Genomic DNA, 53914 nt, shown 5'->3' with positions numbered 1-53914 from the left:
GCCGAACAGCGACATCGAAGTTAAAGATACGACTGGTAAAGTAATTGGTACGGACAAAACAGATGCAAATGGTGATTATTTTGTAAAACTAGATGTGCCACAGAAAGATGGTGAAACGGTTACCGTTACAGCATCAGATGCGGGTGGTAAATCACCTGCGACAAATGCACAAGCACCAGATTTAACACCGCCTCAAATTAATACGCTAGAGTTTAGTGCTAAAGGTGATGTGCTTTCAGGTACAACTGAAGGCTATGCTAAAGTTGAAATTAAAGATGCTGCTGGTAAAGTTATTGCAAATACAACAGCTGATGCAAATGGTAGTTTCAGTGTAACTTTTTCTAAACCATTTGGCTCAGGTGAAGGGTTTAGTGCAAAAGCAACAGATGCACATGGTAATACTGGTGATGCTAAATTTGTTCAAGCTCCAACACTTTTGATGGCAAATTCAGATGTGGTACATGCTGATGTAGATTTGGGTTACGTGTCTACGACAACAAGCAAAACAACATCTGTTGGATTTGGCTCTTTAGGAACATTCTTGGGTATTCCTATTTGCGGTACAAAATCTGCTGAAGTTAATTTCTCAGTTAATCCAAATCAAACTTCAACTGTAAATATCAAGGCATATAATACATCTCTTGCTTCATTCCTTGATGGCATTAAAGTGACACTATATAAGCAAAGTGCTACAGGTGTATGGCAAAAAGTTGCTGATTCTAAGGATAAAGGATTATTTAATAAGTTCTTCTTGTTTTCAGAATCAACAGGTCTACAGGTTAAATCACTAGACGCGGGTAATTATAAAGTTGTTGCTGAAGATACGACACTATTTGGTATTTTATCTGGCAATAAATTATCAGTGACTCAAAATACGACAACGACTTCAAGTGATTTGGAAGCAATCAAAGCGAATCCAGTTTCTGGTAATTTAATGGTTGACGATGTTGTACCAACAGGCACAACTTTGACTAAATTGGTTTCAGATACGGGTGCTTCGGTTAATGTTCCAACGGCAGGTAAAGCAACACTTGTTGGTAAATATGGGACGATGCTGATCAATGCTGATGGTTCATATACATACACACCAAATAAAGATGTAAAAGTTGTAGGGCAGGTTGATACCTTCACTTATACAATTACAGATAAAAATGGTAATGCATCTACAGCAAAAGTTTATGTACAAATTGGTGCAGATGAAGTGAACCTGAAATGGGATCCAACGAATCCATCTAAACCAGCGACGATGTTGCAATTAAATGATGATACTGATTTTGTTATTGGTACCGTGAAACAAAGTACAGCTGTAACAAGTACAAATGTTGATTCGGGATTGTTATCGGCTCAATCATGCAAAATTGCAAGTATCAATTCAAATACATTCACTGTTGGTAATACTGGTGAAACGAGTATTAAAGTTGATTTTAAATCAGCAACAGGATGCTATACCGATCCATCTAAGACTACATTCAATTGGCAGTTGCAGAAATACAATGCACAAACTGGTCAATGGGTGAATGTATCTGGTGCGAGTGGTTCAAAATCTTATGGTTTTGTTGGTTCGGTTTCGTCAAGTACAACAGTATTTGAACAAACAGTGAAAGTAACAGATGCTGGTCAATATCGTGTGAACTTCCAAACGAATGGCGGTCTGTATTCATCTAGCTTCCTTGCACAGAAATTTGATACAAATGTAACAGTTCAAACGACCTCACCAGATAAATGGACGATTGATAGCTTTGGTACTGCAACAGGTAATATCTTCACAGGTGAAGGTGTTGATACGATTGGTAAGGATTCACTTGGTTTCGGGAAAAAATTATCAGTTTCAACAGATGGTGGTCTTACATTTAAGGATGTATCAGCAACGGGTCTTACAGTGAGTGGTAAGTTTGGTTCATTACTCATGAAAGCTGATGGTTCATATACATATACACAAAATAAAGGAACTGCGGGTTCTGATGATTTTGTATATAAAGTTGTTGCGGGCAATGGTGAGACTCAGACAGCTCATCTAGAAGTGAATGCTCAATTCAATGTGAAAGGTTCTGCTGCAAGTGATGTATTTAGTGCTGATCAAATCATGCATGTGCTTGAAATGGGTGCGGGTGCTGATACTGTTAAATTTACGTCATTAAATACTGTGGATCAGGGTGATTATTGGACTGACTTCTCGAAAGTACAAGGTGACAAAATTGATGTATCTACATTGCTGAGCAACAAAAATGTTACATCAGCAAATATTAGTGAATATCTAACAGTTGAACAGAAAGGTACAAATACTGTGATCAAAATTGATCTTGATGCCAAAGGCACTCAGTATGAAGCGAAAGAATTGGTTGTTCTTCAAAATACCAATACTACGCTTGATGAGCTGTTGAAAGGCAATCATTTAGTATTCTAAGTGTTTGATCTAAATTAAATTAAAAAGAGAGCTTAAGCTCTCTTTTTAATTGTTTGATTTTAATTTTTAGATATTTGGATCACCTTTTTTAAGGAAGAAACGTAAAATCATTTTCTGAATAAATGTACCATAGGGTGGGTAAAACAATTGGGTTGGAAAGAAACGATGGCGATGTAAAACTGTTTTTGCATGTGAAAGCTCACGAAAGCCTTCTATGCCGTGATATGTCCCCATGCCCGAATTTCCAATGCCACCAAAAGGTGCATCATGGTTAACAACATGCCAGCCCCAATCATTTACAGTCACGCCACCTGAATGTGTATTTTTTAGAATATGATCACGTTCATTTGTATTTAAAGTAAAACAGTAAAGTGCCAAAGGTCTTTCATGCTTTTGGATATATTGTATAGCTTGTTCTAAAGTGTCATAAGCAATAATAGGTAAAATAGGACCGAATAGTTCTTCTTGCATAATACGCATGTCAGGTGTGCAATTAATGACGAGTTGTACAGGCATACGGCGTGATGCATGCTCAACATTATAGTCAGCACAGGTAATGATTTGTGCTCCTTTATCTTGAGCATCTTGGAGAATGGCTTGAATACGCTTTAAATGTCGTTCATTGATAATAGATGTGTAATGGGGGCTTTCATCAATATTTTGCCCAAACATATGTGTAAATTGATTTTTACAGGCAGAAATAAACGAATCAATGTTTTCTTTAGGAATGAGCGCATAATCTGGTGAAACACAAATTTGTCCACTATTTGTTGCTTTGCCATGCAAAATTCGTTTGGCTGCATCTGTAATGTCATAATTGCGGGTCACAAGTGCAGGGGATTTACCGCCAAGTTCGAGTGTGACTGGAGTTAAATTTTCAGCTGCAGTGCGCATTACGATATGACCGACTGCTGGAGAGCCAGTAAAGACAATGTGATTAAAGGCGAGGGATGTAAATTTTGAAGGATCTTGGATTTCTTCACCAAAAACGGCTACTTCATCTTCACTGAATATTTCAGAGAGCATCTGCTTAACCTTTGCATTGGTGGTAGGCGTAAACTCTGACAGTTTAATCATTACTCTATTACCTGCAGCGATTGCAGCTACAAGGGGTCCTAATGCGAGATAAACTGGAAAATTCCATGGAACAATAATGCCAATAACACCTTTGGGTTGATATTGCACTTCTAGTCGATTTGAGAGAAAAAGTAATTCCGTGTGACGTTTACTTGGTTTCATCCAACGGCGTAGATGGCGAATAGCATGTTGTGTTTCTAAAACGGAGCCAAGAATATCGAGTAATTTTGATTCATGAAATGAGCGTGAATCAAAATCTGTATTAATTGCTGTTGCAATGGCATCTTGATAACGAATAATTTGTTTTTTTAATTCGATTAATTTATGACGTCTATTGGTGTAGTCAGGATAAGGTTGAGCATTAAAAGCTATACGTTGTTTTTCGAAAATGAGTTGCATCTCATCTGTCGCGGTATGCCTATTTTCTACTGTTGATGAAAGTTCCATTTTTCTTCCTTGAATTTAAAATGATAGGTTTTATGCTTATTTTGTTATATCAGTATGTATTGATAAAAATGGAGGACTTAACTTGGTAAACAAAACATACTCATCAGGAGTTTAGCATGAGCAAAAACAAAAGTTTTATATAGCAGATTTAAGGCTAAAATAATAAAAGTTATAGCTAAGCATTTTCTTTATTTAAATAATTTTTCAAAATATAAAAATCTAGACTTAGTTTACTATTCAAACTTGTTCTAATGACTAAGAATAAGTATGTAGATAACGTTTATATTGTTGTGTACACCTAGGCGTACAATCATTTAGGGAATTTAGCAATATAGGGATCCAATCAAATTTTATATTATGAATCTATAGAGAGTAGGATGCTCCAAAGAATAAGAATAAGAATAAGAATAAGAATAAGATAAAGAACAAAGAATTTTAAAGTTACGACAGGGGTTGTATCTAAAGCATCAAATATGTAAAAAAGCCCAACAGGATGTTGAGCTTTTTTATTACTATCTCTTAAATAGATTTGTTGTGATGAATGACCTGAGCAGTAAGTTAAATCAGTTTATTAGAGAGGCTTAGCTGCTTTGGTTGTTCTGAAAATCTCTTTACAATTCTATATTTATTAAGACTCTAGAGTACTTCTTAACATCCAAGCAGTCTTTTCATGTATTTCAAGTCTTTGTGTGATTAAGTCTGCTGTTGGTTGATCGTTTACTTCATCGACAATTGGAAAAATTGCTCTGGCTGTTTTTGCAACAGTTTCATGTGCATTCACCAATAAGCTAACCATCTCCTCTGCTTTAGGGACACCCTCGACTTCCTTAATCGCAGTCAATTTAACAAACTGTTTGTATGTTCCAGGGGCAGGGAATCCCAATGCTCTAATACGTTCAGCTATTGTATCTAAAGCAGTCCATTGTTCAGTATATTGATCCATAAACATATTATGTAAACTGTTAAACTGAGGTCCTGTCACATTCCAATGAAAATTATGTGTCATTAAATACAAAGTATAGCTATCAGCAAGTAATTTAGATAATCCCGCGACAATTTTTTCTCGATCATTGTGCGAAATACCAATATCAATTTTTATTGCTTTTGCTTCTTTTTTAGGGTTAGCCATTATTGATATCCTTTGGTTAAGTTTATGATATTAAAATATTATTTAAAATATCTTAATAGGAACTTATGGAAATAAAAACTTCATTTATAAGAATATAATTCAACCAAAAATAAAAGCAATAGTAATTAAATAGTAACTATGTTACTTGAAAAATAATGGGGGGAAGCTAAAGCACATATTACCAAGTACATTCAGTTATTTGATTATCATGGTGAAATTCAAAAAGGCTTAGATTATAAGAGACTAAATTAAATGGAAGAGGACTTTTATAAGTTGATCACTTGGAATCATCTAGGTGAAAGTCTCTTATTAATTCAGCACACATCAATTTATGTTTAATTCATTTATAATTTTAAAATACGTTATAAAACAATTTAAAAAAATAAAAAAACCCCAATTTTTCAATTGGGGTTTTTGAATTTGGAGCGGGAAAAGAGACTCGAACTCTCGACCCCAACCTTGGCAAGGTTATGCTCTACCAACTGAGCTATTCCCGCGGAGTCTACCCAATTTTTTAAATAAAAAACTAGATGAAAAAATTTTGGAGCGGGAAAAGAGACTCGAACTCTCGACCCCAACCTTGGCAAGGTTATGCTCTACCAACTGAGCTATTCCCGCGGAGTCTACCCAATTTTTTAAATAAAAAACCAGATGAAAAAATTTTGGAGCGGGAAAAGAGACTCGAACTCTCGACCCCAACCTTGGCAAGGTTATGCTCTACCAACTGAGCTATTCCCGCATGCCGTGTATAATACAGTATGAAACAAGAGGGTCAACATTTTTTTATAGCTGAATACACTATTTGCATAAAATAAAACCAAATTTGCTTAGAAAAAAGTAATTTATGCTGAAAAATGCTTCAGATTCAGTTTTTAATCGATTGTATTTTACCAATTGTAGATTTTGAGCAGATTGAAATAAAGGCTATACTTTATTTCAATCGTTCATTTCAGTAAGGAAATTCTATGAGCCTAGAACAACAACTGATTACTCAGTTAAATGCGCTACAGCCTGCACATTTACAGGTGATCAATGAATCATCGGGTCATGGTGGATATTTCCCCGGAAAAGAATCACATTTTAAAGTTATTATTGTAAGTGATATTTTTCAAGGCTTACGCTTAGTACAGCGCCATCAAAAAATTTATGCAGCAGCAACAGGGTTACTCGAAGCAGGTAAAATTCATGCTTTGGCAATTCATGCTTACGTACCTGAAGAATGGCAAGGTGAAGCACCTGCAAGTCCAGAATGTGCACACGCACCTAAAGCTTGAGAATAAATATGGATTTACATTTACTCGTTAAAATTATTCATATGACAAGTGTGAGTGTTGCAATCATTGTCTTTTTAGCGCGAGCTTTGACACTCTTTACAGGTATTCAAAATGATCAGCCCAATCCGAAAGGGCGGGTAGCTTATGTGGCTGTGCAACATTTGTCTTATACCTTGATCGTTTTGACGGGTGTAATTCTTCTATTTATGAATAATTTTCAGGTTCAACCTTGGTTCTATGCCAAAATTGTTTTGTTCCTTGTCCTGATTTCATCATTGATTAAAACATGGCGTAAAGATGACACAATTTTATTGGCACAGCGCCGAGCAGGTCTTTTTGTCAGTGCTGTGGCATTGATTGCTATTATTTCATTGGTCATCATTAAACCTGTGTTTAATTAGACTTTTTAAAGATTGTCTGACATAAAAATCAGTACAGGTTAGGCAATCAATTAAACTTCATATTGATAAAATATTAAAATTTTGAGGGAACTATGCTGACACGTGTTGTATTTAACCAAAAAGGTGGTGTGGGGAAATCAAGTATTACGGTGAATCTTGCGGCAATGAGTGCGCATCAAGGTTTAAAGACTCTGGTGATTGACCTTGATCCACAAGCTAATTCAAGTCAGTATTTGTTGGGTGATGATGCAACTTATTCAGCAGATAAAACTGCGCTTGAGCCAAATATTGAAAATTTTTTTGATGATGTATTGGGGAATAATCAACAAAAAGGGTTGCTTGGAAATGCAATTGGCTCGTTATTAAAATCTAAAAATAAAGGTTTTGATCAATATATTCATCGTTCGCCTTTTAAAAATTTGGATGTTTTACCTGCTAGCCCAACTTTGGGTGCGCTTGAACATGCATTGGTCAGTAAACATAAAATTTATAAATTACGTGATGCCATTGAAACCTTAAAAGGTAAATATGACCGTATTTTTATTGATACACCACCTGCATTTAACTTTTTTACACTCTCGGCACTCATTACTGCAGATCGTGTACTGATTCCATTTGACTGCGATGTATTTTCAAAACGTGCTTTGCAAACATTAATTGAGAATGTGATTGAAACACAAGATGATCATAATGATCGTCTAGAAATTGAAGGTATTGTGGTTAATCAATATCAAGCACAAGCAAAATTGCCACGTGAAGTCGTTCAACAGTTGAAAGATGAAGGCTTGCCTGTATTAAATACTATGTTGCCACCGTCTGTCTTAATGAAAGAATCCCATCATAAAAATCTGCCGTTGATTTATTTAGCTACAGATCATAAATTGACGCAGGCCTATCAATTATTGTTCAATGAAATTGAAAATAAATAAGCGTGGAAATGCAATGAAAACCATCAACTGGAGTCTATTGGCTCTTTCAGCGGTATTGATGACAGGCTGTGCGACAACGGTTAAACCGACTTATGTTTCTCCTACTCAATATCAAGCGATGAATTGTGCACAATTGGCACAGGAATTCGATCGTATTCAGCAATATATTAACAATGGTGTACAGCCACCGAAAAGTAAAGGTATGGGTGTTGGTCTTGGTTTAGGTGGTGGATGGGGAAGTCATGGTGGTTGGGGCTTTGGTCCATCTATTTCAGTGAATATGGGGCAGTCTAGCAATACCAAAAAAACCGAATTGGGTCGTTTGTATGGTGAGCAAGATGCACTATCACAAGCTGCTCAATTTAAAAACTGTCCTTATATTCCCAAACGCCAAGAAGTGAAAAAATAATTGATAGGCAGACTTTTAGTGAAAGATTAAGAGTCTGCTTAACAATGGAAATGTTTCAAAATTTATTGATTAAAAATCAGTATATTAAAATAATAATTTTATATTTGATGAGAGTGTAACCCATTTTAAATTGGGTATTTTCCTTGTTTTTTTTACCGTATTTCGTTTAAGGTGTGCCTCGCTTTAAATATTTTTGCACGCTTTATGATCGAAAGTTGGTTCTTTGTTGTCGCGTTATTTGCCGTTCTACTGATTCCAGGACCAGCAAATGCTTTACTTGCCAGTTCTGCATATCATCAAGGTATTGCTAAAACCATTCATTTAATTCCGGCTGAAATTTTGGGTTATTTGTATGGCATAGCCATGTGGGCATTGTTGATTCATTTGAGTATGCCTGTGTGGCCAAATTTGATGCATTGGCTACATTTTATGAGTGCAATTTACGTGATGTGGCTAGCATTCCATTTATGGAAATCATCACAGTTAAGAAAACAAAGTCAGCTCAATTTATTGTTCAAGCCAAGTAAAGTTTTTATTCATACCCTTAAAAATCCAAAAGTTATTTTATTGACGGTTGGTGTACTTCCTGTGGAAACATGGGATTCTTTGGGGAGTTACGTCTTTATTATGGGGATTGTTTGTTTAAGCCTTTTGCCTTGCGCATTGTTCTGGATGTATTTTGGACGAGAATTATTGGCAGGAAAATTAAAGCAAATAAGCACCGACCAAATATATAAAGGGTCGGCGTTGCTATTGATGATTTGTATGTTGCCTGTGGTGTATCGTATTTTTATGGCTTAAGTAAACTTAAAGGATTTTAAGCTTCTTTTTTAGCAAAAAATTTATGACGAATATAGCCAATAATGCCCGGTAAAATGCTCAAGAAAATAATACCAAAAATCAAATGAGTAAAATTATCTTTAACAATTGGCATATTGCCAAATAAATAACCCAAAGTAATAAAAGAACCGACCCAACAAATGGCACCAATAACATTAAAGGTGAGGAAAAATTTATAATTCATGCTGCCTGCACCAGCGACAAAAGGTGCAAAGGTACGAGCAAAAGGAATAAAGCGAGCAAATATAATGGTTTTACCACCGTGGCGTTCAAAAAATTCAGATGTTTTAATTAAATGTTGCTTGTTAATCCATCGGGATTCGATTTCAAACACACGCGGACCAATATATTTACCAATGTGATAGTTTAGCGTGTCACCTAAAACAGCGGCGATAAACAATAAAATGATTAAAACGACAGGATCCATTGCACCTGTAGAGGCTGCTAATGCACCCGCAGCAAATAATAGGCTATCGCCAGGTAAAAATGGCATCACCACTAAACCTGTTTCCACAAAAATAATTAAAAATAAAATGCCGTAGATCCATACGCCATAATTTTTAATAAATTCAAAAAGGTGTTCGTCTACGTGTAAGATAAAATCAATTAAATCCATGGGACTAAAACTATGTGAAATTGTGCACAAAGCCTAGCAGTATGAGCAGGGAAAGTCAGTATGAAAAACTAAATAAATTCCGTCGATATCGTTGCATATTTAATACGATGGATACTAATTTCATATATTTATTCATTTTCTAATCAGATTAAAATAGCTTCAATTCTTAAATAATGAAAAGAGTTTTACCATGTTTAATCCCAATGTTGTTGTTAAAAATATAGTCAATCAACCGACTGCTCAAGCCGTCTTGGCATTACTTGCACGTATTCTTATGGCGTACATTTTTATTGTTGCTGGCTACGGCAAGCTTACAGCATATAGTGCAACTGTTGGGTATATGGAAGCGATGGGTGTTCCAGGTGCAATGTTACCATTGACTATTTTTGTTGAGCTAGGCGGTGGTTTGGCATTGCTTTTCGGTTTTCAAGCGCGTTTTGCCGCATTGGGTTTAGGTATTTTTAGTATTATCACGGCATTTTTATTTCATGGTGGTGCAGATGATGCCACTAACTTTATGAAAAATATAGCAATGGCAGGTGGTTTGTTTTACTTGATGCTGTATGGTGCGGGTAAGTTCAGTATTGATCATGCAATTGAGAAATAATTTGTAAAATAAGTCAGTAAATAAAAGCGCAATTTAGCGCTTTTATTTACTTGAAATAAATCATCTTTTTCTTACAAAATACAAGAGTGATGAATACAGTGCGTCTTGCACTGAAAAATGCTAGAATATGGCGCTTAAATCCATTTGCCTGCATAGTTGTATAGCCATGACGACCAATACTCAAATTACTGAAGATCGTATCCTGATTTTGGATTTCGGTTCTCAATATAGCCAGCTGATTGCACGCCGTGTTCGTGAAGCGGGTGTATATTCAGAAATGTACGCATTCGATATGTCAGAAGATGACATTCGTGCATTTAACCCAAACGGGATTATCCTTTCAGGTGGTCCAGAAAGTGTTTATGAAGCTGGTAGTCCACGTGCTCCTGAAGTTGTGTTCAACTTAGGCGTACCTGTATTGGGTATTTGCTATGGTTTGCAAACCATGTCAGAACAACTTGGTGGTAAAGTAGAACCAGGTGATGTTCATGAATTTGGTTATGCCGAAGTCGACATTCAAGTGCGTGACAAACTGATTGGCGATCTTGAAGATGGTAAAGACCAATTAAAAGTGTGGATGAGCCACGGTGACAAAGTCACTGCAATTCCAGCAGGTTTCCAAGTAACTGCAAGTACGCCAAGCTGCCCATTTGCAATGGTTTCTGATGAAGAACGTCGTTTCTATGGTATTCAGTTCCACCCTGAAGTGACTCATACTGCAAAAGGTGAGCAAATCATTTCTAACTTCGTTCACAGCATTTGTGGATGTCGTAACCTTTGGAACTCTGAAAACATCATTGATTTACGTGTTGAGCAATTACGTCAACAAATTGGTGATCAAAAAGTTCTTTTAGGTCTTTCAGGTGGCGTAGATTCATCTGTTGTTGCTGCGCTTTTACACCGTGCAATTGGCGATCAATTGACATGTGTATTTGTAGATAATGGTTTACTTCGTTTGAACGAAGGCGAGCAAGTGATGGATATGTTTGCGAAGAACATGGGTATCCGTGTGATTCGTGCCGATGCTGAAAACCGTTTCTTAACTGCGCTTAAAGGTGAAGTTGATCCTGAAGCGAAACGTAAAATTATTGGTCGTGAATTCATCAATGTATTTGCTGAAGAAGCACGTAAGCTTGATGGTGTAAACTTCCTTGCACAAGGGACAATTTACCCTGACGTAATCGAATCTGCTGCAACCAAAAATGGTAAAGCACATGTGATTAAGTCGCACCATAACGTGGGTGGTTTACCAGAAGATTTAGCATTTGAATTGGTTGAGCCAATTCGTGACTTGTTTAAAGATGAAGTTCGCCGTTTAGGGACAACTTTAGGTCTTCCTTTCGAAATGCTTTATCGTCATCCATTCCCAGGTCCAGGTTTGGGTGTGCGTATTTTGGGTGAAGTGAAAAAAGAATATGCTGATATTTTACGTTTAGCCGATGACATTTTCATGCAAGAACTTCGTGCAAGCGGTTGGTATGACAAAACTGCACAAGCATTTGCTGTATTCCAACCTGTTAAATCAGTTGGTGTTGTAGGTGATGGTCGCCGTTATGCATGGGTCATTGCGCTTCGTGCTGTTGAAACTGTTGACTTTATGACAGCTCGTTTTGCTCATCTTCCATACGACTTAGTAGACAAGATTTCTACTCGTATCATGAATGAAATTGCTGATGTTTCACGTGTTGTTTATGACGTGTCTTCTAAGCCACCAGCTACAATTGAATGGGAGTAATTTCCGCAGGAAATTACCAAAATAAAAAAGACGCTTAGGCGTCTTTTTTATTTTTAGCTACCCATCCGATTGCATCTTGAGGGGGATTTTCTTCATCTATCCAAATAAATTCTAGACCAATTCCTCTCGTTTCATCTTTAAATTTAGTTAATCTAATTCCATTTATACCAATATCATTTAACTTATCTAAGGTTAATAATTCTCTTTCTTTTAATTGAAAAACTTCCCATAAGATCCATTTCCCTAAAATATCTTGATTGGTAATTGACTGAATCGATTTTCCTGCTTCTTGATTAATATAAGCTTCTATCACATTCCCTGAAGGAATAAATTCAAGTTTAAACTTACGTTCTGTTGTAGTTGGTAATGCTAATGTTTTGCCATCACTGAGAAAAGTACCAATGTCTTTTCCAAAAAAATTTGGTTTTTGTGTGTGGAATTGTTTTGAGTCTGGGATAGGGATATACATTTCTGTTGAAGACCGAAAAACTAAATTTTCGATATCCTCTAATAATTCCTTATTTTTTATTTGTCGAATAAATGTTATTAAATTGGTTCTTAGCTCTTTACGCTCTTTAATTTTAGATTTACCTCTCCAATCCTTTAACAAAATTGATTTAAGTTGATTCACAGTAAAATCTAATTCTTGTGTTGAAATTTTATTTTTATATTTAGTTTGAATTTGAGTAATACTTACTTTTCTGTCTTCTTTTCCAAGTTTTGTCGATCCATCAAAAGCATTATATCCTGAACTTTCTTCTAATTTTCCTAACTTATTAGGTATCATCCAACATACTGAATCTATTATAGTAGTGTCATTACTTTTTATTTGAATAGAAGCAGTTTTATTACCTTGTAAAATATTAAAAAGATGTAAATTTTCAAAAAAATAGAAAGGATCGTCATGATAATTTATATCCCATGTTTCTAGTACAATTTCTTTGTTTTTGAAATCCATAAGTAGTTGACTATCTGATGAAGTATATCGATAGTTATGTTGACCATCAGTAAATTCAAAATTTTGAGGGTGCCTATTATTTTTTTCATTTTTAATAATTTTGATATGGTTAATATCAATCGGTAAATAAGATATCTGTCCTACTAAAATTTGAGGTTGATTTTTATTTTTGAATGGCATTAAAACATGATAAATACTATCGATATTAACCCCAGCACCGTTAAATCCTTTAATTTGTGCTTTAGATGAAGCAATTCGAGCATTTCTTAAATTTGCTACTTTGGTAGCTAAATTTTTGTATAAATCTTTATTTAATTTATTTGCTTCATTGTGTTCTAGGTTTTTGACATTCATTTTAATATTAGAGAGTAAAGTTGACCAATCATCATATGCACTATCACTTTTAAATTGGGCAATTTTTTGATATCCCGTTGTATAGCCAAAAGATTTGATACCTATTAAATATTTTTTATCATTATCTAATTTAATAGAAGCATCGAAAGATGTATTTGCTATGTCTTCGCTTAAGGCATCAAAAGCTTTCTGAAATGCTGTTTCTTGAAATTTGGAATTGATGATAGGAGTAATATCATTGTCGTTTGATTCAGATGATTTTTGCGAAAATACTCTGCTTAAACTAGCAAAGTTTGTAATTAATAATTTATATTTTTCTTTTTTTTCAATTGAAAGTTCTGACCACATTACTTTTATTCCAAATAAATGCTTATACTGTTTGAAATATAATAATTTTTATAAAATAAAGATATCAAAATTTATACATGATTCCTGAAAATTCAAGAATCATGTATTAAATGAACATTATGAATTAAGGACTTCCAAAATCTTTTCCCCAATTCGTTGAATCAATGGCATAGTGACAGAGTTACCTGCCTGCATATATAAAGCACTATTTGCCATTTTTTCAGGAAAAACCATTTTATCTACAGGGTAGCCTTGAAAAGCAAAACACTCTTTCGGGGTAAGTTTACGGATCCCAAAATCATCAACCAATAACGGCACATTATGACCACCTGCACCCATATTTGCTGTTAAAGTTGGGCAAACATTACTCTTATTTTCACGAACATAGACACGACGCCACTGATATAAAGTATCACGAGAAGTCATACTTTCTTTCAATGTAGGATAATACATGTGATCAGGTTTGTAATAATACTTCTGATCAACTTTTTCTGTTTCTAGAAAATCATGAATGGTTTTCGTCAGTGGAATTGCTTCAGGAAATTGAAACTCGGCATGATTAGGAACAAGTGCTTCATTAAACGCTACAATAAAAATACGTTCACGGTTTTGCGGTACATTGGCATGAGTCATACTATTTAAAACTTGAAAATAGACTGCATAACCAAGCTCTTTTAACGTATTTTTAATGACTTCAAATGTATTGCCTTTATCGTGAGAAATTAAATTTTTTACATTTTCTAAAAAAATTACACGAGGTTGGTGTCTTTCTGCAATATCTACAATATCGAAAAATAATGTCCCACGTGTTTCATTAAAACCTTTTTGATTACCCGCAATAGAAAAGGCTTGGCAAGGAAAGCCACCACATAAAATATCAAAATTTTGAGGGATTTTTTCTTTAGTGTCATTTAATGTGATATCGCCATCTGGTTTTTCACCATAATTTTGAAAGTATGTCTCTTGAGCATTTTTATTCCATTCACTACTAAAAACACAGCTACCTTTTAAATTTTGCAAAGCCATTCTAAATCCACCTACGCCTGCAAAGAGGTCAATGAATTTAAATTGAGTATTAGCCTGTTCAGCAAATTGAACATTGACTAGCTGAGGCTGAGCTTGCATTAATGGTCTCACGATGTAAGGTAAAAAATAAATTTTCTGATAGTAAGCTATATTAAAGTAATTTGCAGCATTTGATGTTAGGTTTTACGAATATTGTTAAAAATAATGGATGGGTTCTGTTTTTGATTAGCTTTTTTAGGACGATTTTTTTAAAAAGCAAAGTTAAACCAAAGAAACCCTGCAAATCAAAACTGGACATAGTTCAAACGATTTACAATAAAAACAAAACTGTTATTGTCCTATAAACGGGTTTCATCGTATTAACATACGAGTAGGACAATGCAGGCTGAACCGCTAAGATGAAGTGAAATAGGATGTTGCTCGCCTCAACATCCTGAGCTCGTGAACAACTTTAGGATAATAATATGACCAATACCCATGACACTGAAATTTCCCATTCGGATGACTGTGAAAAGTACGTGAATAAATTTATTCAAGACTTTCAAATTCGTTCTGCGGAAATTGGCAAAGGCACAGTCATTAAACGTGCACTACCAAGCCGTGAAAAACGCATGATTGGCGCATGGTGCTTTCTAGACCATGCGGGTCCAGTTCATTTTAAACAAGGTGAAGGGCTTGATGTTGGACCACATCCGCATATTGGTTTGCAAACCTTTACATGGATGATTGAAGGCACGATGTTGCATAGCGACAGTCTTGGAACAGTAGATCAGCTGATTCGTCCAAAACAAGTTAACTTAATGACGGCAGGTCATGGTATTTCGCATACCGAAGTCGCACCTGTAACTGAAACTAAAATGCATGCTGCACAGCTTTGGATTGCATTGCCAGATGCCAAAATTAATATGGCACCGCAGTTTGATCACTATCCAGAATTGCCTGTAGTAGAAAAAGATGGCGTTGAATTTACCATTCTTGTCGGTGAGTTTTTAAATACGACATCACCTGTAAAAGTACATACAGAACTTTTAGGTGTGGACTTAACGGCGAAGGAGAAAACAAAAACACGTTTAAGTTTAAATCCGAAATTTGAATATGCATTTATGGCATTGGAAGGTACAGCAGTGGTGAATGGTCATGAACTTGACCAAGATAATCTTGTTGTTCTTGAGCCAGGTTTGACTGAACTTGATATTGAAATTCATGCAGGCGGTCGCATCTTATTGCTCGGTGGTGAACCATTTGAATCACCAATTTTACTGTGGTGGAACTTTGTGGGTCGTACCCAAGAAGAATTACGTATTGCCCGTGAACAATGGATCAATAAAGATCCTCGTTTTGGCAGTATTCCAAGTTATATAGGTGAAAGCTTAAAAGCACCAGTATTCCCAGATAGTATGCGCCCATCAAAATAACTCGGTTATGTATTAATAATTTATATTTCAATAAGTTATATTTTAAAAGTTAGTGGCTTTATTTGGAATTTAAAGCCACTGATTTTGAATAATTAAAAATAAAGGATAATGATCATGGGTACAATTGCCACTGCAAAAGTAAAAAGCTTGCCTGAACCATGGGCAGGTGAAATCATCAGTCATAAACATCAATTTATTACAGATAAACCTGAATCGTTTGGTGGTCAAGACAAAGGTCCTGCACCGTATGACTTTATTTGTTCAGGTCTAATTTCATGCACCATGATCACCTTGCGTATGTATGCAGAACATAAAGGTTTTGATTTGGGCGAGTTTACGGTAGAAGCAAATTTTAAAGCCAACAAAGAAGGCAAGGAATGGATTGAACGCCGTTTGTCTTTTGTCAGTCCTTTGGATGAAGAGCTGAGTGCAAAAATCCTGGCGGTTTGTCAAAAAACGCCTGTCACCAAGACTTTATTGCGTAGTGTTGAAATCAATACATCTATTGTTTAAGCAATTGATTAATGAATAAATTTGAAAAATATAGATGCCATTTTGTACAAAACAGGGTGTCATTTTTTAATCTCTTTAGGTTATATTGAAAGAAACCTAAAGAGATCACAATAATGATTACACTACATCATCTAGAACAGTCACGCTCACTCCGTATTATTTGGGCGTTAGAAGAGTTGGGTGTGGAATATCAAATTAAGCACTACAAACGTTTACCCACTTTTGCTGCACCGCCTGAGTTAAAAGCTATTCATCCTCTAGGTAAATCACCTGTATTGACCGATGGTGATCTGACGATTGCTGAATCTGCCGTAATCCTCGAATATTTACAGGCTACTTACGACAAAGACAATAAATTTAAACCTCAAAATCCTAAAGATTTAATGCAATACAATTATTGGATGCATTATGCAGAGGGTTCACTCATGCCTTATTTGGTCATGACGCTAGTGATGACCAATATGCCAAAGCATGTTCCTTTTATTATTCGACCTATTGCAAAGAAAATTTCAGATGGAGTGAAAGGTGGTTTTATCAATCCACGATTAAAAGAACATACAGCTTTTCTCGAAGATTATTTTTCCAAAAATGAATATGCAGCAGGGCAATTTTCCTTTGCAGATATTCAACTGAGTTTCCCTGTGGTTGCGATGCAAGAGCGAATTAAAGGAAATAAGCCACAAATTGTTGCCTATGCTGAAAGAATACAGCAACGTCCAGCCTTTCAAAAAGCCAAAGCCAAAAGTGGTTTTTAGATCTAAATGAATATGATTTTTTTACCGGGTGCATCGGGTAATACTGAATTTTGGCAACCGCTAATGGATTTATTACCTGAACAAGATGGCAAAACCGTTATTGCTTACCCGAGTTTTGGTGGTTATGGCGATCATGCCGATGTAAATAATTTTTTAGATTTACAGCGCTATGTCCTAGATCAAATATCACAGCCTTCGATCATTGTTGCACAGTCAATGGGTGGCATATTTGCTGTTCAAGCTGCTTTGCAAAAGCCCGACCTTGTTGATGCTTTAGTTTTAGTTGCGACATCGGGCGGAGTTGATTTAAGCTCTTTTAATGTTGCCGATTGGCGACAGGACTATCAACAGACATTTGATGTACCTGATTGGTTTGTACAGCCTCAGGTTTATTTGGATAATTTGCTGTATAAAATTGAATGTCCTGTATTGTTGATTTGGGGGGATGCCGATCCCATTAGTCCTGTCGCGATTGGACAGTACTTACATGGAAAAATCATTTTGTCTGAACTTCATGTAATTCAACAAGGGCAACATGATTTGGCACAGCTACATGCTGATCAAGTAGCATTTTTACTTCAGGCATTTATTGAAAAAATTATGTCAATCGAAGAATAAAGTGCAATAAAAAAAGATGCCGAGGCATCTTTTTTTATTTAAGGTCTGTATTAAGCAAGATTAGCGTTTCACCACAATCGAGTCGATACCGCTATGTTGCAAAGTTTGTTGTGCCATCACCGCTGCATTTTCAGAAGCATATGGTCCTGAAATCACACGATACCAAACCTTATTTCCTTCAGAACTTTGTACAACATCGGCTGAAAGACCATTCAAAATAATTTCAGCACGGCGAGCATCGGCAGCATCAGGATCATCATAGCTTTTCACCTGTAAAATAAATTCAGGTTGTTGGACTACAGGCGCTTGCTCATTCGCATCTACACTCGTATTGACCTCTTCAGTTTTTGCTGGAGCTTCAATAATTAAAGGCTGTTGCTGTGTTTTAGTTTCAGGCACAGCTTGTTCAGGAATAGGCGTGACTTGTTGCTGCGGAAGTAGGTCATAAAAACGGTAGTCTTTATTGGTATCTTCCTGATAATGCGGTGACGTCACTGTATTGTTGCGTGGTTGTACAGGTGCCCAAGGTTTCCACAGGAGCAATGCCACTGCAAAACTTAACACGATTAAAATGACCACGAGCATGCCTAACCATTTTGGTATGAGTGGCTTTTTCGGTTTATTCGGTCTTTCTGATACACCGCGTTGCGTTTTTCCAAACACGAGGAACCTCTAATTATTTTTAAACATCGGGTTTAAGCATAATTTTGCTTTAGCCCGATGTAAAGTAACGATTTATTGTATTACTGATGTATCAAAGAGTACTTTGCTTACATGCTTTCAGGAGCAGATACGCCAAGCAATGTTAAACCATTTCGAAGCACTTGCTGTACGTTTAATGATAACAGTAAACGTGCTTGTGATAATGTAACATTTTGATCATCAATGAATTTGATACCATCTTGCGCATACCAACCATGGAACAGGGCAGCCAATTCTTTCAGGTAATTACCAATTTGATGTGGTTCATAACTATTGGCAGCACGAACTAAAACTTCAGGATAAGCAGCAAGCTTCGCTAAAATTTCAGTTTCAGTGTCTAAAGTTAATAAGTTTGCGTGTTCACGAGCAGTAGCAACATTTAGCTCAAGATTTGAAGCTTGTGCTTTTTGCAAAATACGTTGAATACGTGCATGCGCATATTGAATGTAATACACGGCATTATCTTTGCTTTGTGACACAGCAAGGTCTAAGTCAAAGTCAATGTGTTGTTCAGATTTACGCATTACATAGTAAAAACGTGCGGCATCAATACCCACTTCTTTGCGTAAATCACGTAAAGTCACAAATTGACCTGAACGAGATGACATTTGCACCATCACGCCACTGCGCCACAAGCTCACAAACTGAACTAACAATACCGTTAATTTTTTAGAGTCATAACCCATCGCATCAATTGCTGCTTTTACACGAGCAATATAACCGTGGTGATCTGAACCCCAAATATCAATGATATCGGTATAGCCACGTTGTAATTTATTTAAATGGTATGCAATGTCAGAGGCAAAATAAGTGGTTTGACCATTACGACGTTTCACTACACGGTCTTTTTCATCACCAAATTCAGTCGATTTAAACCAAATGTTGCCATCTTTTTCATATAGGAAGCCACGTTGATCAAGCGTTTGTAATGCTTCATCAATTTTTTCAGTCAAAGATGCTTCACTGAACCATTTGTCAAAAGTTACGCCAAATTCACCAAGGTCATCTTTAATGTCATCTAAAATTGCATGTAAAGCTGCTTGATGGAAAACGCGGTAACCTGCATTTAAATGGTTTTGAGCATTGTGGATTAAACCATCAATATGCTTTTCTTTGTCGCCTGAAAGGACAACTTTATTCCCTTCAGCATCAAGCTCAGCGGCATATTGAACATCTTCAGGTACATCTTTATAAATGTCAGCCACAGGACGGACATATGCATCGCCATCTTTATCAATAATGCTTTGTGCGATTTCTTTAACATAATCACCTTGATAAGCATTTTTCGGGAAAACGAGTTCCTGACCTGTCAATTCTAGGTAGCGTAAATAAGTTGAAGTTGCAAGAATGTCCATTTGACGACCTGCGTCATTGACATAGTACTCACGGTCAACGGTTGCACCAGTTGCTTCAAGTAAGTTGGCAACCGTCATACCGTATGCTGCACCACGACCATGTCCTACGTGTAGGCTTGAAGTCGGATTTGCAGATACAAATTCAACTTGAATGCGTTTTGCTGCATTGACGGTTGTTTGACCAAACTGATCTTTCTGTATTTGAATTTGGTCAAGTACAGCAAAGCGTTGATCTGCATTTAAAAAGAAATTGATAAAACCTGGACCTGCAATTTCTGCTTTAGAAATATCAGCAACTTCAGGCAAATTTGCGAGAATTTTATCAGCCAAATCACGAGGTTTCATACCCGCAGCTTTAGATGCAATCATCGCAATGTTGGATGCAAAGTCACCATGACTTCGATCTTTAGTTCGCGTCAGGATACTCGTGTTGTTCCAATCAGATGGAAGTGTCCCTTCAGCTTTTAGGGACTGTACTGCATGATCAAGAGCTGCTTGTATGGCCGTATTCATAATCTATCGAGAAATAAATGTCGCAGAAAAACGCTAAATATAGCAAATTTCGAGGTCTTTAGGTGAATGCATTTTACAGAATAAAACTTATCCGATAGATAAATGTGATGGTTAAAGCATATTCGTTGATGATCTTATACAATACGGTACAAAATGATCTAATTTAGCTAGAGCGTGATATGTCTGAAAATCGTCCAATGATTGTGGGGAATATTCCAAAACTTCCCGCAAAATATGCCATGTGGATTATGCCTTTATTCTTATCATGTTTGATGAGTGGTATGGTGTCACTCATCAATCTAATCTTGAATGTTGGGTTAAGTGGACATTTTTTTAAGAAATGGTTGTCGGCTTGGTTGATCTCATGGGTTGTGGCTTATCCTGTTGTTCTTATAGTTTTGCCTTTGGTGCGAAAATTGACAGGTATACTTGTAGATATGCGTGATTAGAAGCATCATGTTTTAAAAAATAAAATAACCGAGTGTAAAATGTACAATTTTAAAAATATGATGGATTTATCATTCTGTAAAATATATGGCATATCATTATCACGTATCTAAATACCCATTTGCTTCAAAATAGGCTTAAGCTTGTCAGAAATTAAAGTTGTATTGGATTAAATCCTAAACGTATAGAGGCGTTTTAGGTCGATGAGAATGGAAATGACCACTGAAAATTTAAATAGATATCCGCTGTATATTCACTATGCAGGCAATGCTTTGCTTGAACTCCCTTTACTCAACAAAGGCTCAGCTTTTACTGAAAATGAGCGCACTTCTTTTAACTTACATGGTTTGATTCCGCATGTTATTGAAAGTATTGAAGAGCAAAGTCAGCGTTCATATCAGCAATATTGTTCATTTAATGAAGCGATCAATAAGCATATTTATTTGCGTAATATTCAAGACACCAATGAAACATTGTTTTATCACCTCATTGAAAATCATCTCAGTGAAATGATGCCTATTATTTACACGCCAACGGTGGGTGAGGCTTGTCAGCGTTTCTCAGATATTTATCGCCGTCATCGTGGTGTCTTTATTTCTTATCCTGACCGTAAACACATTGATGAGATTATTCATAACGTCAATCGTAAAAACGTCAAAGTGATTGTAATCACTGACGGTGAGCGTATTTTAGGTTTGGGAGATCAAGGTATTGGTGGTATGGGTATCCCAATTGGGAAACTATCACTTTATACTGCGTGTGGTGGTATTAGCCCTGCATATACACTACCAATCACACTTGATGTGGGTACAAATAACCCACATTTGCTGAATGACCCAATTTATATGGGTTGGTCTCAGCCTCGTATTAGTGGTGATGAATATTATGCATTTGTTGATGAGGTCATTCAGGCTGTCAAACGCCGTTGGCCAAAAGCTTTAATTCAGTTTGAAGATTTTGCACAGAAAAATGCGATGCCTTTATTGCAAAAATATCGTGATAAAATCTGTTGTTTTAATGATGATATTCAAGGTACAGCAGCCGTTTCTGTTGGTACGCTGATTGCAGCAAGTCGAGCAGCAGGCAAGCAGCTTAAAGACCAAGTGATTGCCTTTTTGGGTGCTGGGTCGGCAGGTTGTGGTATTGCAGAGCAGATTATTGCGCAAATGGTGGCGGAAGGTTTAACCGATGCACAGGCACGCTCACAAGTGTATATGGTTGATCGCTTTGGTTTACTCACTGAAAATCAGCCAAATTTACTCGATTTCCAAAGTCGTCTTGTGCAGAAACTCAGTGTAGTTGATGGTTGGGCAAGTGCAGATAATATTATTTCATTGCTTGATGTAGTGAAAAATGCCAAACCAACTGTGTTAATTGGCGTGTCGGGTCAGCCAGGTTTATTTACTGAAGAAATTATTAAGACCATGGCAGCGCATTGTGTAAATCCAATCGTTTTACCGTTATCTAATCCAACTTCACAAGTCGAAGCTGTACCTGCAGATATTATTCACTGGACGGAAGGTCGTGCGCTCATTGCAACAGGTAGTCCATTCTTGCCTGTAACTTATCATGGGCAAATCTACAATATTTCACAGTGTAATAATTCATATATTTTCCCAGGTATTGGCTTGGGCGTGGTCGCAGTAGGTGCGACTCGTGTAACCGATAAAATGTTGATGGTTTCAAGTACAGCATTGGCAGATTGTTCGCCAAAATTGACAGATCCATCTGCGGACTTATTACCAGATTTAAATGAGTTACAAGCTGTTTCTCGTATTATTGCATTTAAAGTTGCAAAAGCGGCAATTGAAGATGGTGTTGCTCCGCAAATCAGCGATGAGCAAATTCAGGAAAGTATTGAACAGAATTTCTGGAAACCTGAATATCGTAGTTATCGTCGTGTGCCGTTCTAAAGCAGGATCAGGTATCTTTTCAATGTTCATTTGAATGTTGTTTTAAAAGCAGTATCGGCAGGTACTGCTTTTTTATTTTGAATTTTAAACATACTATAAAAATGGCATTGTAAAAATGATTTGAAAATAAGGGGGGAAGGTTAATGTTAAAAACAGTCAGTATCGTGTTAATGGTGGCAATGGGTTTGGTGGCTTGTGATGGGGCTGAGCAAAAACAATCAAATGAACAAAAAGTGAATGTTAGTGAAACAGCATCTCGAACTGAACAGTCAAAGCCAATCGGTACTTCTAAAACCTTGTGCGATACAGTGAATGTTGAGCAATGGTCAGGTTTTGATGAGGCAGAAGAAGAGCCAAAGTGCCAAGTGATTAAGGCTTATCAGTTATCATCGTATCATTGTGATATTTCAAAAAATGCTTTTGGCTTTGAGCAGGATGCAGCATTCATCGAAAGTGGTGAGCATCGTATTTTTGCATATTCAAATGATGAAATTTGCCGTAAAGCCTTGGATGTTCGTAATTCAAATGCGCCTTGATCAAGAGCATTGATATATGTGAAAAATAAAAAACTCCCTGTGACGATAGTGTGACAGGGAGAAATTTTATAAATTTTTTTATTCTTCACCGAGAATTTCGGTCAGTAAATCTTCGCTTGGAGCAAAATAATAGGCACCATCAACGGCTGTAGTGAAGTGCAACAAACGATCATGGACTCCGTCACCTGTTGTACCAAACATATGTTTTAGCATGTCATCTATAATACTGAGATTTTTGGTATATGCGATAAAGAATAGTCCTTTATCACCTTGACCATCACCATAGGGTAAAGAATGGCGTAAAATTTCTTGCTCCTCACCTTTTTCATCTTCAATAACAACACGGGCAATGTGCGCATTTTCAGGTTTAACATCGTCGTCCATTTCAATGCTTTCAAGTTTAGAACGACCAATCACATGCTCTTGAGCATCTACTTTTAAACGTTTCCATTTGTCTAAAGCATGAACATAGCGTTGTGCAAAAACAAACGAACCATCTGCAAAAATACCTGCATCCTCACCTAAAAGTGTAGTTTCAGCACGATCATCATGGAATTGTGGGTTTTCAGTACCATCAATGAAACCTGTTAAATCACGTCCATCAAGATAACGGAAGCAAACACGTTCATCTAAAACGTCGACTTGATCTTGAATTCCTTCAAAAAAAGCTTGGCTGAGTGCAAAACATAAATCTACACGTGCAGAAGCAATATGAATGATGACATCGGCAGGAACGACGGGCATATTAAATGCACCATTTACAGGATCAAGTTGTTTGAAACCTGTTGGAGTCTGTTCGTGAAGTTGTGCCCAAAGTGTGGGACCAAAAGCAACTGCTGTTTTTACTTCTGCGCTCGGGTGTTGTCCAATAAGGCGGTCACGTGTAGAAAATAGAGTATTCAGTTGTTGTTTAAGGTCTTCAATCGACAAATTTTTTAAATTTAAAACAATAAAGCGTGCATGGTTTGAAGGTAAGGGTAAAATGACAGATTGTGCGGTCATATAAAATGAGTCCTTGAATTTATGAGCAATATTTTTAATCTATTGTGCATGATATAGGAGAAGTTAGACAGTTTTTGTGGATGGTTTTTTAAATCAAATTCATCGAAAAATACCACAATAAAGGCATATAATTGCTTGTTTCGTATTCTCCTGAAAAATAATTATGTCGTTTCAAATTTGGCTTGCATATATGGCTGCATGTTGGGTGATTAGTGTATCACCCGGTGCGGGGGCAATTGCTTCAATGTCGAGTGGTTTAAATTATGGTTTCCGTCGTGGGTATTGGAATGTCATTGGGCTGCAAATCGCACTTTTGGTTCAGATTTGTATTGTGGCAGCCGGGGTAGGGGTTTTATTTTCGACAACACCATGGGCTTTTTTAGTGGTGAAATGGTTTGGGATCTTGTACTTATTGTATCTTGCTTACTTACAATGGGCAGCACCAGCACAATCTATTGATATTCAATCGGAAAAAAAATTAAAGTCGATTCCTAAAATTATTTTGCATGGTTTTATTGTCAATATTAGTAATCCGAAGGCGATAGTTTTTCTATTGGCAGTTTTGCCCCAATTCTTAGATTTATCGAAACCACAGTGGATTCAGTATGTGATTATGGCTGTAACAATGGTTACGATTGATATGATTGTCATGGCGGGTTATACAGGCTTAGCGGCGAAAGTTTTACGCTTATTGAAATCGCCAAAACAGCAAAAAATTATGAATCGGACTTTTGCTGTGCTATTTAGTTGTGCGGCAGGTTTATTGAGTCTGGTACATCAGTAAACATTATAGGTTTTTGAGTGTTGATTTGAGTGCTTTTATAATTAGTGTTGTCATTAAAATGTCGGTATATTTTGAATGTCAGGAAGATTAAAAATTATAGATTTATCTGATGAAGCTGATCCTCTAAGTCCAAAATATAGGGTCTGCCTTTTTACTGGAACGTGTATTTTAGTTTGTTTAACATGATGTTAAACGTTGACCAAATCGCTGAACCTAAATATCTGTAAGCTTTTGAATATCAATATACCTTGTTCTTAAATTATAAATAAAACATGAAAATATTCTGATTTAAAAACAGGACATTAAAGGATCATTTTTTGTTTTATGGAAGAGACCTATTGGCTTTTTTGACGAGATTGAAATTTGGGAAAAATGCATGCTCGATTCGTATTTGATGAATCCAAGCATGTCGTCGTTCACTTCTAAGATTAATCGTTTTAAGCCATTTTTTTAAATTTTTGAATAATAAAAATAATGGCAAACAATAATGACATGGTTAAAACAATGGTTAAGCCTGTAGAAGTATCTAAGCCCGCACTTGACCATAAGCCGACAGTAATACCGAACTGAGCAATAATGAACGCACCAATCATCATTTGTTTAGGTGAATGTGAAAGTAAACGTGCGGCTAGGGCAGGAATGACTAATAATGCACCCATCAATAATGAACCGACTGCACGTAAAGCAAGTACCGTAAATAAAGCCAAGAGCATCATAAAAACAAGGCGTTGCCATTTGGCATTCACACCTTCACTGACCGCAATATCGGGATCAATTGCAATTTGAATCTGTGCTTGCCAATTTTTATATAAAATCGCGAGTGCAACAACAATAACTGTAGCAAACATAGGTAAATCAGACCATTCAATGGTGAGTAAGTCACCAAATAAATAGCTGAGCAATTCAGGACGTAAGGCAGGTAAATGTTGAATCAGCAGTAAACCTGAGCAAAGTAGCGTTGCTGAACAGAGAGCAAGTAATGCATCGTTGGGTAAACGAGGATCATGTAACACCCACAAAACGGCAACAAGTAAAACAGCCGTGAATGTCACGCCAATCCATAACGGTAGACTTAGAACTGCAGCCAGAGCCACACCGAGCAATGTGCCGTGTGCCATGGTATCTGCAAAAAAAGACATTCTACGCCATAACATTAAACAACCGAGAGGGGCGGTTAAAAACACCAATAACGTGCCCATAATCCATGCAGGTAATAGCAGTTGTAACCATTCCATCATGGATTAAGCTTCCGGTTCTGGGTGAATGTGAGGGCGAGGGTCATGCAGACAAGGTGTTGCAGTATCGCCATGTGCACAATGATTGTGATGATGTTGATAAAATGCCCGATTTGTACCAAAAAGTGCTTGGTACTCGGGATGTTGTTGAATACTATCAGGTAGACCACTACAACAAATATGCTTGTTCAAGCACACGACACGTTGCGTACCTTGCATGACCCATTGCAAATCGTGGGAAACAATTAAAACAGAGCAATTGTAACGTTCAGGCAGACTACGTACATAATCATAAAGCTCAGCTTCAGATTGAATGTCTAAGCCTTGCATTGGCTCATCAAGTACTAGAATGTGAGGTTGGCGAAGTAACGCACGAGCCAATAAAACCCGTTGGCGCTCACCGCCTGACAGTTGCTGAACTTTCGATTCAAGTAGCTTTGCAATACCCGTATCTTGCACGATTTCAGCTTTAATCACAGAATCACATTTCTCAAGATTGAGTAAATCTTTTACTCGTAACGGCAAGCTATGAGATGGATTAAATTTTTGTGGCACATAAGCCAGCTTCAGCGATTTTTTATTTTGAATTTGACCTGAAGAGGGCTTGGTAATACCCAGAATCACTTTAATCAGCGTAGATTTACCTGCACCGTTTGGACCAATGAGCGTGACAATTTCATTTTCATGAATTGAAAAATCAACATTTTTTAAGATGTCACGTTCGTCAATGCGGACATTGATCTGATTCAACTGAACCAGAGGTGGCGTTAAGCCTTGTTCGAGCATTGCTGACAAATTCCAGAAATTTCAATAATACTGTGGTGTGCTTTGAATTGATCAGATGCCGCCAAATGATCTAACTCTTGAATCAATCCTTTTGCAGATGCCTCTTTTACAATATGACATTGGCTACAAATTAAAAATGCAGCCTGATGCCCTGCACGGGGGTGGCAACACGGAATATATGAATTAATGGAGGTTAGACGGTGGATCAGACCCTTTTCAAGTAAGAAGTCCAAAGTACGATAGACTGTCGGTGGGGCAGCGGGGCGGTCAGATGTACCTTTGAGTTTAGCAAGTAAATCATAAGCGCCGACAGGACCTGATGCATTTAAAATGAGCTCGAGTACTTCTTTACGTAATGGAGTAAGACGAGCGCCTGTTGCTGTACACAAGGTTTCTGCTTCATCTAGGCGAGCTTCAATATTATGATGATCATGAACGCCGTGCAAAGTATCATGATGTTCGTGTGAACATAAGCTCATAACAGACCCTCTGGATTTCTTTTAAATGAAGAGACAATCGAATATCTTAACATGAAGCCATAACTTCTTACGAATGGCATAGGTATTTTTTCATATTTGTTATATTATAACATGAAAATATTTTGGTAATTTCTCGTCATGAAACGCTTGTTGGCTTTTCTGCTGTGTGCTGTTCTAAGTGGTATGGCATGGGCTCAATCTCCTTTGGTTATTTCTACTCATCCTATTTATCTGATTGCCAAGAAAATTACACAAGGTGTCGAAACACCAGAGTTGTTGTTGGGAAATCAGTCAGGACATGATGTACAACTTACACCAGCACACCGTAAAGCCATTCAAGAAGCAGGCTTGGTGATTTGGTTGGGGCAAGCACATGAAGCTCCACTCGAAAAAGTGCTCGGTGAAAGTAATAAAGCGATTGCAATCCTCGATTCAGGCATCATTCAAGCATTGCCTTTACGTAGCACTCGTGGTGTGGCAATTAAAAATACCATTGATACTCATGTTTGGCTTGATCCAAACAATGCTGTTCGTATTGGTTTCTTTATTGCAGCATTACGTTCACAGCAATATCCTGAACATAAAGCGATGTATTGGAATAATGCCAAAAGTTTTGCCCGTGAAATGATTTTAGCATCACAGAAATTTACTACATCAGGTAATCCCAAACCGTATTGGGCATTTCATGATGCATACCAATATTTAGAGCGCCCATTAAACTTAAAATTTGCAGGTGCTTTAACAGATGATCCGCATGTTGCTGCTACTGTTGCGCAGATTAAATATTTAAATGACACACGCCCAGTTACAAAAATGTGTCTGCTTGCAGAAGGTAGTGCAACCCCTGCGCAATACAGTAAATTAGGCAATATTGCTTTTCAGGCTGTAGATGAAACTTTAGCAAAATATCAAGATTTTGTGGTTGCATGGCAAAGTTTGGCAAAAGAAACACAAGCCTGTATATATAGTGCACGGAAATGATGCAAAAAATAAGCATCAATTGTACAGATCGAAAGCAATGTCGCGTTTAAAAAAACACGACTAAGATCGGGAAAAGATTGCATGTTCAGGGGTGTAACCCTATAATGCCTGCGATTAAAAACGATCATCAGCTAAACTTGTCAAGCATTTATGCTGTGAGTGAGTAAAAAATGAGCCGAGCCAATCGCATGATTGACCGACGATTAGCGAAAGCTTTGGTCCTTTTACAAGCACTAATGATTCCTGTTTCAGCCTTGATTGCTTGGGTAATCAAAGATACTACAGCCGCACTCAGTGCAGCTTTAGGGGCTTTGGTCTGTTGGCTTGCCTGCAGTTACTTTTCATGGCAATCATTTCGGGCTGCGGGAGCACGTGCATCCAAACAGGTTCTGATGAACATGTATCAGGGCATGATGGGCAAATTTGCAATAGTGATCGTTGGTTTCATTTTGATTTTAAGCAATGTTAAGCCGTTGTCAGCGGTTGCATTGTTTTGTGGTTTCATTCTTGTTCAGTGTATGTCGTGGTTTGCGCCTTTATTGGCTGCACGATTACAAAAATAGGCGTAGAAACAACAAAAAATGAAGTTTTTTTAGAACTTTAACGAGATATCAAGCAGCACGCGATGTTCGTTAAAGTTCTAATTTAGTATTTGACATTAACCAGGTGTGATTTATGGCTGCTGAAGAACATACCCTTACCTCGTCTGAGTATATTCAGCATCACTTGACCAACATGACTTATGGCAAAATGCCAGACGGTACGTGGAAGTTGGCTGAGACTGCTGCTGAAGCTAAAGATATGGGGTTCACTGCTATTCACTTGGATTCGATGGGTTGGTCAATCGGTCTTGGTCTGATTTTCTGTTTGTTATTTTGGATGGTAGCGAAAGCTGCAAATGCTGGTATCCCTGGCAAATTCCAATCTGCAATTGAGATGATTATCGAGTTTGTTGACTCAAGCGTTCGCGATACATTCCATGGCAAATCACGCTTAATTGCACCACTAGCATTAACCATTTTCGTGTGGATTTTCCTCATGAACTTAATGGACTTAATCCCAGTTGACTTTATCCCGTATACAGCTCAATTGATCGGTGCACACGTATTTGGTATGGATCCTCATCACGTTTACTTTAAAATTGTTCCAACTACTGACCCTAACGTAACTTTGGGTATGGCATTGTCAGTATTTGCATTAACTATTTTCTATAGTATTCGTGAAAAAGGACTTGTAGGCTTTGGTGCAGAATTTGCACTTAACCCATTTAACCCAAGTAACCCATTGCTAAAAGCTTTACTTATTCCTGTAAATATCTTACTTGAACTTGTAACTTTTATTGCACGTCCAATTTCATTGGCACTTCGACTGTTCGGTAACATGTATGCAGGTGAGTTAATCTTCATCTTGATCGCGTTACTACCTTTCTGGGTACAATGGGCGTTGTCTGTGCCTTGGGCGATCTTCCATATTCTTATTATCACGTTACAAGCATTCATTTTCATGATGCTGACTATCGTGTACATGAGTATGGCTACCGAAAAGCATTAATGAATATGGCTCAGCTGCACTAAGGCGGTTGAGCTACAGTTTTTTTGTTTGATTTAAACTCAACCTCTGAGGATTTTTTCATGGATTTAGTAGTTGGCTTATCTGCTGTTGCAGCTGCCCTTTTAATCGCGTTTGGCGCATTAGGTACTGCAATTGGTTTTGGTCTTTTAGGTGGTCGCTTCCTTGAAGCTGTAGCTCGTCAACCAGAACTTGCTCCACAACTTCAAACTCGTATGTTCTTAATCGCGGGTCTTCTTGATGCTGTGCCTATGATCGGTGTTGGTATTGGCTTGTTCATTATCTTCGCAAATCCGTTCATCGGCTTATTGGGTTAATTCGCTACATTCCGAAATCAACTATTTGAGGAATAGCAATGAATATCAACCTCACATTGATTGGCCAAGCGATTGCATTTGCGATGTTTGTCGCATTCTGCATGAAGTTTGTATGGCCACCACTAATCAGTGCGATTAGTGAGCGTCAGCGTAAAATCGCTGATGGCTTAAATGCTGCTGAAAAAGCGAAAGCTGACCTTGCGGATGCGCAAGCTCAAGTTAAAGCTGAAATTGATGCAGCGAAAGCACAAGCAGCTCAGTTGATCGAGCAAGCGAACCGTCGCGGTGCGCAATTGGTAGAAGAAGCGCGTACTCAAGCATCTGCTGAAGGTGAGCGTATTCGTCAACAAGCGAAAGATGTTGTTGATCAAGATATCAATGCTGCTCGTGAAGAATTACGTCAACAAGTTGCTGCTCTTGCAGTTGCCGGCGCAGAAAAAATTCTGAACCAGCAAGTTGACGCAGAAGCTCATAATGCCATGCTGAATCAGCTGGCAGCTAAACTTTAAGCGAGGCGAATATGGCTGAATTCTTGACGTTGGCACGACCATACGCTAAAGCAGCATTTGCTTATGCTACTGAACAGAATGCAACTGACACTTGGTCAACTGTATTACAACTGCTCAGTGCTGCGGTGCAAGATGAAGCATTTTCCGCTTATTTAAGTCGCCCAGAGTTGACTCCTGCTCAGCAGGTCGAACTTTTTGCGAAAGTTTTAGGTGAACAACAAACTGCATCAGTGTCAAACTTTTTGACACTTCTTGCAGAGAATGGCCGTGTGGCTTTGTTACCTGAAATTGAAGCAGAATACGAACAACTTAAAGCACAGAACAACAACACTGTAGATGTCATTATTGAATCTGCATTTCCACTTGATGCTGTTCAAGAACAGAAACTGGTACATGCGCTCGAAAAGCGTTTTAACAGTGCTGTGAAAGCAACGGTAGAAGTGAATAAGGCATTAATTGCCGGTGTAGTTATTCGTGCTGGCGACCAAGTGATAGATGATTCTGCGCTTAGCAAGCTTGAAAAAATGCGAACACGTCTTCTTGCATAATGATTGATAAATCAAAATTGCATAAAAGAAGACTGAACATTAAAACGATTGAGGTATAGCGCAATGCAACAACTGAATCCATCCGAGATCAGTGCGCTCATTAAACAGCGTATCGGCGATCTGGACACCAGCGCGACCGCTAAGAACGAAGGGACCATTGTTATGGTTTCCGACGGTATTGTGCGTATTCACGGCCTAGCTGATGCTATGTACGGTGAAATGATCGAATTCGACGGCGGCCTATACGGTATGGCACTGAACCTAGAACAGGATTCAGTGGGCGTCGTTGTTTTAGGTAACTACTTAAGCCTTCAAGAAGGCCAAAAAGCGCGTTGCACAGGTCGTGTATTAGAAGTTCCGGTTGGTCCAGAACTTTTAGGCCGTGTAGTAGATGCTTTGGGTAACCCGATTGATGGTAAAGGCCCGATCGATGCAAAATTAACTGATGCTGTTGAAAAAGTAGCACCAGGCGTAATTTGGCGTCAGTCGGTAGATGAGCCTGTACAAACTGGTTATAAATCAGTTGATACAATGATTCCAGTTGGCCGTGGCCAACGTGAATTAATCATCGGTGACCGTCAAACTGGTAAAACAGCAATGGCGATCGATGCGATCATCGCTCAGAAACACTCTGGTATTAAATGTGTATATGTAGCAATTGGTCAAAAACAATCGACTATCGCTACTGTTGTGCGCAAGCTAGAAGAAACTGGCGCTATGGCGTATACAACTGTTGTCGCAGCAGGTGCATCTGATCCAGCAGCAATGCTGTATTTAGCTCCGTACTCTGGTTGTACAATGGGTGAATACTACCGTGACCGTGGTGAAGATGCGTTAATTATTTATGATGATTTGTCTAAGCAAGCAGTTGCTTACCGTCAAATTTCATTGTTATTACGTCGTCCACCAGGTCGTGAAGCGTATCCAGGTGACGTATTCTATCTTCACTCGCGTCTTCTTGAACGTGCTTCGCGCGTATCTGCTGACTACGTTGAGAAATTCACTAACGGTGAAGTTAAAGGCCAAACTGGTTCATTAACTGCATTGCCGATTATTGAAACTCAAGCGGGTGACGTATCTGCATTCGTACCAACAAACGTAATTTCGATTACTGATGGTCAGATTTTCCTTGAAACTTCATTGTTCAATGCGGGTATCCGTCCAGCTGTAAACGCAGGTATTTCTGTATCGCGTGTTGGTGGTTCTGCTCAGACGAAGATCATCAAAAAATTGTCTGGTGGTATCCGTACTGCTTTGGCGCAATATCGTGAATTGGCAGCATTTGCTCAGTTCGCTTCTGACCTTGATGAAGCAACACGTAAGCAACTTGAACATGGTCAACGTGTAACTGAATTAATGAAGCAAAAACAATATGCTCCATATTCAATTGCTGACCAAGCTGTTTCAGTTTATGCATCTAACGAAGGTTATATGACTGACGTTGAAGTGAAGAAAATCGTAGACTTTGATGCTGCGTTAATTTCTTACTTCCGCGCAGAACATGCGCCGTTAATGCAAAAAATTGACGAGACTGGTGCTTACGATAAAGAAATCGAAGCAGCATTCAAAGCAGGTATTGAGAAGTTCAAAGCGACTCAAACTTACTAAGTTTCAACCAGTTGAAATTTAGTGATGGTTTGGTTCACGGAATCAACCTTCGGAGGCTCGAAAGGGCCTTTGAATACTAGGTTTAGCGTATGGCAAATTTAAAAGAAATTCGCGCCAAAGTAGCTAGTATCAAAAGCACGCAAAAGATTACTCGAGCGATGCAGATGGTAGCAGCTTCTAAGATGCGTCGTGCGCAAGAGCGCATGGCTCAAGGCCGTCCGTATGCCGAAAATATGCACCGTGTAATTGCTCATTTGGTACAAGCGAACCCTGAATACAAACACCGTTATATGGTTGAACGCCCTGTTAAGCGCGTTGGCTATATCATTGTTTCTTCAGATCGTGGCCTTGCTGGTGGTTTGAACATTAACTTGTTCAAGAAAGTGGTTAAACACGTTCAACAGCAACAAGAGCAGTCAATTGAAGTTCAATTTGCTTTGATTGGTCAAAAAGCGGTTTCGTTTTTTAAAAACTACGGCGGTAAAGTACTAGGTGCGACTACGAATGTAGGCGATACACCAAGTCTTGAACAGTTGTCTGGCTCAGTACAAGTAATGTTGGATGCATTTGATAAAGGCGAGTTAGATCGTATTTATCTTGTATCTAATGGCTTTGTCAATGCAATGACTCAAAACCAAAAAGTAGAACAACTTGTTCCTTTGGCTGCGGCTGAAACGGAAGAAGGTCTAAACCGTCAATATGGTTGGGACTACTTGTATGAACCAGAAGCTGAAGAGCTATTAAATGGTTTATTGGTTCGTTATATCGAGTCAGTGGTGTATCAAGGTGTGATTGAAAATATTGCATGTGAACAATCTGCACGTATGGTGGCAATGAAAGCTGCAACCGATAACGCAGGCGACATCATCAAGAGCTTACAACTTATTTATAACAAGCTGCGTCAAGCCGCGATTACTCAGGAAATTTCTGAGATCGTTGGTGGTGCCGCTGCCGTTTAACATTATTTTGAATTGAGGAGACAGCAATGAATAGCGGTCGTATCATTCAGATCATCGGCGCGGTTATCGACGTCGAGTTTGAACGCAACAGCGTTCCTAAGATCTATGACGCTCTCCATGTTGATGGTACTGAAACTACTTTAGAAGTTCAGCAACAACTTGGTGATGGCGTAGTTCGTACTATTGCAATGGGTTCTACTGAAGGCCTTAAGCGTGGTTTGAACGCAACGAATACTGGCGCTCCAATCTCTGTACCTGTAGGTACAGCGACTCTTGGTCGTATCATGGACGTTCTTGGTCGCCCGATCGATGAAGCTGGTCCTGTTGCAACCGAAGCGCGTTTGCCAATTCACCGTCAAGCACCTTCTTATGCTGAACAAGCTGCTTCTACTGACCTTTTAGAAACTGGTATTAAAGTCATTGACTTACTTTGCCCGTTTGCTAAAGGTGGTAAAGTTGGTCTGTTCGGTGGTGCCGGTGTTGGTAAAACTGTAAACATGATGGAGTTGATCAACAACATCGCTAAAGCTCACTCAGGTTTATCTGTGTTTGCTGGTGTTGGTGAGCGTACTCGTGAAGGTAATGACTTCTATCACGAAATGAAAGACTCTAACGTTCTAGACAAAGTAGCAATGGTCTACGGTCAGATGAATGAGCCACCAGGCAACCGTTTACGCGTAGCGTTGACTGGTTTGACTATGGCTGAGTATTTCCGTGACGAGAAAGACGAAAACGGCAAAGGTCGTGATGTATTATTGTTCGTAGATAATATCTATCGTTATACACTAGCGGGTACTGAAGTATCAGCACTTCTAGGTCGTATGCCATCTGCAGTAGGTTATCAGCCTACACTTGCAGAAGAGATGGGTGTTCTTCAAGAACGTATTACATCGACTAAGTCTGGTTCTATTACGTCAATTCAAGCGGTATACGTACCTGCCGATGACTTAACAGATCCATCGCCTGCAACTACATTTGCTCACTTAGATGCAACTGTAGTATTGAGCCGTGACATCGCATCTTCTGGTATTTATCCAGCGATCGATCCACTTGACTCTACTTCACGCCAATTAGATCCTTTAGTTGTTGGTACTGAGCATTACGAAATTGCTCGTTCAGTTCAAAACGTTCTTCAACGTTATAAAGAATTGAAAGACATTATCGCAATTCTTGGTATGGATGAGCTTGCAGAAGAAGACAAATTGACTGTTTACCGTGCGCGTAAAATTCAACGTTTCTTCTCTCAGCCATTCCACGTAGCTGAAGTGTTTACTGGTGCTCCTGGTAAACTTGTACCGCTTAAAGAAACGATTCGTGGCTTTAAAGGTCTGTTAGCTGGTGAATTCGACCACATTCCAGAACAAGCGTTCTATATGGTTGGTGGTATTGACGAAGTGATCGCTAAAGCCGAGAAGCTTTAATTAGCAACTCTATTTTAGGAGATTCACATGTCGACTATGCAATGTGACGTTGTAAGTGTTAAAGAGTCTTTGTACTCTGGCGCTGTGACTATGCTAATTGCAAAAGGTGCTGGCGGTGAACTGGGTATTATGCCTGGTCATGCTCCGTTGGTAACTTTGCTTAAGCCGGGCGCGATTCGCGTTCTGCTTGAAAATGGTACAGAAGAGTTAATCTATGTATCTGGTGGTGTTTTAGAAGTTCAACCGCATGTTGTTACGATTCTTGCAGATACTGCAGTTCGTGCCGATAACTTAGATGAAGCTGCAATTTTAGAAGCACGTAAAAATGCTGAAACTTTGCTTGCAAATCAAAAGAGCGATTTGGACTCGGCTGCTGCTTTGGCTGCTCTTGCAGAAACTGCTGCTCAGTTGGATACCATCCGCAAAATCAAGAACCGTGCTCAATAAGACACAGTTCGAGATTGAAGAACCGTCCGAAAGGGCGGTTTTTTTATGCTATAAATAAGATTAAATTTGAACAATATAAGGTCTTTTGATGCAAAAGAATAATTGATTCTGTCCCATGTTCTAAAAAATTGAGAAATTAGAGCAAGTTGAGAATTTTGAAAAATGCTTATGTTTAATTTGTAACGTTGCAATAAAGCATGAAGTTTTTATAAATATTAGAAATCATATAATTTATGAAGATGAGTGTCTTAGACTTTATGAGTGTTATCAAATAATAAAATGCATAAATTGCGATGATATATCTTTTTGCAAGGAAAAATGGGACCCTGATGATATTGTAGTTATTGGTCAAGATATTTATGGAAACAATATATTAGATATACCATCACAAATGAATATTTATCCTATACGCGATGAGGAAACAGCTTTTTCAAAAAAATTTAAAAAATTCTACCATAAGAGATTTATTTAACTTATGAAGAGGTAATAATGGCTCTAAATAATAAGATACCTTTATTAACCGAATTCGGTTTAAGCACTCTTTTAGAGAAAACAATTAAGTACTTTGGGAAATCTGATGATTTAGGGGGTATTTTAAATCAATTTGAGAGTGGTGGATTTATCTCCACAAAACAAAGAGAATTGTTGGATAATATTCGTTATTTAGGTAATGATGCAACTCATCGAGCAGACTTTAAGTCTAGAAAAGAGTTAATTTTATATCTTAAGGTTTTAGAAAATTTAATTCATCAGCTTTTTTGTATATTACAAATTGGAGAATGAGGTATCAAAAAGAGTAGTGAATAGCATTAAGTTGAAATCATCTCCAAGACACTTTATATCTGTAGTTAGAGAAACCATACATAAAAGAAAGCCAAAGAAAAAACTGTAATTTTCTAAATTTAGGCACATGAAAGCTGTATATATCTACTGATTTAATTTAAAGATAGACCACCTAAAGTTGCATGTATTAAATTGTGTACTTAGCATAATCTAAAGAATAAAAAAGGATTTCAAAAAATTATGCACCTCATTGAACAGCAACCACACTTTTGGGAACTCTACCAAGATGATTCCAATTACTATCTCAGCATTGCAATAGATATGAGTTCAGTTGTCTCTTGTTGGGATATTAAACTTACTGAAAATGAAATTAAAAGATTCCAATCACAAGGTAGAGTGGCTATTGAAGAAATAGCAGGTTTAATTGTGAGGGAAACTTATCGAGGGGATTTCTCCACTTTAGAATCAAGAAAAGTATCAGCAGACATTGAACAACAAATCCAAATGACTTTTAAAGCGTGGCACTCTACTCAGTAATTATTGATTACTTTTAGTCATTTATGGGTAGGATCGAAAATCCATTGTTTTCAATTAGTTTAACTTTAAACAGTGCATTAAACCCTTCTGAAGATGTCGGCTTTTGCAGTTTGTAGAAAGTGGCTTTCACACCTTGTTCAGGAATATTGGCTTTGCCTTCACGTTGTGTATTGCGGTGTAAAGTACTTTCTAAATCGGTTTCAAAATAAAAAGAAACTATATCAAAGTCAGCATCTTTTGCCCGTTGAATATAACGCTCACGGTCATGAATCGTCATATTGGTATTATCAATTACCATTTTGGTTTTGGATCGTAATGCCGCCTCAAACAAAATATTTTCACGATGCCTAGTTTTCAACATATCGAGGTTGATGCGCAGATGTGTATCATAAAAATAATGTTTATAAAATGTTGACTTACCCGATGCTTGAACACCTGTAAAAATAATCAGTTGCATAGATGGCTACAAAAATATGCTAAATTGTGTGGTAAATCATGCAAGATAGACCTATGAGAATCAAGCTTAAGTTTAAAAATTAAAATGAAAAAAGTATTATTAGAGAAGGCCTTATTGTATTTTTGTATTGTAAGTATTTTGAGCGCCTGTCAGCATCAATTTGAACTAACCAAGACTCAGCCAACTGAAGCGGCTTTGGTGGCAAATTCAATTCAAAATGGCATGCAAGCAGAATTAGAAATTAACTATTTACAAGCCTACAAAAATTTAAAATTAGCCTATAGCCAATGTATTGCATTTACATCAAAGCAAGATTTTGTTTTTACAGATAGTAAATTGGAAGAACACTTTGAAATGGGGACGATTTTCGCTCGAAGTAAAGGCGGTGCTTATTTATCTAAAGTTTTGTTAGAAAGTGTTGAGCCTCATAAAACTCGTTTAACATTATTTGTACCAAAGGATTACCCTTATGCAAGTTCACGGTTTCGTCAGGAAATCAAACGGGCAAAAGGGCAGGATACTCAATGTAATATTAAAATAGAGTAACTTTATTCCTTTGTGGAATTAGCATCAGCAGTTGGAATGAGCATAGCCGCAAGTTTAAGCATTTCAGTTTGAATATTGCCAACTTGTTGTTCAAACTGTTTAATGTTGATTTTACTCACATCAATATTGCCATTGAGTAATGCTGAATTGAGTAACTCTTTATTGCTTTGTAAAACATGTTGACGAATATCATCAATTTCCTGACTTTTTAAATCTAGGGAAATGAGGGCTGTATTGAAGCCTTGTAGTTCTTGGCTTAATGTTTTTACTATATTTTGCAATTCATTTTGGTCTTTGGATTCAATCGCATTTTGTAGATCTGCTTGTGCTTGGGTCAATTTTTCAACATAGCCACCTGCTTTAAATTGAACATCAGCTACATCGCGAGCGATATAGAACATATTGCCACTTTTAAGTTCAGATTGAGTTTGTGTTGTATCTGCCTGATTTTCATGGTCACTATGAGCCTGCTCTGATGATGCTTTAGCATTTGAGTTCTGAGAGTTTGATTGTTCAGGTGAAGGCTCACATCCCAATAACAAAATACCTGAGGTAAAAATGACAAAAGGGAGGAGTGCCCCTTGGACGAGCTTTTTCATTGCATGCATCTGAATTTCTTTAAAATACTTTGACTATTGGTTTTGAACTATAAAGTGGAAATGTGAATAAAAATTGGATTGTTGCAAAGTCATAACAATAAGCCATATCAATACATAAAAAGGAACGCTATTCGTTCCTTTTTACCGTGTATTTGAATCATTCTAAATTGGGTCAAGCAATAACTTATTTAGCAAGTTCAGTTTGCAAAACTTCGAGTAAGCGTGGATCATCGGCTGTAATGTCTGGTGCAAAACGCGCAACAACTTCACCTTGTTTATTTACGATAAATTTTTCAAAGTTCCATAGTACTTCAGGTTTTGGATTTGGTGTTAAACCATAATCAACAAGATCTTTCCACCATGGACCTTCACCTAGACGTTCAGGAATAGCGTGAATGAGTGTGTCATACAATGGGTGTTTGTCATCGCCTGCCACAGAAATTTTGGCAAATAATGGAAACTCGACATTGTAAGTCAAAGAGCAGAACTTCTGAATTTCTTCATCTGTGCCTGGTTCTTGTGCAAGAAAATTATTTGCAGGAAAACCAAGAATTTCTAAACCTTGATCTTTCTTTTCAGAATACAGTTTTTCAAGTCCTTCATATTGCGGAGTTAAACCACATTTTGAAGCAACATTAACAATTAAAAGAACTTTGCCTTCATATTGATTAAGTGTGGTGTCTGTACCTTGTATGGTTTTGACTGGAATATCGTATACAGATGCCATGCTGAAATCCTTGCTATGTTTATCTAGTTTGAGTGTATGTTTTAACGATAATTCAGCGTCTAGACAAGTTTTTCTCAACTTAAATGCAAATTTAATTTTTAGTAGATCAATCAAGTGTGAGTGAGATCAAAAAAGCAGATCAAATGATCTGCTTTTACAGTAAAAATAAATAATTATAGATTTAGATCATGATTATTTTACAGCTTGTAGAGCTTGCATTTCAGCGAGTACAGTTTTTTGAAGTTCCATTGCTTGAGTTTGTAATTGTTGAAGTTTTGCTGTATCTGGTGGCATTTTAATACTTTCTTCTGAAAGCGAAAGGCTCAGAGTATTTGCTTCTTTCATTTTGTCACGTAGAGAAGCACCTTCACTACTTTTTAATGCCAAACCATCTAAATCATTATTGAAATTGGTAACATAGGTTTTTAAATTATCAACAATACCTGAAATTGCCGACTTATCGCCTTTTTGAGCTGCTTTCATCATGTCTTGCTGAAATGTTAAAGCTTCTTGCGCACGCGTACTAGAAAGGGTTTGGATGGTAACAAAATCACTTTTCATATCTGCACTATTTGCTGTACTGAGTGTTGCAGCAGGAGCAGATGTTGTGGTTGCTGGTGTATTGCTTGAGCTTGAAGTGTTTTCGTTAGATTTTTTGTCACATGCAGTTAAAATTAAAGCTGCTGTACAGAGTGAAACGAGTAATGATTTTTTCATTATAAGACCTTTATTATTGAGAATAAAAATTTAAATCCGAATACTTTAAGGCATATATTTAAATATGCTTGCTACATATATAAGTTAAATTCTCATAATTAGACCTAAATTGACTATAGTTTTTTTGTATATAAGGTTATTAAAATAACTTCATGGGTTGGAGTGCTGGTTAAAAAAACAGAATAAAAAACATCCGATTTATCTTTTTAGATACGCTTATTGGTGTCGCATTTGGGCAGGAGTTTGACCTGTAAAGCGTTTAAAAAATTCAATAAAACTAGAGCTATGTTGATAACCAAGTTCCAAACCAATTTTTTTAATGGATACACCTTGTTGAATTTGTGAGATAGCGTAGATGATTTTAGAGCGATTACGCCATTCAGATAGACTCATTTGTAATTGTTGCTGACTCAGTCGCAATGCATGTCTTTCAGAAATTTGAACCTGATCTAAAATTTCTTGCAAACTTAAATGAAAATGCTGAGTTTCAGACAGGCGATCAAGAATGGGTTTTAAAATAGGATGATTACTCTGTGGAAGATAATGTTGATAATGGGTACTTTTTTGAATTTGTCGAAAGAGCAATTGTAAAAGTTGCTCATAATATTCGGGATCGCTACATCTTTGTTTTTGTTGCTCTAAAATTTCAGTTATGGTCTGACGTAAAAAAGGGCGTACATTTAATGTTTGAGTGAGTTGAGCAAAAGACTGACACAGTTTAGGGTGAATTCGAATACAAATATAATGGGTTAAATGCTCATTCACCGCAGTACAACAATGTTCAGTCTGTGGTGGAATCCATAGACCATAATTGGGTGGTGATAGATAAATTTGGTCTGCGACATTGAGCTCTAAAGTACCATTCAAACTCAAATTAAAATCTCCCCATAAATTGCAATGTGGAGTCACAACATCATGTTTTTGATAAAAAAATTCATCAATTGAAATCAGTGTGGAAAACATATTTACATCCATTGATTTTCAGTACAATTAGCTTGCTTGGCACTATAAAAATTGTCAACTGTACTTCAGCTTGATTGTTATTGTGGGTGGTGTAGGAAGTAATTGATTAATCACATTCTCTCATGCTTTGATTTTAAAATATAAATGGGGCGGAAATGCCCTATATATGTCTGAAATACCATATTTTAATTTAATTGGACTTAATTGATAATGTTTCTCAGTAAATAGGTGAGCGTAATGGGCGTAACCTTGATTGTTTCAGTAGCAGAGAGATGAAAATGTTAAAGACTCAACAAAAAATGTGGTGGGCATTTGCGCTTCCTCTGCTTGCTGTATTTATTTGGTCAATGAATATTGCAGTTACACGCTATGTAGCAGACTACATTTCACCTGTGAGTATTAGTTTTTATCGTTGGTTGATTGCTTTTATTGTTTTAACCCCATTTATGGCAATAAAAGTATGGCAACAACGTCAATTGATTAAAGCTCATTTACATCAATTTGCTGTACTGAGTGCTTTTGGTATGGCGTTATATCAAGGTCTAGCGTATAGCGCATCGCATCATACTTCGGCGACCAATATGGGTATTATTAATGCCTTTATTCCTGTATTTACGCTCTTTGTATCATTCGTAATTTTAAAAGAAGTGCCTAATCGTTTTGCTGTAATGGGCAGTCTTTTGTCATTTACAGGTCTACTGTATGTCATGGGACAGGGGAGTTTCATCAGCTTATTGCAACTTGGGCAACATTGGGGCGATATCATGATGATCTTTGCTGTTTTTTTCTACGCATTTTATGGTGTTTTTTTGAAAAAATGGCAACTGAAGGTTCCCTTACTCATTAGCCTTTATGTTCAGATTGGATTTACCTTGATCTACCATTTACCCTTTGTCTTATGGAATGGTCTAGATTCGCTAAATGCAGAAAATGCCGCTAGTGTTTTTTATGCAGGTATTTTCCCTTCATTGATGGCACCTTTGCTGTGGATGATGGCAGTGCAATATATTGGTCCTAATCGAACGAGTATTTTTATGAATTTGATGCCTGTCTTTACTGCCATTATTGCGTATTTTTGGTTAAAAGAAGCGTGGACGGTTTATCATAGTATTGGCGGTGTAATTATTGTACTTGGCATTATATTGGCACAAAAAAAGCGCAAAGTTACGGTATAAATCTCAGTTATTTATATTATATAATTAGACAAAAGTGGAAAGTTACACTAATTTGATTAAAAAACAAACAAATAAAACCTATTTTGGGGATCAAATGCATGATTTTATGAGCTTATAGTGATCTGTATAAATGTAAAAAAAATAAATTTAATAAACTATAAGAATAACTTAGTTTGAATACCTTTTTTGTATTTCACTTTTTTGCATTTATATCTCTAAACATAAGATAAATAAAATATTTGTATAAAAAAATCATTTATCGCATAATACTCGCATTGAAAATCACAGTTCTTCTAATAATTTATAAACTGATTTTCTCAATGAATTTTCAAGACCCTCTGGATGTGTTTTGCACATCCTTTTTCATGCTCAGTCACTTAGTTATGACTGAGCTTTTTTTTTGTCTATTCAATTATAATTAACAAAATGAATTAATATTTAAGGGATGTTTAAGCAATAAAATTACAGTTAAGCACGAATAATGTTTCCAGATTCAGCATCTAAAATTTTACTAGGTTCAGTGCCTAAGCCTAAGTCCCCATTTAAGTAATTGATTTCAAAGTTAAAGTATTGATTTGCATCTTGTAGTGAGCGTGCAGGTTCAAGCCCAGCAGGATTGGCACTAGTCGATACAATAAAGCCATTAAACGCATTACAGAGAGCAACACAGAGTGGATGTGTTGTGACACGGACAGCAACTTTAGGATGGTCACCTTTAATCCAAGTCGGGATATGCTCATCGGCAGGAAGTAACCATGTCGTAGCGCGATCATTCAATGTACGATTTGTCCATGTTTCAATAATTTGTTCACGAACAGCAGGTTGTAAATTTTGTAACAGATGCTCAACTTGATTGATGTGGCTAGCAAGCAAAATCACTCCTTTTTCAATTGGTCGTTGTTTCAGGCGTAAAATTTCAAGGAAAGCGTGTTCATTAAATGGGTCGCAACCTAAGCCCCATACTGCTTCTGTCGGATAGGCAAGTACTTTGCCTTGAGTTAAATATTCGGCAGCTTCAGCAACTGAGGTTGTAATCATAGATCCGTACCTTGGCAAAGTTGAAAAGGTTATTGTGAACCTTAAAAACTTTTACGGCAACGTAAGTAAAGCCCAGATTGTTGAATACACAGTCCTAAAAGTTCTAGTTCCATGAGTGATGCAGTTAATTCGGCAATATTGATATTGAGTTTTTCTGAAAGAGAATCAATATCTTGTCCAGTCCAATCAAGTTGCTGATACAGTAAAAATAGATGTTGAGGAATGTCGTTAGAAGTACCAGTATTTATTGTTGGGCTTATGTCAGTACGTGAACTTTCATCATTTTTTTGTTGGTAATGCCATTGTGTAGGTAGGGCAACATCTTCAATCAATTGCTCAGGATGATCAACCAAAATCGCTCCTTCACGAATCAGTTGATGACAACCACGATGAAAATCACTGTAAATATGCCCTGGAATAGCAAAAGTAAGTTTACCTTGTTCGGCGGCTAATTTTGCTGTAATGAGTGAGCCACTTTCGACAGCTGCTTCGGCAACGAGTATTCCAATACTGAGCCCACTGACAATACGATTGCGCCGAGGAAAGTGTTGTTGCAATGGCTTTGTATTCGGTAAAAATTCAGAAATCACGGTTCCTGAATTTTGTAGAATCTTCTTCTGTAATCCTGCATTTTGTGATGGATAAGTGAGATCAAGCCCTGTACCAATCACAGCAATGGTTCGATGATTTTCAAGCGCTCCCATATGAGCAGCTTCATCAATTCCTTGTGCTAGTCCACTCGTAATAAAAAAGCCTTTTTCACTTAAATAATAGGCAAAATCAAAAGAAACCTGTTTGCCGTGTGGACTAGGCTTACGACTACCAACAATAGCAATTTGGGGTTGACTTAAATTTTGAAGATTACCTTTGCCAAATAAAATTGGAGGATGATCATTATAGGGAAGTAATTGTTGAGGATAGGACAGTTCAGACTCAGTCACAATAAAATCTGTATATTGCTTGATTTGATCAAGACAACGCTGAAATTTTTGCTCCCCAAGAGGTGTAAGTATCTCTTTGGCACGTTCTAAATGGCTTTTGTGGAGTTTGATTTCAGACCATTTAGATAAATTTTCGGTTGAAACCGCAGCTTCAACCGAACCAAAAAATTGTTCTAATTTACGAAAAGCAGAAAGTGAATGCTGAACCAAATACCACAGTTGAATGGTCTTTGCATGTTGCAAAGAAATTTGGTTCAGCATCGTTATTTACCTAAGTAAGAAGATTAGTAGCCTGTTGTAGGAGGTGGCTGAATTTCAGCACCAACTTTAATAGGTAATGAACTATCGAGTACATAAGCATAGCTTAACTGATCAAATGCTTTGAAAATCATGACTGTACCGACACGCTGATTAGGTAATTTCACCATTTCTTTAGTTTGCGGATCACGTACTGTTTCACCTTTTTGGTAAATGCTAAAGACTTGACCTGATTTCACACCATGTAATGCACCACGGTCTAAAGTGACAACACCATGTTGTGCAGCAGTTCCAATCGAACCTTGTACACGTACGACCTGACCACCGTCCGTCACTTCATTTGGAATTGTTGGATAGAACAGGCTTGGCATGTTGTTATCGTATTGTGGTAATACAAAATCACCTTTACGTACTTCAGCATTGAAACTCTTCGTGAGTTCAAGTGTTGTAATATCATTTTCATTTGCGACGGCAGTTGCAGATGCGACTTCAACTAGCTCAATGCCTGCATTGATTTTTTTACCTGTTGCGTCGGTAAATGTATACGGTTCACCTTGACGGAAAACACCATACTGCTGACCTGTCACCAAGCCATTACCACGTGCATAGACAGTTTGACCGGCACCTGTAATCACACGATTATCGGCTGCACCTAAAATATAAGGAATATTGGTCAGTGATTCAGGGGAAACTACAATACTATGATCAAGCCATTGTTGAATATATGCCAAAGGAACGACAGGAATAGTGTTGGCTAAAGATTCAATGCGTATCTGTGGTTGAAGCGAAGCACCACCTTGATGACGACGAATAATGCCTTCGCAACCATCGCCTTCATCTTTACCAATGAGTGGGCGACCATCAAGTGTACAGAGCAAAAGTTTATCACCAGGATAAATCCAGTGTGGATTTTTAACGTGGCGGTTGCTTGCCCAAATTTCTTTCCAACGCCAAGGACTATTTAAGAATTTCCCAGCAATATCCCACAGTGTATCGCCACGTTTAACGACATAGACATAGGGTGCACTTGCTTTTAATGCGGGTGGATTTTGGTTCGGACTTGCTGCAACAGCAACATCCATATAAGCGACACCTGCGCTAACACAAAGTGCGATTGCAAGAACGTGTTTTTTAAACCCCGTGGCATGAAAGTTAACTATGCCCTTGAAAACCTTTTTCATTATCATAATTCCTGAAACTATGGATCTATATGCGTTATAATAAACATCTTACACATTTTTTTTTAATGAAGCATAATTCTTCATTTAGTTTTAAGATCAATGGCATAGCCAGTGAGGATACAGTATGGCCTTATTACCTATTTTAAGTTTTCCTGATCCCCGTTTGCGCACCATTGCAAAACCTGTCGAAACCGTGACAGATGATATTCGTCAATTGGCCGCTGACATGTTTGAAACCATGTATGAAGCACCCGGTATAGGCTTGGCTGCGACACAAGTTGATCATCATATTCAGCTCATCGTTATGGATTTGTCTGAAAATAAAGATCAACCGATGGTATTCATTAACCCCAAAGTTACTTCATTGACTGAAGAAATGCTACCGTATGAAGAAGGATGTTTATCCGTTCCTCAAATATACGATAAAGTTGAGCGTCCGTCACGCGTGAAAATCAATGCAATTGGTTTAGATGGTCAAGCATTTGAAATGGAAGCAGATGGATTACTCGCAGTGTGTATTCAACATGAAATGGATCACTTGAACGGTAAACTATTTGTCGATTATCTTTCGCCTTTAAAACGTCAACGGGCACGTGAAAAAGTAGAGAAAGTAGTACGTCAACGTGTGAAAGATAAAGCACCTGTAAAGCGTTAAAATTTTGTTTTACATGTATGTGAAAGATGAAGCCCAATTTTGATTGGGCTTTGTTATACTAAAACCATGAAAATGTTGAGATGAACGTTTTGTTGTTGAGAATGGGGCTGCTGCTAGGATTCGGCGCAGTATTTTTACAGATTGCTGTTTTCTTACAGCCTTTGTTACCGAAGCAATATCAAATTGCTCCGGTCTGTGAAACTGTTTCTCAAGCTTTGTTACAGAGTAATTATTATCAAATTAAAAGTGCTCAGAGTCAGAGTAATCAACATTTAAACCATCAGCAATATGAAAAATCTTCGCTACATGACCATGCTCATTATGGCAGCAGTCATGATAACTATCAGCACATGCATCAGCAAAGTGCAGTTGAACATCAAAAGTCTGCTATTTACGTTGCCTCTGATCATCAAGTCCAGCAAGCATCAGTCAATCTAGGTCATGATCATCATGATCCAAATCATCAATGTCAGTATTGTACTGTTTATGGCAATTTAGTTTTACCTCCTGTGCTTGAAGTCAAAGAAGTCTTGGTGAAAATTCAAGTTCGCCTGATTGCTTTTCAGCAAGCCTATCTTCATGTTTGGTTTGCACTTCAACGTTTGTTTCTGCTCCCTCAAGGGCGAGCCCCTCCGCTTTTTGCATAACTTTAACGTTAAAACTTAGAACTTTAAATTTCAGAGTCTTGAATGGCTCTCGTACAGTTATATTTATGCATTAAGTGAGAAGAAAATGGCTAAGCCTAACTTTCTATTACAGCCTCTTGCGGCTGCGGTTTGTGTTGCGTGTTATTCAGGGATGATTCATGCAGAAGAACATTTAAAAACATCGGAATCTAGTGATTTAGTCGAGCAGTATTCCGCTGAGAAGTTAGCACCTATTGTCGTCACAGCCCAGTCAGCAAAGGGCGGTAATGGTTTAATAATTCATGCAGACCCTAAACAGCCGATTCAACCTGTACCTGCAACAGATGGTGCAGATTATTTACAAAGCATTATGGGTTTTAGTGCAATCAAAAATGGTGGTACCAATGGCGATGTGACCTTTAGAGGCATGTTTGGTTCACGTATTAAAATTTTAACGGATGGTAATGAAAGTCTAGGTGCTTGCCCAAGTCGTATGGATGCACCGACATCTTATATTCAGCCTGAAAGTTATGACCGAATTTCAGTCATTAAAGGACCTCAAACAGTCCAGTATGCCAATACAGGTTCGGCAGCGACGGTGATTTTTGAACGTCAGAAGCCAAAATTAAACAATGAAAAGCATTATGAAGGTCAGGCGAGTGTTCTACTTGGTTCATTTGGTCGTTTAGATCAAAATGTTGAAACTATTGTGGGCGATGAAACAAAGTATGTTCGTTTAAATGCCAATCGTTCAGAGTCTAATAGCTATCAAGATGGTGATGGCAATACCGTACCATCGGCATGGGAGCGTTGGAATAGCGATGTTGCAGTGGGTTGGACACCAAATGATGATACTTGGTTAGAGTTGACAGCAGGCAAAGGCGATGGTGAAGCCTTATATGCAGGTCGTGACATGGATGGTTCACAGTTTGCTCGTGAAAGTTTGGGGCTACGGTTTGAGAAAACGAATATTACTGATGTAATTAAGAAAGTAGAAGCATCAGTTAACTATAGTTATAACGATCATGTGATGGATAACTTTAGCTTACGTACACCACCAATGATGGAAATGACACATGGTCATCATACGATGTCGATGCCAAATCCTTCCGAGATGCAAGTTACACGTAGGACGCTCAATTCACGTTTGGCTATGACATCAGAATGGAATCAACTCAGTTTGATGACAGGTATCGATACACAGCAAAATCATCATGCTGGTAGTATGAAGTCAATGATGATGGATATGCCTTTAGCTACCAATATGAAGTTCAATTCATATGGTGCTTTTAGTGAACTTGGTTACCAATTGAATGATCAATATAAAGTAGTTGGTGGTGCGCGTATTGATCAAGTGAAGATTGATGCGATTAAGCTAAATGATGATCGAAAGGAAACATTACCAAGCGGGTTTATTCGTTTAGAGCATGAAAGCGCAGAGCATCAAGCAAAGAGTTATATAGGATTGGGTTATGTTGAACGTGTACCTGATTATTGGGAACTTTTTAGTACGGCACATGGTAATTCTTTACCAAGTACGATGGGCATGTCGAAACCGACATTTAATGATCTAGAGACAGAAAAAACGTTACAACTCGATTTGGGTTATCAACATCAACATGGCGCATTTAACTCGTGGGTTTCTGCTTATGCAGGCTTGATTAATGACTACATTCTTATGAGTTACCACAATCATCCAACGATGGGGGGACATGGTCATGGTTCATCTTTTAGTGCTGGTGCTAAAAATGTCGATGCTGTGATTGCTGGTGCAGAAGCAGGTGTGGGTTATCAATTTACCGATGCTATTCAAGCAGATTTAAGTGTGATGTATGCATGGGGTGAAAATAGTGAAAGCAATGATCCATTGCCACAGATTGCCCCACTAGAAGGACGCTTTAACTTACGTTATGTACAAGATAAATATACATTAGGTTTGTTATGGCGTGCCGTTGCACAGCAAGATCGAGTGAGTTTAAATCAGGGTAATATCGTGGGTTACGATATGGGTGAAAGCAAAGGCTTTAGCACTTTGGCCTTAAACGCTACATATCATATTGTAGATAATATTGATTTAGCTCTAGGCATTGATAATGTCCTTGATAAAACTTATACCGAACATTTAAACCGTGCAGGAAGTTCAGGGTTTGGTTTTGCATCTAATGAACAGTTTAATAATACTGGGCGCAATTATTGGGCACGGATTAGTATGAAATTTTAATTCAGCCTTTTGACGTTATGAATTGATTTTGAAAATAGAAACCATTGTCTGCTGACGGTGGTTTCTGTCACAATGTTTGCGTATAAAATTTAAGCGCAATTCATACATGAATGAACAAATCGAAATTTATATCAATAAATTAAAAAATTTTAGTGAAGTTTCTATTGCTGATACAGAGTGGACGGCTGAATTTGAACAAGCATTTCGTACAGAATTAAAACAGCAGGGAATTGATGAAATTCGGATTTATCGAACCCTTCAACAGCCTGATCGACGTCTAATTTGTCGTGTTTTTCATAAACCGAGTATAGAGGTTGAACAAGAATATAACGCACGCTCAATGTTAGGTGTTTTACTTCCGATTATTATTTTAATTTTATTGTACTTTTTACTTATTTCTCTCATTGCTTTGCGTCAAGAAGCCATGTTGACGACTGCATTTTTGATTTTTTTACCATTCAGCTTTGGGGCTTTAGTTGAATATCTGACGACATTAAATCGTCCGCATTCTATTGCTAAAGTTTTACTGCAACAATTATGGGTTTTACTCGCGATTATTGTGGTTGGTGGTGTAATTTTAAGAGAAGGCGTAATTTGCTTAATTATGGCAGCACCGATTTTTTTCGCATGCTCGACTTTAGGTGCTTTTGCAATGCGAGCGCTGTGTCGTCATTTGTGGAAACCTTCTAAAAAAATCTATTCGATTGCACTGTTGCCACTCTTAGGGCTTTTTCTATTGCCCGATTTATCGCAATATCATAATGGTATGACCAAACAAGAAATTGTGGTCAATGCGCCAATTGAAACTGTTTTTGCTTCTATTAATAATATTCAGCAGATTCAACCCAATGAAATTAAATATAGTCCTATTTTTACCATGGGCTTTCCAAAACCAATTTCAGGGATGACTGAACAAACAGAAGATGGATTGATGCGCCAAATTTATTGGCAACGAGATATTTATTTTCAAGAAAAAATTACGCAGTCCAATGCGCCAACACAGTTGGCATGGACGTATGTCTTTACACCACAATCTTTTCCAAAAGGCTCACTCGATGATCATTTGAAAATAGGTGGTCAATATTTCAATTTACTCACGACTGATTACAAACTTGAAGCTGTGAGTCCAACACAAACGCGTATGACCTTGAACATTGATTATCGCCTGTCTACAGAGGTGAATTGGTATGCCGATTTGTGGACACGTTATGTACTCAATGAATTTAGCGATGTTGTACTAAATATTTATAAACGTCGTTTGGAAAATAGTTGATGATTGAATAAAAAGGAAAAAATCATGATAACAGATGATGAAAAACAAAAAAATTTAAATGAATTAAAAAGAAAGCTCTGTGCAACTTTAATTGTCGAAGAATGGTGTGATGAGTTTAGAGCGGAATTAGTTGATTGGTTAGATTCTCATAATATTCAAAATTATCATTTTTATAGGAGCCTTAATGATGAAAAATTATTTTATATTGCATTAAAAAAAACCTATATTAATGAGCGTTTAGTCAGCGTGTATACAAAAAGTCAGGGTTTTAAGCGAAAATTTTTACCGTTTCTTGTCGCAATGTTCATAATTTTATTCACAGTTCTTTTAATGCGACACGGTTTTCTTAATGTTCGAGAAGGTTCAATAGAACAAAGTTTAATGCAAGCGACTGTCATCATTTTTGTTCCATTGTTGATAGGCATGTTTATTGAATATATTTCAAGCTTTGAAAATCCAAACTTATCTTTTTGGCGCATGGGAATAGATAGTCTTATAGGCTTGAGCTTACTTTTAATTGTCGGTGTACTTATTTTTCATGAAGGAATGGTTTGTTTAATTGTTCTAATTCCTTTGGCTTGGCTTGCAATTATGGTTGGTGCTGGTTTAATGCAAATCATTTGTTATTTTTTTTGGAAGCCCACAGCACAAATTTATTCATTGGCTTTACTTCCGCTTTTACTTTTTTTGATTTTACCTGATTTGAGCAAGCATTATTACGGGCAAACGCAACGTGAAATGATCATTCATGCAACTCAGGCACAAGTTTTTCAAGCGATTAATCATATTGGGAAAATTAAACCTGAAGAGGTTCCCAATAATTTTATTTTCACAATGGGTTTTCCAAAGCCTATTTTTGGTATGACTGAACAACGAGCGACAGGATTGGTTAGAACGATTCAATGGGAACGAGGTGTTCAATTTGAAGAGCAAGTTCAGGCAAATCATAAACCTTATTTGTTGAGTTGGAATTATCAATTTGACACTAATTCATTTCCAAAAGGCTCATTAGATGATCATGTGGAAGTAGGTGGAAAATACTTTGACCTACTCAAAACAGATTACCAATTAGAACAAGTGGACGCGAAGACCACAAAACTAATTCTCACTATTGATTATCGAGTATCTACAGAATTTAATTGGTATAGTCGGCTGTGGGTAAATTATATTTTAGGTGAATTTAGCGATGTCGTGATGAGCATTCATAAACATCGTTTGGAAAAAAGTTAAGGTTTAGTACCTTAACTTTTTACTGATGCATACTCGCCAATTGTTTTCCTGCATTTTGATATAAGGCGAGTGCATATTCTTGTTCTGCTCGGCCATGTTGTTGTAAATATTTTTTGAGCAGATCACTATGCCTTGCACCATTATAAATCAGTGTATTTTTTGCCAATAAATATAAGGGATACCATGCAAAGGGACGCGGTTTTAAGCCTAAGTCTTTCATCTTTTGTTTACCCAAAAATAACTGCGTAATATCGAGATGATTTCGATAGGCTTTTTTCTGAAAGAAAGTATTGAAATGTTTATATTGGCGTTCAAATGGTTCTTTGGACAAACTCTTTGCTAACATCTGACTGCTTGGATCGATTTTGGGATGGGCATAATTCATCCATTGTAGTAATTTCCATGCTTCGGACTCTTTGTTGACGAGCCATTTTTCTTCCACACCCATGAGCCAACCTGCATATTTCCAAAAATGCAGTACCGATTCGGCTTCTGATTTATTAGGGAAAATACCAATAGCACGAATCCCGAGGAGTAAGACACCACTAAAAGCAACATTTGTCATGGCTTGATCATATTGATTAATCGGTGTTCCCCATAGGTCATTGTCCCAATCAGGTGATTTTTTCAGTTGATAACGAATTAAAGAATGAATAAAACGTACATAAATTGTCGATGTAAAACCTGCATTAAAACGCTCGAAGCTGTTTATTTGGTTAACATCAAGCCACCATTTATGTGTTTCAGCTAAACGCTTACCTGCAAATTTTTTCAATGCACCTGTCATAATTAAAGGCTGATTGAATCCTGGATATTGATAACCCGTCATAAGTGCTAAATCTCGCAAAATAAAGGTGCCATTGCTCCCTAATCGTTGCGTGAAATTTACAGCATGATCAAGCTTGTCTTTGTTTAGCCATGTTGGTGGTGTTTCAATATGTTTAAAAAATTCAATTAAAATAGACTCAGGTGCTTCAAGTTGATCTACACCTTGATACAAAGCCATTTCAAAACGCTTGCGGTTACGCCGTGGATCAGTCATCACCCAATCCATCACTCGATCCATGGCAATATCACCCGCATATAGACTGTCATTCAATTCTAAATATTCTGCATAACTGGGAATAAAATTTTGATCGGTGATTTTATGTAGTACTTTAGATACCACATCACTCTTTGTTACACGCTCATAAGAAGCTAAACGTTTTGCAATTGGATGATTCAACATTGTATTGACCTTTTGATTGTTATTTAATCAAAACTATAATATGAATAATTATTCGCATTCAATTCGCATTTCACAGAGTAGATACTGTGAGGAAACAACCACAACAACAACGTGCCAAAAAAATTGTTGATGATATTTTGGAAGCAGCACAGCTTTGTATTGCAGAGCAGGGAATTGTGCAGGTTACGACACCTAAAATTGCAGAAAAATCAGGGGTCAGTGTCGGTTCAATTTATCAATATTTCGAAAATAAAGATGAAATCATTCAAGAGCTATTACGCCGTAAAAGTGAAAACTTGGGCATGGCGTTTAAACAGATTGCAATTGCACAAGAAAACTTAACACTCGCAGAAATTGTACCTATTAGCATCCAATTCGGTTTTGACATGATGAAAGCTGATGATGGCTTCTTTATGGAGGTGCTGAAACATTGGCATGGATATAATAATTCAGAAGCGGCGCAGATTTTAGAAAAGCATTTTTTTGAAGTGGGCATGTATGTCTTTAATCGTTACTTTCAGCACTGGAACTTCGAAACCTTAAGAAATAAATCCTTTGTGATTATCAATAGTACCTTGTTCACAATGATGCGATACGTGAGTAATAATAGTTTTCTTATTTCAGAACAACAACTTAAAAAAGAATTAAGTCAAATGATTTTGTCATACTTAGCATTTGATTAAAAAATTAACTTTTAATTTCAAAATAATTATTTATAAAAAACATATATTTATGCTTATTCTGGTTTATAAAGCGAGCACCTAAAAAATTAAAATTCAAAAAAGGGTTGTGC

At 37.3% G+C, this 53914-nt stretch carries 56 protein-coding genes and 3 tRNA genes; 36 read left to right on the top strand and 23 right to left on the bottom strand.

The annotated features are described in order from the left end of the window. On the top strand, nucleotides 1–2404 hold a 2404-nt coding region (locus FW754_RS15125), incomplete at its 5' end, for a BapA/Bap/LapF family large adhesin (protein WP_446325100.1). A gap of 66 nt (nucleotides 2405–2470) precedes the next feature. Here FW754_RS15125 and FW754_RS15120 read toward each other — a convergent pair. The 5 genes from FW754_RS15120 to FW754_RS15100 all read right to left on the bottom strand — a co-directional run bounded on the left by FW754_RS15120 (nucleotide 2471) and on the right by FW754_RS15100 (nucleotide 5796). Beyond that, nucleotides 2471–3928, bottom strand: a complete 1458-nt coding sequence (locus tag FW754_RS15120) for a coniferyl aldehyde dehydrogenase (protein WP_446325099.1) — start codon at nucleotides 3926–3928, stop codon at nucleotides 2471–2473. Nucleotides 3929–4556: 628 nt separating this feature from the next. Next, nucleotides 4557–5057, bottom strand: coding sequence for a Dps family protein (locus FW754_RS15115; protein WP_446325098.1), 501 nt, complete (start codon nucleotides 5055–5057; stop codon nucleotides 4557–4559). A gap of 421 nt (nucleotides 5058–5478) precedes the next feature. Next, nucleotides 5479–5554: transfer RNA gene (locus FW754_RS15110), tRNA-Gly, on the bottom strand. Between the two features lie 45 nt (nucleotides 5555–5599). Then, nucleotides 5600–5675: transfer RNA gene (locus FW754_RS15105), tRNA-Gly, on the bottom strand. A gap of 45 nt (nucleotides 5676–5720) precedes the next feature. Next, nucleotides 5721–5796: transfer RNA gene (locus tag FW754_RS15100), tRNA-Gly, on the bottom strand. Between the two features lie 226 nt (nucleotides 5797–6022). On the opposite strand from FW754_RS15100, the gene FW754_RS15095 reads away from it, so the two are divergent. The 5 genes from FW754_RS15095 to FW754_RS15075 all read left to right on the top strand — a co-directional run bounded on the left by FW754_RS15095 (nucleotide 6023) and on the right by FW754_RS15075 (nucleotide 8871). After that, entirely contained in the window at nucleotides 6023–6331 is a 309-nt protein-coding gene (locus FW754_RS15095) for a BolA family protein (RefSeq protein ID WP_409512579.1), read from the top strand. An 8-nt stretch (nucleotides 6332–6339) separates the two neighbouring features. Then, nucleotides 6340–6732, top strand: coding sequence for a SirB2 family protein (locus FW754_RS15090; protein ID WP_419349046.1), 393 nt, complete (start codon nucleotides 6340–6342; stop codon nucleotides 6730–6732). Between the two features lie 92 nt (nucleotides 6733–6824). After that, complete coding sequence (locus FW754_RS15085) at nucleotides 6825–7661, top strand: ParA family protein (protein ID WP_446325097.1); 837 nt, start codon at nucleotides 6825–6827, stop codon at nucleotides 7659–7661. 13 nt (nucleotides 7662–7674) lie between these two features. After that, nucleotides 7675–8070, top strand: coding sequence for a hypothetical protein (locus FW754_RS15080; protein WP_409512576.1), 396 nt, complete (start codon nucleotides 7675–7677; stop codon nucleotides 8068–8070). Between the two features lie 204 nt (nucleotides 8071–8274). Further along, nucleotides 8275–8871, top strand: coding sequence for a LysE family translocator (locus tag FW754_RS15075; protein WP_446325096.1), 597 nt, complete (start codon nucleotides 8275–8277; stop codon nucleotides 8869–8871). Between the two features lie 16 nt (nucleotides 8872–8887). Here FW754_RS15075 and FW754_RS15070 read toward each other — a convergent pair whose 3' ends face one another. Further along, a complete protein-coding gene (locus FW754_RS15070; RefSeq protein ID WP_409512574.1) occupies nucleotides 8888–9526 on the bottom strand; it encodes a DedA family protein in 639 nt (212 codons plus the stop codon). Nucleotides 9527–9716: 190 nt separating this feature from the next. Between FW754_RS15070 and FW754_RS15065 the strand changes: the two genes are divergently transcribed. Together FW754_RS15065 and guaA are read left to right on the top strand one after the other, a co-directional pair. Then, nucleotides 9717–10133 (top strand): DoxX family protein, encoded by a 417-nt coding sequence (locus tag FW754_RS15065; protein WP_409512573.1) that lies wholly within the window; start codon nucleotides 9717–9719, stop codon nucleotides 10131–10133. Between the two features lie 166 nt (nucleotides 10134–10299). Continuing rightward, nucleotides 10300–11868 carry a glutamine-hydrolyzing GMP synthase gene (gene guaA / locus FW754_RS15060; RefSeq protein WP_409512572.1) on the top strand — a complete coding sequence of 523 codons (1569 nt, stop codon included), beginning with the start codon at nucleotides 10300–10302 and terminating at the stop codon, nucleotides 11866–11868. Between the two features lie 34 nt (nucleotides 11869–11902). Here the strand turns inward: guaA and FW754_RS15055 are convergent, their stop codons facing one another. Then, the gene (locus tag FW754_RS15055; protein WP_446325095.1) at nucleotides 11903–13528 is read right to left on the bottom strand and encodes a hypothetical protein; all 1626 of its coding nucleotides are present in this window, start codon (nucleotides 13526–13528) and stop codon (nucleotides 11903–11905) included. 117 nt (nucleotides 13529–13645) lie between these two features. Next, nucleotides 13646–14653 carry a DNA (cytosine-5-)-methyltransferase gene (gene dcm, locus FW754_RS15050; protein WP_446325094.1) on the bottom strand — a complete coding sequence of 336 codons (1008 nt, stop codon included), beginning with the start codon at nucleotides 14651–14653 and terminating at the stop codon, nucleotides 13646–13648. A gap of 365 nt (nucleotides 14654–15018) precedes the next feature. Between dcm and FW754_RS15045 the strand changes: the two genes are divergently transcribed. The 4 genes from FW754_RS15045 (at nucleotide 15019) to FW754_RS15030 (ending at nucleotide 17855) form a co-directional block, all read left to right on the top strand. Then, nucleotides 15019–15969, top strand: a complete 951-nt coding sequence (locus tag FW754_RS15045) for a pirin family protein (protein ID WP_446325093.1) — start codon at nucleotides 15019–15021, stop codon at nucleotides 15967–15969. Nucleotides 15970–16083: 114 nt separating this feature from the next. Beyond that, nucleotides 16084–16482 carry an OsmC family protein gene (locus FW754_RS15040; RefSeq protein WP_446325092.1) on the top strand — a complete coding sequence of 133 codons (399 nt, stop codon included), beginning with the start codon at nucleotides 16084–16086 and terminating at the stop codon, nucleotides 16480–16482. 113 nt (nucleotides 16483–16595) lie between these two features. Beyond that, nucleotides 16596–17237: a glutathione S-transferase family protein gene (locus tag FW754_RS15035; protein ID WP_446325091.1), complete on the top strand. Its 642-nt coding sequence runs from the start codon at nucleotides 16596–16598 to the stop codon at nucleotides 17235–17237. Between the two features lie 6 nt (nucleotides 17238–17243). Next, nucleotides 17244–17855, top strand: a complete 612-nt coding sequence (locus FW754_RS15030; protein WP_446325090.1) for an alpha/beta fold hydrolase — start codon at nucleotides 17244–17246, stop codon at nucleotides 17853–17855. A 60-nt stretch (nucleotides 17856–17915) separates the two neighbouring features. Here the strand turns inward: FW754_RS15030 and FW754_RS15025 are convergent, their stop codons facing one another. Next, nucleotides 17916–18518 carry an SPOR domain-containing protein gene (locus tag FW754_RS15025; protein WP_409512564.1) on the bottom strand — a complete coding sequence of 201 codons (603 nt, stop codon included), beginning with the start codon at nucleotides 18516–18518 and terminating at the stop codon, nucleotides 17916–17918. 107 nt (nucleotides 18519–18625) lie between these two features. Next, nucleotides 18626–20425 (bottom strand): arginine--tRNA ligase, encoded by a 1800-nt coding sequence (gene argS, locus FW754_RS15020; protein ID WP_446325089.1) that lies wholly within the window; start codon nucleotides 20423–20425, stop codon nucleotides 18626–18628. A 179-nt stretch (nucleotides 20426–20604) separates the two neighbouring features. Between argS and FW754_RS15015 the strand changes: the two genes are divergently transcribed. From FW754_RS15015 to FW754_RS15005, 3 genes are all read left to right on the top strand, one after another. After that, nucleotides 20605–20874 carry a DUF2798 domain-containing protein gene (locus FW754_RS15015; RefSeq protein WP_409512562.1) on the top strand — a complete coding sequence of 90 codons (270 nt, stop codon included), beginning with the start codon at nucleotides 20605–20607 and terminating at the stop codon, nucleotides 20872–20874. Between the two features lie 213 nt (nucleotides 20875–21087). After that, nucleotides 21088–22785: an NAD-dependent malic enzyme gene (locus FW754_RS15010; protein ID WP_446325088.1), complete on the top strand. Its 1698-nt coding sequence runs from the start codon at nucleotides 21088–21090 to the stop codon at nucleotides 22783–22785. Between the two features lie 143 nt (nucleotides 22786–22928). Next, nucleotides 22929–23321, top strand: a complete 393-nt coding sequence (locus tag FW754_RS15005) for a hypothetical protein (RefSeq protein WP_446325087.1) — start codon at nucleotides 22929–22931, stop codon at nucleotides 23319–23321. A gap of 78 nt (nucleotides 23322–23399) precedes the next feature. On the opposite strand, the gene FW754_RS15000 is transcribed toward FW754_RS15005, so the two are convergent. Continuing rightward, nucleotides 23400–24323: a Dyp-type peroxidase gene (locus tag FW754_RS15000; RefSeq protein WP_446325086.1), complete on the bottom strand. Its 924-nt coding sequence runs from the start codon at nucleotides 24321–24323 to the stop codon at nucleotides 23400–23402. 163 nt (nucleotides 24324–24486) lie between these two features. Between FW754_RS15000 and FW754_RS14995 the strand changes: the two genes are divergently transcribed. Further along, nucleotides 24487–25107 (top strand): LysE family transporter, encoded by a 621-nt coding sequence (locus FW754_RS14995; RefSeq protein WP_446325085.1) that lies wholly within the window; start codon nucleotides 24487–24489, stop codon nucleotides 25105–25107. A gap of 437 nt (nucleotides 25108–25544) precedes the next feature. Here the strand turns inward: FW754_RS14995 and znuB are convergent, their stop codons facing one another. From znuB to FW754_RS14980, 3 genes are read right to left on the bottom strand one after another with little or no spacing between them, the layout of a single operon-like run. After that, nucleotides 25545–26345: a zinc ABC transporter permease subunit ZnuB gene (gene znuB / locus FW754_RS14990; RefSeq protein ID WP_409512557.1), complete on the bottom strand. Its 801-nt coding sequence runs from the start codon at nucleotides 26343–26345 to the stop codon at nucleotides 25545–25547. Nucleotides 26346–26348: 3 nt separating this feature from the next. After that, complete coding sequence (gene znuC / locus FW754_RS14985; protein ID WP_409512556.1) at nucleotides 26349–27128, bottom strand: zinc ABC transporter ATP-binding protein ZnuC; 780 nt, start codon at nucleotides 27126–27128, stop codon at nucleotides 26349–26351. Further along, entirely contained in the window at nucleotides 27110–27607 is a 498-nt protein-coding gene (locus FW754_RS14980; protein WP_409512555.1) for a transcriptional repressor, read from the bottom strand. The genes znuC and FW754_RS14980 overlap by 19 nt, the downstream gene beginning before the upstream one ends. Before the next feature lie 138 nt (nucleotides 27608–27745). Between FW754_RS14980 and FW754_RS14975 the strand changes: the two genes are divergently transcribed. The 12 genes from FW754_RS14975 (at nucleotide 27746) to FW754_RS14920 (ending at nucleotide 37286) form a co-directional block, all read left to right on the top strand. Next, nucleotides 27746–28588 carry a metal ABC transporter solute-binding protein, Zn/Mn family gene (locus FW754_RS14975; protein ID WP_446325084.1) on the top strand — a complete coding sequence of 281 codons (843 nt, stop codon included), beginning with the start codon at nucleotides 27746–27748 and terminating at the stop codon, nucleotides 28586–28588. A gap of 170 nt (nucleotides 28589–28758) precedes the next feature. Further along, nucleotides 28759–29151, top strand: a complete 393-nt coding sequence (locus tag FW754_RS14970; RefSeq protein ID WP_409512553.1) for an ATP synthase subunit I — start codon at nucleotides 28759–28761, stop codon at nucleotides 29149–29151. Between the two features lie 112 nt (nucleotides 29152–29263). Continuing rightward, a complete protein-coding gene (atpB, locus tag FW754_RS14965) occupies nucleotides 29264–30139 on the top strand; it encodes a F0F1 ATP synthase subunit A (protein WP_409512552.1) in 876 nt (291 codons plus the stop codon). Nucleotides 30140–30219: 80 nt separating this feature from the next. Next, complete coding sequence (gene atpE, locus FW754_RS14960; RefSeq protein ID WP_107008918.1) at nucleotides 30220–30474, top strand: F0F1 ATP synthase subunit C; 255 nt, start codon at nucleotides 30220–30222, stop codon at nucleotides 30472–30474. Nucleotides 30475–30512: 38 nt separating this feature from the next. Then, nucleotides 30513–30983, top strand: a complete 471-nt coding sequence (locus FW754_RS14955) for a F0F1 ATP synthase subunit B (RefSeq protein ID WP_409512551.1) — start codon at nucleotides 30513–30515, stop codon at nucleotides 30981–30983. 11 nt (nucleotides 30984–30994) lie between these two features. Beyond that, nucleotides 30995–31531, top strand: a complete 537-nt coding sequence (locus FW754_RS14950) for a F0F1 ATP synthase subunit delta (RefSeq protein WP_409512550.1) — start codon at nucleotides 30995–30997, stop codon at nucleotides 31529–31531. Between the two features lie 63 nt (nucleotides 31532–31594). Then, nucleotides 31595–33139, top strand: a complete 1545-nt coding sequence (gene atpA / locus FW754_RS14945; protein ID WP_409512549.1) for a F0F1 ATP synthase subunit alpha — start codon at nucleotides 31595–31597, stop codon at nucleotides 33137–33139. 89 nt (nucleotides 33140–33228) lie between these two features. Then, nucleotides 33229–34098 (top strand): F0F1 ATP synthase subunit gamma, encoded by an 870-nt coding sequence (gene atpG / locus FW754_RS14940; protein WP_409512548.1) that lies wholly within the window; start codon nucleotides 33229–33231, stop codon nucleotides 34096–34098. 26 nt (nucleotides 34099–34124) lie between these two features. Continuing rightward, nucleotides 34125–35519 carry a F0F1 ATP synthase subunit beta gene (gene atpD / locus FW754_RS14935; RefSeq protein WP_409512547.1) on the top strand — a complete coding sequence of 465 codons (1395 nt, stop codon included), beginning with the start codon at nucleotides 34125–34127 and terminating at the stop codon, nucleotides 35517–35519. 27 nt (nucleotides 35520–35546) lie between these two features. After that, nucleotides 35547–35966 (top strand): F0F1 ATP synthase subunit epsilon, encoded by a 420-nt coding sequence (locus tag FW754_RS14930; protein WP_409512546.1) that lies wholly within the window; start codon nucleotides 35547–35549, stop codon nucleotides 35964–35966. 489 nt (nucleotides 35967–36455) lie between these two features. Further along, on the top strand, nucleotides 36456–36749 hold the full coding sequence (locus FW754_RS14925) for a DUF4145 domain-containing protein (protein WP_446325083.1): 294 nt from the start codon (nucleotides 36456–36458) through the stop codon (nucleotides 36747–36749). Between the two features lie 240 nt (nucleotides 36750–36989). Beyond that, complete coding sequence (locus tag FW754_RS14920) at nucleotides 36990–37286, top strand: hypothetical protein (protein WP_446325082.1); 297 nt, start codon at nucleotides 36990–36992, stop codon at nucleotides 37284–37286. A gap of 13 nt (nucleotides 37287–37299) precedes the next feature. Here the strand turns inward: FW754_RS14920 and FW754_RS14915 are convergent, their stop codons facing one another. Next, entirely contained in the window at nucleotides 37300–37743 is a 444-nt protein-coding gene (locus tag FW754_RS14915; RefSeq protein ID WP_446325081.1) for an AAA family ATPase, read from the bottom strand. 84 nt (nucleotides 37744–37827) lie between these two features. Here FW754_RS14915 and FW754_RS14910 point away from each other — a divergent pair, with 84 nt between their 5' ends. Continuing rightward, nucleotides 37828–38289 carry a hypothetical protein gene (locus FW754_RS14910; RefSeq protein ID WP_446325080.1) on the top strand — a complete coding sequence of 154 codons (462 nt, stop codon included), beginning with the start codon at nucleotides 37828–37830 and terminating at the stop codon, nucleotides 38287–38289. A 2-nt stretch (nucleotides 38290–38291) separates the two neighbouring features. On the opposite strand, the gene FW754_RS14905 is transcribed toward FW754_RS14910, so the two are convergent. From FW754_RS14905 to FW754_RS14890, 4 genes are all read right to left on the bottom strand, one after another. After that, nucleotides 38292–38888, bottom strand: a complete 597-nt coding sequence (locus FW754_RS14905; protein WP_446325079.1) for a hypothetical protein — start codon at nucleotides 38886–38888, stop codon at nucleotides 38292–38294. Between the two features lie 184 nt (nucleotides 38889–39072). Next, nucleotides 39073–39615, bottom strand: a complete 543-nt coding sequence (locus FW754_RS14900; RefSeq protein WP_446325078.1) for a glutathione peroxidase — start codon at nucleotides 39613–39615, stop codon at nucleotides 39073–39075. Between the two features lie 192 nt (nucleotides 39616–39807). Continuing rightward, nucleotides 39808–40332: a hypothetical protein gene (locus FW754_RS14895; protein ID WP_419349123.1), complete on the bottom strand. Its 525-nt coding sequence runs from the start codon at nucleotides 40330–40332 to the stop codon at nucleotides 39808–39810. Between the two features lie 216 nt (nucleotides 40333–40548). Then, entirely contained in the window at nucleotides 40549–41295 is a 747-nt protein-coding gene (locus tag FW754_RS14890; RefSeq protein ID WP_409512538.1) for an AraC family transcriptional regulator, read from the bottom strand. Between the two features lie 299 nt (nucleotides 41296–41594). Here FW754_RS14890 and FW754_RS14885 point away from each other — a divergent pair, with 299 nt between their 5' ends. Next, complete coding sequence (locus FW754_RS14885) at nucleotides 41595–42470, top strand: DMT family transporter (protein WP_446325102.1); 876 nt, start codon at nucleotides 41595–41597, stop codon at nucleotides 42468–42470. A gap of 468 nt (nucleotides 42471–42938) precedes the next feature. Here FW754_RS14885 and FW754_RS14880 read toward each other — a convergent pair whose 3' ends face one another. Genes FW754_RS14880 through FW754_RS14870 form a run of 3 tightly spaced genes read right to left on the bottom strand, consistent with a single transcriptional unit; the run spans nucleotide 42939 to nucleotide 45888 of the window. After that, nucleotides 42939–43508 (bottom strand): L-threonylcarbamoyladenylate synthase, encoded by a 570-nt coding sequence (locus tag FW754_RS14880; RefSeq protein ID WP_446325077.1) that lies wholly within the window; start codon nucleotides 43506–43508, stop codon nucleotides 42939–42941. 41 nt (nucleotides 43509–43549) lie between these two features. After that, nucleotides 43550–44710 carry a DNA-processing protein DprA gene (gene dprA, locus FW754_RS14875; RefSeq protein ID WP_409512536.1) on the bottom strand — a complete coding sequence of 387 codons (1161 nt, stop codon included), beginning with the start codon at nucleotides 44708–44710 and terminating at the stop codon, nucleotides 43550–43552. Between the two features lie 23 nt (nucleotides 44711–44733). Then, nucleotides 44734–45888: a LysM peptidoglycan-binding domain-containing protein gene (locus FW754_RS14870; RefSeq protein ID WP_409512535.1), complete on the bottom strand. Its 1155-nt coding sequence runs from the start codon at nucleotides 45886–45888 to the stop codon at nucleotides 44734–44736. Between the two features lie 124 nt (nucleotides 45889–46012). On the opposite strand from FW754_RS14870, the gene def reads away from it, so the two are divergent. The 5 genes from def to FW754_RS14845 all read left to right on the top strand — a co-directional run bounded on the left by def (nucleotide 46013) and on the right by FW754_RS14845 (nucleotide 51893). After that, complete coding sequence (def, locus tag FW754_RS14865; protein WP_409512534.1) at nucleotides 46013–46543, top strand: peptide deformylase; 531 nt, start codon at nucleotides 46013–46015, stop codon at nucleotides 46541–46543. 89 nt (nucleotides 46544–46632) lie between these two features. Then, nucleotides 46633–47190: a DUF2946 domain-containing protein gene (locus FW754_RS14860; RefSeq protein ID WP_446325101.1), complete on the top strand. Its 558-nt coding sequence runs from the start codon at nucleotides 46633–46635 to the stop codon at nucleotides 47188–47190. Between the two features lie 85 nt (nucleotides 47191–47275). Beyond that, nucleotides 47276–49390: a TonB-dependent copper receptor gene (locus tag FW754_RS14855; protein WP_446325076.1), complete on the top strand. Its 2115-nt coding sequence runs from the start codon at nucleotides 47276–47278 to the stop codon at nucleotides 49388–49390. 106 nt (nucleotides 49391–49496) lie between these two features. Continuing rightward, on the top strand, nucleotides 49497–50663 hold the full coding sequence (locus FW754_RS14850; protein ID WP_409512532.1) for a hypothetical protein: 1167 nt from the start codon (nucleotides 49497–49499) through the stop codon (nucleotides 50661–50663). Between the two features lie 24 nt (nucleotides 50664–50687). After that, the gene (locus FW754_RS14845; RefSeq protein WP_446325075.1) at nucleotides 50688–51893 is read left to right on the top strand and encodes a hypothetical protein; all 1206 of its coding nucleotides are present in this window, start codon (nucleotides 50688–50690) and stop codon (nucleotides 51891–51893) included. Between the two features lie 19 nt (nucleotides 51894–51912). On the opposite strand, the gene FW754_RS14840 is transcribed toward FW754_RS14845, so the two are convergent. Continuing rightward, nucleotides 51913–53121 (bottom strand): oxygenase MpaB family protein, encoded by a 1209-nt coding sequence (locus FW754_RS14840; protein WP_446325074.1) that lies wholly within the window; start codon nucleotides 53119–53121, stop codon nucleotides 51913–51915. Between the two features lie 86 nt (nucleotides 53122–53207). On the opposite strand from FW754_RS14840, the gene FW754_RS14835 reads away from it, so the two are divergent. Beyond that, nucleotides 53208–53804: a TetR/AcrR family transcriptional regulator gene (locus tag FW754_RS14835; protein ID WP_446325073.1), complete on the top strand. Its 597-nt coding sequence runs from the start codon at nucleotides 53208–53210 to the stop codon at nucleotides 53802–53804. Nucleotides 53805–53914 lie beyond the last annotated feature (110 nt).

It is taken from the genome of Acinetobacter sp. 1207_04, assembly GCF_052850415.1.
The sequence above is the reverse complement of the archived record's forward strand: the minus strand, read 5'-3'. Positions and strand labels throughout refer to the sequence as shown.

Coding starts and splice junctions, on each gene's coding strand:
- FW754_RS14850 (WP_409512532.1), top strand. CDS start 49,497: ATGAATGAACAAATCGAAATTTATATCAATAAATTAAAAAATTTTAGT.
- FW754_RS14980 (WP_409512555.1), bottom strand. CDS start 27,607: ATGAGCTTATGTTCACACGAACATCATGATACTTTGCACGGCGTTCAT.
- FW754_RS15040 (WP_446325092.1), top strand. CDS start 16,084: ATGGGTACAATTGCCACTGCAAAAGTAAAAAGCTTGCCTGAACCATGG.
- FW754_RS14855 (WP_446325076.1), top strand. CDS start 47,276: ATGGCTAAGCCTAACTTTCTATTACAGCCTCTTGCGGCTGCGGTTTGT.
- FW754_RS15070 (WP_409512574.1), bottom strand. CDS start 9,526: ATGGATTTAATTGATTTTATCTTACACGTAGACGAACACCTTTTTGAA.
- FW754_RS14995 (WP_446325085.1), top strand. CDS start 24,487: ATGTCGTTTCAAATTTGGCTTGCATATATGGCTGCATGTTGGGTGATT.
- FW754_RS14840 (WP_446325074.1), bottom strand. CDS start 53,121: ATGTTGAATCATCCAATTGCAAAACGTTTAGCTTCTTATGAGCGTGTA.
- FW754_RS15085 (WP_446325097.1), top strand. CDS start 6,825: ATGCTGACACGTGTTGTATTTAACCAAAAAGGTGGTGTGGGGAAATCA.
- znuB (WP_409512557.1), bottom strand. CDS start 26,345: ATGATGGAATGGTTACAACTGCTATTACCTGCATGGATTATGGGCACG.
- FW754_RS15000 (WP_446325086.1), bottom strand. CDS start 24,323: ATGACCGCACAATCTGTCATTTTACCCTTACCTTCAAACCATGCACGC.
- FW754_RS14890 (WP_409512538.1), bottom strand. CDS start 41,295: ATGTTTTCCACACTGATTTCAATTGATGAATTTTTTTATCAAAAACAT.
- FW754_RS15030 (WP_446325090.1), top strand. CDS start 17,244: ATGAATATGATTTTTTTACCGGGTGCATCGGGTAATACTGAATTTTGG.
- FW754_RS15095 (WP_409512579.1), top strand. CDS start 6,023: ATGAGCCTAGAACAACAACTGATTACTCAGTTAAATGCGCTACAGCCT.
- FW754_RS14910 (WP_446325080.1), top strand. CDS start 37,828: ATGAAAAAAGTATTATTAGAGAAGGCCTTATTGTATTTTTGTATTGTA.
- FW754_RS15010 (WP_446325088.1), top strand. CDS start 21,088: ATGACCACTGAAAATTTAAATAGATATCCGCTGTATATTCACTATGCA.
- dcm (WP_446325094.1), bottom strand. CDS start 14,653: ATGCAAGCTCAGCCTCAGCTAGTCAATGTTCAATTTGCTGAACAGGCT.
- FW754_RS15055 (WP_446325095.1), bottom strand. CDS start 13,528: ATGTGGTCAGAACTTTCAATTGAAAAAAAAGAAAAATATAAATTATTA.
- FW754_RS14955 (WP_409512551.1), top strand. CDS start 30,513: ATGAATATCAACCTCACATTGATTGGCCAAGCGATTGCATTTGCGATG.
- atpG (WP_409512548.1), top strand. CDS start 33,229: ATGGCAAATTTAAAAGAAATTCGCGCCAAAGTAGCTAGTATCAAAAGC.
- FW754_RS14950 (WP_409512550.1), top strand. CDS start 30,995: ATGGCTGAATTCTTGACGTTGGCACGACCATACGCTAAAGCAGCATTT.
- FW754_RS15065 (WP_409512573.1), top strand. CDS start 9,717: ATGTTTAATCCCAATGTTGTTGTTAAAAATATAGTCAATCAACCGACT.
- FW754_RS14870 (WP_409512535.1), bottom strand. CDS start 45,888: ATGAAAAAGGTTTTCAAGGGCATAGTTAACTTTCATGCCACGGGGTTT.
- FW754_RS14900 (WP_446325078.1), bottom strand. CDS start 39,615: ATGGCATCTGTATACGATATTCCAGTCAAAACCATACAAGGTACAGAC.
- guaA (WP_409512572.1), top strand. CDS start 10,300: ATGACGACCAATACTCAAATTACTGAAGATCGTATCCTGATTTTGGAT.
- FW754_RS15090 (WP_419349046.1), top strand. CDS start 6,340: ATGGATTTACATTTACTCGTTAAAATTATTCATATGACAAGTGTGAGT.
- atpD (WP_409512547.1), top strand. CDS start 34,125: ATGAATAGCGGTCGTATCATTCAGATCATCGGCGCGGTTATCGACGTC.
- FW754_RS15035 (WP_446325091.1), top strand. CDS start 16,596: ATGATTACACTACATCATCTAGAACAGTCACGCTCACTCCGTATTATT.
- FW754_RS14895 (WP_419349123.1), bottom strand. CDS start 40,332: ATGAAAAAATCATTACTCGTTTCACTCTGTACAGCAGCTTTAATTTTA.
- atpB (WP_409512552.1), top strand. CDS start 29,264: ATGGCTGCTGAAGAACATACCCTTACCTCGTCTGAGTATATTCAGCAT.
- FW754_RS14925 (WP_446325083.1), top strand. CDS start 36,456: ATGGCTCTAAATAATAAGATACCTTTATTAACCGAATTCGGTTTAAGC.
- FW754_RS14975 (WP_446325084.1), top strand. CDS start 27,746: ATGAAACGCTTGTTGGCTTTTCTGCTGTGTGCTGTTCTAAGTGGTATG.
- FW754_RS14920 (WP_446325082.1), top strand. CDS start 36,990: ATGCACCTCATTGAACAGCAACCACACTTTTGGGAACTCTACCAAGAT.
- FW754_RS14845 (WP_446325075.1), top strand. CDS start 50,688: ATGATAACAGATGATGAAAAACAAAAAAATTTAAATGAATTAAAAAGA.
- FW754_RS15080 (WP_409512576.1), top strand. CDS start 7,675: ATGAAAACCATCAACTGGAGTCTATTGGCTCTTTCAGCGGTATTGATG.
- FW754_RS14970 (WP_409512553.1), top strand. CDS start 28,759: ATGAGCCGAGCCAATCGCATGATTGACCGACGATTAGCGAAAGCTTTG.
- atpA (WP_409512549.1), top strand. CDS start 31,595: ATGCAACAACTGAATCCATCCGAGATCAGTGCGCTCATTAAACAGCGT.
- FW754_RS15015 (WP_409512562.1), top strand. CDS start 20,605: ATGTCTGAAAATCGTCCAATGATTGTGGGGAATATTCCAAAACTTCCC.
- FW754_RS14885 (WP_446325102.1), top strand. CDS start 41,595: ATGTGGTGGGCATTTGCGCTTCCTCTGCTTGCTGTATTTATTTGGTCA.
- FW754_RS15120 (WP_446325099.1), bottom strand. CDS start 3,928: ATGGAACTTTCATCAACAGTAGAAAATAGGCATACCGCGACAGATGAG.
- FW754_RS14930 (WP_409512546.1), top strand. CDS start 35,547: ATGTCGACTATGCAATGTGACGTTGTAAGTGTTAAAGAGTCTTTGTAC.
- FW754_RS14905 (WP_446325079.1), bottom strand. CDS start 38,888: ATGAAAAAGCTCGTCCAAGGGGCACTCCTCCCTTTTGTCATTTTTACC.
- FW754_RS14915 (WP_446325081.1), bottom strand. CDS start 37,743: ATGCAACTGATTATTTTTACAGGTGTTCAAGCATCGGGTAAGTCAACA.
- dprA (WP_409512536.1), bottom strand. CDS start 44,710: ATGCTGAACCAAATTTCTTTGCAACATGCAAAGACCATTCAACTGTGG.
- atpE (WP_107008918.1), top strand. CDS start 30,220: ATGGATTTAGTAGTTGGCTTATCTGCTGTTGCAGCTGCCCTTTTAATC.
- FW754_RS15045 (WP_446325093.1), top strand. CDS start 15,019: ATGACCAATACCCATGACACTGAAATTTCCCATTCGGATGACTGTGAA.
- FW754_RS15075 (WP_446325096.1), top strand. CDS start 8,275: ATGATCGAAAGTTGGTTCTTTGTTGTCGCGTTATTTGCCGTTCTACTG.
- FW754_RS15005 (WP_446325087.1), top strand. CDS start 22,929: ATGTTAAAAACAGTCAGTATCGTGTTAATGGTGGCAATGGGTTTGGTG.
- argS (WP_446325089.1), bottom strand. CDS start 20,425: ATGAATACGGCCATACAAGCAGCTCTTGATCATGCAGTACAGTCCCTA.
- def (WP_409512534.1), top strand. CDS start 46,013: ATGGCCTTATTACCTATTTTAAGTTTTCCTGATCCCCGTTTGCGCACC.
- FW754_RS14880 (WP_446325077.1), bottom strand. CDS start 43,508: ATGATTACAACCTCAGTTGCTGAAGCTGCCGAATATTTAACTCAAGGC.
- FW754_RS15115 (WP_446325098.1), bottom strand. CDS start 5,057: ATGGCTAACCCTAAAAAAGAAGCAAAAGCAATAAAAATTGATATTGGT.
- znuC (WP_409512556.1), bottom strand. CDS start 27,128: ATGCTCGAACAAGGCTTAACGCCACCTCTGGTTCAGTTGAATCAGATC.